Origin of the sequence: Actinoplanes sp. G11-F43, from assembly GCF_050589265.1 — a bacterium.
Taxonomy (GTDB): Bacteria; Actinomycetota; Actinomycetes; order Mycobacteriales; family Micromonosporaceae; genus Actinoplanes.
On sequence record NZ_JBNZCE010000048.1, the window covers coordinates 1 to 57671 of the forward strand.

A 57671-nucleotide genomic window follows, 5' to 3' on the forward strand; every position below is an offset into this window, starting at 1 on the left:
CGCGCCGCGCCACGCGCCGCGCCACGCGCCGCGCTGGGCTGCTGGGGTGAGCCGAGTGGTGGTCAGGCCTCGGTGAGTAGCAGGCCGTCGTCGATCAGGGAGACGTCCGGGATCCGGTCATCCGGGACATAAGGGACGACCGTCAGCGTCCGTTCCCCGTCGATGCGGATCTGCTGACCGGGCGCGAGCACGTGCCCGTCGGCGAGCATGGCGGCCAGCTGGTTCAGGACAGTCGCCGCCTCGCCGATCCGCTCGCCCGGGATCCCGGTGATCAGATCCGGACGGCCGAACTTCGTCATGCCCCGAGTGTGCACCGGATGCCCGAACCCCGCCGCCACCTCCGCCTCGGCCACCACACTGACCTCCCGGATCACCGTGAACGGCCGGTGCGGATCCAGCCCGGCCACCACTGAGGCCGGCGACCAGTCGTGGGCGAACGCGTCGAGCACCGCGATCGCCCCGGCCCGGCACACCGCCGCCGCGACCGCCCACGCCAGCTGCAGATGTGTCAGATCGGCCGGATCGGTGACCGACACCTGGATCGTGTAGCAGAACGTGGCCGCGTCGAGCGCCGCCGGATCGGGCAGTTCCCGGGCGGCCAGATTGCGCAGCGGCCCGGTCCGCCAGCCGTCGATCCACTCCGGGTTCTCCGCGTAGCTGTGCACCCGCACGTCGAGCGCGTCCACCGGAGCCGAGGCAGGCACCACACCGGCCAGATCGAGATCGGTCAGCACCGCCCCGTCGGTGAAGACGACCAGCATCACCGACGCCTTCCGCCCGGTGGGCTGGTGTGCGGGACGCTGCCAGGGCTCGACGGGAGTAGTCACTCGGCTATCCTGCCACCGCCACCCGGAACCCCGCCGCCCGCCCTCATCCCGCGCTCGCCGCCGCCCACCCTCTTCCCGCCACCCTCTATCTGCCGACTTTGTAACGGTCGTCTCCTTGCTGGCCGGCTTGCTGGTCGGCCGCGACCCACGGGCTCAGCGCGACCCGGCCGGTGCTGCCGAGGTCGACGTACAGCGCCAGCAGATGCCGGGGCCTCCCATCCGCGGTGGCGACTCTCAGGTATTCAGCGGTCTCCGCCTTGTCGGTGGTCAGATTGCGCCACAGCAGCAGAGCGTGCGCCGACTCGCCAGGTTCGACGGTGACCGGCCGGGCCGGCACGTTCCATTGCTCGACCTCGGTGATGCCGTGATCGACGCGTACCGCGAGCTGCTCCTGGTTCTTGTCGAGAAGTTCAAGGACCGGATAACCATCGACCGCGTACGCCTCCGTCCCACAGTTGTGCACCGTGATCGTGGTGGCCCGAAGTCCCATGGCCGCGCTGGGTTCACCGACCGTGAGCTGAATCCCGCGCACACAACGGGGCGTCGGCGGGGCAACGCTGGAGACTTCCGGCGCGGGCGGGGCGGACCGCCGTCCGGTCTCCGGCTCGGCGATGAGCCCCGGCCGGGCACAGGCCGCCAGCAGCAGAACCACCGACAGCGGCACACAACGTCTCATCGCGCTCTCTCCACACGGCGGCACATCTGTCGGATCCCGGCCGGCCGCACCACCTCGACCTCTGGCGGGCACGGCCGGCGCACGTCGACGGAGTCCCCACCGGCCTTATCCGGGGCTTAACGTTCGCACAGCGTGGCCATAGTGATCTTCCCGAGAAAGTGGTTCCCGTCAGAACGGCACCACGAACAAGGGAAACGACATGAAGCTCAACAAGGTCACCGGAACGGTCATGCTGGCGGCGGGCGCGCTGGCGGTCCTGGGCTTCGCCGGTACGGCGATGGCGGACGGCTCCGACGACACCCGCCCCCGCGCCGCGCTCACGGCTCCGGTCGCGGCCACGACCGGCACCGGCCTCTCCGACGACTTCGCCGACAACGGCTTCTCCGACGACGACCGCTACCGCGGCGACTCGCCCGGTTCGTCCACCACCTCGCCGGATGCTTCGTCGAGCGCCGCCCCGTCATCCACCGCTCCGTCCACCGGTTCCCCGGGCACCACCGTGCCGAGCAAGCAGGCCACCCCCGAGATCAGCGCGGAGGAGGCGAAGAAGATTGCCCTTCGTGCGGCCGGCGGCGGCCGAGTCGAGTCGATCGAGCGCGACCGCGAGCACGGCCGCCTGATCTGGGAGGTCGACGTGATCGTGAAGGGTGTCGACCACGACATCGACGTCGACGCCACCACCGGCAAGATCACCGACCACGACATCGACCGCGATGACCGCGATGACCGCGATGACCGCGATGACCGGGACGACCGGGACGACCGGGACGACCGCGACGACCGCGACGACCGGGACGACCGGGACGACGACTGATCGCGACAGCAACCAGCCTTCCCTGGCCGGACCGGATCCCCGGTGCCGGCCAGGCCGCCGTGCCGGCTGGAGGCCTTCTGTGGTCGAGCTCAGTTCGTGTGCCGTTTTGCGGCTCGAATCGAGCCGCAAAACGGCACACGAACTGAGGCCCCGGCGCCGGACAGACCGATGTCGTCGGGCTGCCGGGGATCACCGCCGGACGGCGATCCCCGCGATGAACCGGACGATGTCCGGCGTGCTCAGCGTGACCACCTCGGGATCCCAGGACACCGACAGTGAGCGGCCGTCACCGAGATCGGCGTTCACATTGGAGGCGTCCTCGAACCGGTACCAGTCTCGCCCACCGGCGACCAGCTTCTCCTCCTCAGGCTGTGGTGTGTGCGGCTCATCCAGCACGTTCACACACATCCCGTGCGGTTCCCGGTGCTGCTCCGCCTGCCGCGGCGTCGCGAGACAGAGCGTCCCGGTCCCCTCGAACTGTGGCACCAGGCCCGGTGGTGACTCGGCCACCGTGAAGTCGGCCGGCCCGCTCGTCAGCACGCCCTCCGCGTCACCCAGCGACTCCGCGAACCTCAGCACCTCACTCTCAGTGAGTGACCCGAGGCTGACGACCTGAGCCCAGTCCCCGTCGGCAAGCCGCCAGCGGACCCCGACGTACCGGTCACCGGTCTCCGCGCCGTCATAGGTGTCGGACAACGACACGGTCGCCGGCCGCCCGTCGACGGCCGCGGAGCGCTCCCGCTCCGCCTCGACCTCACCGGCCGGTTCGACCGGGCCCACCTCGGCGGACAGCAGAAGGCCGTCGCGGTCCCATTGGGCCAGCCGGTTCGGTCCCATCCGGAAGATCTCGGCCGGACCGGAACCGTCGGGCAGCCAGCCTGGTCGCAGCGCGAACGTCGGCGCCGCCTGCCACGGCCCGCCCCAGACGGCGTCGGCCGGCGCCGCGGACTCGCCGGTCAGTGGCGCCGGCCGCCCGGAACCGCGCCCGATCAACGGCGCCGTCAGCGAGGCGGCCACCACCAGCACCGCCCCGGCGGCGACTGCCGACATCCGGCGGCGTCGAGCCTGTCGCACTCCCGTGTCCACCCCGGCGAGCAGATCGGCCGGCGGCAACGGGGCGGCGGCCCGGTCGAGCAGGGTGACCCGCAGGTCGTCCTCGAGGTTCATGGCTTGGCTCCCTCACTGGTGGCGGTCTGCAGGCCGGCCCGCAACCGGGCCAGGGCACGGGCGGCGTGGACACGCACCGTGCTCGGGGAACATCGCAGGATCTCGGCGATGCTGTGATCATCGAGATCCTCGTAGAACCGCAGCACCATCACCGCCCGCTGGGTCCGGGTCAGCCCACCCAGCCGTGACCAGATCTCGTCACGCAGCGCCTGCCCCTCGGTGAAGTCGCCGGGAACCGCCCCGTCCGGCACCGTGCCGGGCCGCTCCCCACTGGACCGGCGGCGCAGCCAGGACACGTGTGTGCGCACCAGTGCCGTCCTGATGTATCCGTCGGGCTGCTCGGCCTCGATCCTCGGCCAGCGCCGGTACGCCTTGACCAGCACCTCCTGCAGAAGGTCCTCGCCGAGGTGCCGGTCGCCGCAGATCAGATAGGCCAGCCGGCGCAGCGAGTCCCCTCGGGCTCGCACATACTCCTCGAATCCTTCGTGCACTGACACTCCCCGCTTAGATCCCTCGTCATGAATGGGACGCTCTCACGGGGCCGTTCTGCTTACCCCGTACCGGCAAGGAAGTGAAGCCGGATGACCGCACCGCCGGAGCCGGGGGACGACGTCTCGAAGGATGCGGCGGCCCGCCGGGCGATGTCCAGGCCGAGGCCGGTGGAGCCGCCGCCGGAAGCGCCTCGCCGGGCGGCCTCGGCGGGCAGCCCGGGGCCGGAGTCGGCGACGGTGAGATCGGCGCCGCCGGAGGGGCCGGCGGCGAGCGTGACCGAGAACGGGGTGCCGTCGGGGGTGTGCGCGAACACGTTGCCGAGCAGCGCGTCCAGGGCGGCGGCCAGATCGTCGGCGGCGACCGCCACCGGCAGCGGGGTGGACGGAAGGTCCTGCTGGACGGCCCGGCCGGTGTCCTCGGCGAGCACCGCCCAGAACGCCACCCGGTCGGCCACCACCGCCGTCGCGTCACAGCTCACCGTGGTCTTGGTCACGGTGGCCTGCCGGGTCTGCTGGATCACCGCGGTGACCGCCCGGGCCACCTGGTCGGCGGCGGCCGCGACCCGCGCCGACTCGTCCGGATCACGGAGTGACTCGGCTTCCAGGCGCAGCGCGGTGAGCGGGGTGCGCAGGCGGTGCGACAGGTCGGCGACCCGTTCCCGTTCGGTGGCGAGCAGGTCCTGGATGCGGGTGGCGAGATGGTTCAGGGCGCCGGCGACCTCGCGCAGTTCGGGCGGGCCGGCCGGTTCGGCGCGGGCGTCGAGTTCGGCCGAGGCCAGCCGGTGCGAGACGTCCGAGAGCTGGCTGATCGGGGCGGTGATGGCACGGGCCAGCCGGTCCGCGACCAGCAGGCCGAGCAGCACCAGGACCAGACCGAGCCCGGCCAGCAGACCCTGTGCGCGGGCCACGCCGCGGGTCAGCTCCGCGGGCGGGACGAAGGCGCGGATCACCGTGGTCCCGGCCGCGCCGACCACCGGAACCACCAGCTCACGGCCGTCCCCGACCGCCACCGTCAGCGCCTCGTTGCGGGAGCCGGCCAGCCGTACGCCGGGAGTCCGCTCGGACGGCTCGCCGACCACGGTGCCGTCCGGCAGGAAGACGCTGACCGGAACCGCCTGGGCCGAAGCGGTCAACCGCAGACCCTGCATGTCACCGGCCCCGGCCAGCGGCACGATCGACTGGATCACCGCGCCGGCCCGGCCCAGCGCCCGGTCCTGGGCCACCTGCCGGACCAGCACCGACAGCGGCACCAGGAAGGCCAGCAGGAGCAGCACCGAGGTGGCCGCCACCAGCAGGGTCAGCCGGGCCCTCACGACGGCTCGCTCAGGCGCACGCCGACCCCGCGGACGGTGTGCAGATAGCGGGGTTCCAGGGCGGTTTCGCCGAGTTTGCGGCGCAGCCAGGACAGGTGCACGTCGACGGTCTTGTCGGCGCCGCCGTACGGCACCTGCCACACCTCGCTGAGCAGCTCACGCTTGGTGACCACCTGCCCGGCCCGCAGCGCCAGATGGTGCAGCAGGTCGAACTCGCGCGGAGTCAGCTCGACGGTGGTCCCGTCCAGGCTGACCGAGCGGGCCGCCTGGTCGATGCGCAGCCCGCCGACCTCCAGAACCGGGGACGGTTCGGCCGATCCGCCGCGCCGCAGCACCGCCCGGATCCGGGCGTCGAGCTGCGCGGCGGTGAACGGTTTCACCACGTAGTCGTCGGCTCCGGCGTCGAGCAGCCGTACCATCTCGGTCTCCTCGTCACGCGCCGTCGCCACGATCACCGGGATGGCGCTGACCGCCCGCAGCATCCGCAGCAGTTCGCGCCCGTCCAGGTCGGGCAGCCCGAGGTCGAGCACGATCAGGTCGGGCCGCTCGGCCAGGGCGGTCTGCAGCCCCTCCATGGCGGTAGCCGACGCCGCCACCGCGTGCCCGCGCTCCCGCAGGGTGCGCAGCAGGGTGGTCCGGATCGCCGGGTCGTCCTCGATGAGCAGGAGTCTCGCCACGCCTGCACGGTAGCCGCAGGTTATGAAAGAACGGCTGCTCTTAACCTCGTCTTAGCGATGTCCGGTGCCCGGCTTAGCGTTCGTGGGCGGATAGTTGCCGGGTGCGCCTCATCGACCGGCTGGGCCGGCTACCCCTGGTGATCGTCTTCGGCTGGGCCGTGGCGGCCGCGCTGGCCGTCATGGTCGGCGTGGTCGGAATCGGTCTGGTCGGTTCGGGCCTGTTCGCGCAGGAGACCGAACCGCTCAGCGAGGCCGACGTGGTGCGGGCGCTGCAGACCGAGGAGAAACCGGTCACACCCGCGCCCAGCATGCCGTCCGCCACACCGTCCGCGTCAGGGGGAGTGGCTGATACCCACTCATTCCGGACGCCTGGCGGCACGGTGGTGGCCGACTGCCGGCGCATCCTCTCGATGTCGCCCGCGCAGGGCTTCACGCTGCACGAGCAGGACGACGACGAGGGCGAGTTCCGCGATGTCCGCGACGAACATCACCGGGTGAAGGTCGATCTGAACGACTGCGTCGACGGCGTCCCGCAGCTGGAGATCACCGTCGAGACCGACGAGGACTGAGCGTGGTGGGACAATCCAGGGATGCTTCGTGTGGATCACGGTGTCGTAGCGGGCACCTTCAGCCTGGACGGCCAGACTTTCGACGTCGACAACAACATCTGGGTCGTCGGTGACGACGAGGAGTGTGTGGTGATCGACGCTCCGCACGACGTGGACGCGATCCTCAAGGTGGTGGGTGACCGCCGTCTCGTCGCGATCGTCTGCACCCACTCCCACGACGATCACGTGCGGGTGGCGCCGGAGCTGCGCGAACGCACCGGTGCGCCGATCCTGCTGCACCCGGCCGAGTGGCCGCTGTGGGAGCTGACGCACGGCTCGGACGTGTGGTGGAACATCGATCTCGCCGACGGCGCCCGGATCGAGGTGGCCGGTTCGACGCTTGAGGTGCTGCACACCCCCGGTCACGCGCCCGGTGCGGTCTGCCTCCACGCCCCCGATCTGGGTTGTGTCTTCACCGGTGACACGCTGTTCAACGGTGGTCCGGGCGCGACCGGCCGGTCGTACTCGGACGCGGACCTGATCGTCGAATCCATCCGGGCGAAGCTGCTCGCGCTGCCCGGCGAGACCGTGGTCCACACCGGCCACGGCGACGACACCACGATCGCGGCGGAAGCGGCCCGCCTGTAGCCGCCGGGCGGGTGGTGCCCCGCTGTTCAAGAAGCAGGACACCACCCCTATCCGGTACGCCGATCACCTTCCACAACCGCACCGGCACGCCCTGCCTCGTCCGCGCGACCGATGCGGCTCACCGGGTCGTCCGGCGTCCGCCGGGCGGATGCGGTTGTCACGCGAGTCGGGCGGCTCACCGGGTGGTCCCGGGCGGTCCGGCGTCCGCCGGGCGGATGCGGTTGTCACGCGAGGTGGGCGCCTCACCGGGCCGTCCGGCGCCCGCCGGGCAGATTCGGCCCTCACGCGAGGTGGGCGCCTCACCGGGTGGTCCCGGGCGGTCCGGCGTCCGCCGGGCAGATTCGGCCCTCATGCGAGGCGGGCGACGCTCCGGATCGTCCGGTGACCGGCCTCACCGGCCGGGACTCAGATCAGCGAGCCCAGCAAGTAGGTGTAGACGCCGTGGCCGGTCCGGTCCGGGTGGAAGATCTCGCTGAACCGGGCTGGATCGACCCCGTTGATCCATGGCTTCGCCGAGCACGCCTCGTGCCCCTTGAACCCGGGCCGGATGTCGATGAAGGTCACCCCGGCCTTGGCCGCCGCGCCACTGGCACCCTCGGTGGCCTGCTCCGCCGCGTAGTTGATCCACTCGCGCTTCTTCGCGTTCGGGGTGATCGCGCCACAACTGCCGGTGCCCACGTCGATGAGCCGCGGGTAGCCCGTCACGACCACCTTCGCGTTCGGCGCCCGCTTGCGCACCTCGGTATACAGCTCCTGCAGCCGGCTCGGGACCACCAGCCGGGACGACCAGGCACTGCCGAACGCGGCCTCCACGCAGTCGTCGTCGGTGCCGGTCAGGCAGGCGGTGGCGGTGCCGGTGAAGTCGGCGTCGTTGCCACCCACCGTGATCGTCACCAGGGCGGTCTTGGCACTGAGCGGGCCGAGCTGCTTGCTCCGGACGTCGGCGACGGTGGCGCCGCTGCAGGTCATGTCCTTGAGTGTGAGCTTGGGGAACACCCTCGCCAGCGACCGTGGGTAGCTGTCCGGGCTGCGCTTGCAGGCGCCGGATGCCGCGTCATACGGAGCGGCGCCGACACCTGAGGCGTAGGAGTCGCCGAGAGCGACATACTCACCGGTGGGGATCGCGGCACGGGCCGGGCTCGCCAGCGTGAGAGAGGCGACCGCGGCCAGTAGTGCGGCCGCGAGGACGGGTCGTGTTCTGCGCATGTCTTCCTTCCAAGGGGCGAATGCGCTCCGAGTCTGCCTCCCCGATGTCCACTGTGGCATCGGACCACGGTATGACGTGTGTGTGGTACCAGGGGTCAACGAAAGTCGCATGCCGCTTCCCGCTTTCGGCAGAAGCGGCGGCCACCCGCGGATCGGCAGGATTCTCGGTGTCAGATCGACAGCGAGAGGAACCGAACGATGAGTGTGAACGTGCGACGTGTCCAGCAGCGACTGCGGATCATCGGCCTGGTGCTGACGGTGTTCCTCACTGTTGCCGCCGCGATCGACGGGCGCCTGTGGTTCGCCGTCGCCGGCGTCGTCCTGGCCGTCGGGGAGACCTGGGTGATCCTCACCCACCGGTCAAAGGCAGTGTGACCAGCAACGGCCAGGTCACCACGACCGACCCGGTCACGGCGATCAGCCAGGCCGGCGCGGCGAAGCGGTTCAGGATCGCGCTCCACCACACCTGCCAGAGCAGCAGCCCCGTCAACGGCACCAGCACCAGAGTCACGAACCCGTGGGTCAATCCGGCGACCGCCGCCGCGGCGAGCACGACGGTGAAGGAGCCGGCGACCGCCAGCAGACTCGACGGCGCGCCGCCGGAGATTCTCTCGGCCCCGTAGGCGAGTAGGGCGAACGCGGCCCAGACGACCACCAGCAGCCACCATCGGCTCCCGGCGAGAAGGGCATGGGTCAACCCGAGATGCACCGGTACGCCGATGCCCAGAACCGAATACGGAACGACCGCCAGAAGCCACCACCGACCGGGCGGTGCGGTGCCGGTCTCGCGCGGGGTGGGCCGCCATCTCGCATACGCCAGCAGTAGTGCTCCGGTGACGGCGGCGTAGGCGGTCACGTATCCGGCGATGGCCAGCGGCATCCGGGTGGTCGGCAGGAACCGTGCGACCACCGCGCCCACTCCTGCCGCGACCCCGGCGATCAGCGCGACCCGGATCGCGGCCGCCCACCTCCACCCGGCGAACAGCGGACGGCCCGTCGACCCGGCCCGAGTCGGCGCGGCCGCCGGTTCAGCCCGTGCCGATCCGGGCGGTGTCGATCCGGGCGGTGCCGAGTTGGACGGTGCCGAGCCGGGTCGTACGGATCTGGACGCCGGCGATCCGGACAGCGCGGCCACCAGGGGGTGGAAGCCGAGCAGGACGGCTAGCACCAGCAGCGCCGAGCCGAGCAGGCGACGGCCGGGGAACGGGACCGTGCCGCCGGCGGGCTGCCCGCCGAACGCCTCGTCCAGCCAGGACACCGTGGCGCGGTGGGTTTCCGGTGCGTACAGGATGGTGATGTGCTCGACCCCGGCGACCAGCCGGGCCTCGCGGTCGTCGCGCTGGGCGGCGACGCTGGTCGCGACCTCCCGGAAACCGGGGAACTCCAGGGCCCCGGCCATGGTGAGCAGGCGCGCGGGCCGTTGCGGGGAGGCGGCGGACGAGCCGGGCAGGGAGATCGCCACGGTGGCGGTGATGTCCGGGTGGGCGGCGGCGTACCGGGTGACGGCGCCGGCGCCCATCGAGTGCCCGACCAGGCCGATCCGGGACGGGTCCACGTCCGGGAGGGAGCGCAGATGGGCCACCGCGGCGTCCAGGTCTCGCTCCAGGGCGCGCGTGGACTCGTCGGTGCCGGCCGCCTCGTCCGGCAGGGGCTCGGTGTTCGCGCCGTGGCCGGCGAAGTCGAGCAGGGCGACCACGTAACCGCGGGCGGCGAGCGAGTCCCCGAACGGCGCCATCATCCTCGCCGATCCGGAGAAGCCGTGCGCTACCACCACACCGGGCCGGGGGCCGTCCGCCCGCGGCCGCACCACATCGAGCGGGACACCGGCGGACACCACGTGCTCCCGGTCCAGTCCCGAGCCGGCCCCGGCGATCAGCCAGCCGCCGCTGAGGGTGAGGGCGAGCAGCAGGAGCAGCGTACGTCTCAAGTCGATCTCCCCATCGGCCGGATGCCGGAGTTTATCGATGTCCGGCGAGTGGGGGCGAGGTGCGGGTTCGGCCGCACGTGGCGCGGGCGGTGGCCTGAGCCGGGTACGTGCTGTTCGATTTCGACGGCGTCGGCCTCCCGTTTCCGCCCGGTGGGCCTCAAGGCCGGTGTGGTGCGGGTTGACGAGGCCCGCGGTGGGCGAACTCGGCCAGCAGGGTGGCGGTCCGGTCCGGTTGGTCGATCATCAGCCAGGTTCGGCTGTCCGGGACGATGGTGACCTGGGCGTTCGGGAACAGACGGCCCAGACGGCCGGCGTGCGCCACCGGGAAGAGCCTGTCGTCGGCGGCCCAGAGCACGAGGGTGGGTCTGGTGAAGGCGGCCAGTTCGCCGGTGATGTCGAGCAGTAGCCGGCGGTGGCCCAGGGACGTCACGAAGGCGGCGGTGTCGCGCCGGACCGCCGGGTCGGCGAAGTAGGCGGCCACCCAGCTCGCGGTGAGTTCGTGGGGGATCGGGCCCCGGGTCAGCCAGCCGAATCCGCTGGGCAGCGCGTGGAACGGACGCCACCGCATCGGGCTGAGCAGTGCGGGCAGCAGACCCATCCGGGCGGCCGGGGCCAGTGCCCGGAACACCGGTGGCGGGACGTTGTCGAAAGCCTCACAGCTGGTCAGCACCAACTGCCCGAGACGCTCGGGGTGGTGGGCGGCCACCAACTGGGCGATGGCGCCGCCGGTGTCGTTGCCGACCAGTGTCACGTCGTGCAGGCCGAGTGTCTCCAGGAAGTCGGCGACCAGCTTCGCGACGCCCTTGATGCTCAGGTCGGCGCCGGGGCGCAGGGCGGTGCGGTGGGCGCCCAGCGGCAGGTCGGGCACGACGCAGTGGAACCGGCCGCCGAGGCGGTCGATCATCGGCTGCCAGAGGCGGCCATCCTGGAGCAGTCCGTGCAGAAAGACCAGGGGCCGCCCGGCGCCGGCCTCGCGGTAGTGGAGTTCGCCGTCGGGAAGTACTGCGGTTTCCATGCCGGTAAATTACATACAGGCTGTATGCAATTCATAGAGGGGGATGTGTGGCCCACGTCACCAAGCACGATCTGCGGTCCGCCGCTACCCGGGAGCGGCTGGTCGCCGTGGCTCGGCAACTGTTCGCCGACCACGGGTATGCCGAGGTCGGCACCGAACAGATCGTGCGCACCGCCGGGCTCACCAGGGGTGCGCTCTACCACCAGTTCCGCAACAAGGAGGACCTGTTCGCGGCGGTGGCCGAGGCGGTCGAGGCGGAGGTGGTGGAGCAGGTCACCGCACGCCTGGACGGCGCCGATGAGGAGGATCAGGGGGCCGGCCGGATGCTGGCCGGAGCACACGAGTTCATGGTGGTCTGCGCGCGGCCGGACGTGCGGCGGATCCTGCACGAGGCGCCGACCGTGCTGGGGGCGGCGGCCTGGCGGGAGTTGAGCGCGCGATACGGCCTGGGCCTGATCGAGACGGCCCTGCGCACGGTCACCCCGGAGCCGCCGGCCGCGCTGGCGCCGATGCTGATGGGGGCGCTGGACGAGGCCACCCGCTACATCGCCGCCGCCGGCGATCCGGAGGCCGCCCGGCGGGAGTGCCTGGAGGTGCTGCGGCAGATGATCGCCGGGCTCAGGCCGGCCTGATCTCGACCGGGATGCCGTTGAGGACGCTGTTGCCGGACAGCGGATCGATCACCAGCTCGTCGGTGAGGACGTTGGAGTTCACGCCGGGGGTGGCCGCCGCGACCGAGAGGCGCACGCCGGGCAGGTCGTGGCCCCATCCGTGCGGCAGGCTGGCCACACCGGGCATCACCGTGTCGGTCACCTCGACCGTGGCGGTCAGGGCGCCGGCCCGGGAGGTCACCTCGGCCGGTCCGCCGTCGGTCAGGGACAGCCGGCCGGCGTCGTCCGGATGGATCTGGAGAGTGCAGCGGGAACGGCCTTTCACCAGGGCCGAGACGTTGTGCATCCAGCTGTTGTTGGAGCGTAGGTGGCGGCGTCCGATCAGGACCATCCCGTCGCGGCGGCGGGGCAGTGACTCCAGGAGGCGTTGCGTCTCGGCGGCCAGTGGCGGCGGGCAGAGTTCGACCTTGCCGGAGGCGGTTCGCAGCGCGCCGGGCAGCCGCGGCTGGAGCGGCCCGAGGTCGATGCCGTGCGGGGCGTCCAGCAGGTCTTGCAGGGTGAGCCGGTAGGCGCCGGCCCGCAGCGCCGCGTCCAGTAGTCGTTCGGCGGGCCGGTCGCCGGTGATCCGGGCGTGTTCCCCGGCCGGCAGACGGGTCAGGGCCTGCCGCAGCAGATGATCGTGGAAGAGTGCCGGATCCTCGTCGGGTTGTCCGGTCAGGATCAGTGACAGCCGGGCCAGGACGTCGCACTCGTCGGGGACTCCCGGTTCGGGCGGCAGGACCGGCGGGGAGTACGCCGCGAAGTTGCGCACCGCCAGGGTCAGGAACGCGAAGTCGTAGTGCCCGGTGCGTACCGGATCGGTGGGTGGCAGCACCACGCCGGCGTGCCGGGTGGTCTCGTTGAGGTACGGGTCGACGCTGACCATGAAGTCCAGCCCGGCCAGGGCCCGGTCGAGCCGTCCGCTGTTCGGGGTGGACAGCGCCGGGTTGCCGGCGATCGTGATCAGTGCGCGCACCCGTTCGTCGCCGGCTGTCTCGATCTCGTCGGCCAGGGTGGCGACCGGCAGTTCCCCCTTCACCTCGGGCAGCCCGCGGACCCGGCTGTGCCAGCGCCCGGTGCGGAACCCCTTGCCGGGGCGTGCCTGGCCGGAGGTGTGCGCGGCGAGCGGGAACATCACCCCGCCGGGCCGGTCGAGGTTCCCGGTGAGCGTGTTGAGCACGTCGACGAGCCAGCTGGTCAGGGTGCCGAACTCGACGGTGCAGGTGCCGATCCGGCCGTAGACGGCGGCGGTCGGTGCCGTGGCGAGCTCACGGGCCAGTGACCGGATCCGATCAGCGGGGACACCGCAGGCCCCGGACACGGCGGCGGGGCTGAAGGGCATCGACAGCTCGCGCACCTCGTCCACGCCGGCCACATAATCCGGAATGTCCGATAATAGAGAATCGGCGAACAGGCTGTGGACGACAGCGAACAACAACAGCGCATCGGTACCCGGCACGATCGGGATGTGATCCGAGGCGGCCTCCGCGGTCCGGGTGCGCCGCGGATCCACCACCACGAACCGGCCACCGCGAGCCGGCAGCGCCGTCAACCGCCCCGGGAAGTCGGCCGCGGTGGCCAGGCTGCCGTTCGACTCCCACGGGTTGGCGCCCAGGATCAGCAGGAAGTCGGTGCGATCCAGATCGGGCACCGGGATCGCGTTGGGATCACCGAACAGGTAGCCGCACGACACGTGCTTGGGCATCTGGTCGACGGTGCTCGCCGAGAACACGTTGCGGCTGCCCAGCGCCCGGACCAGCGGCGGGACGTAGAGTCCACCGGCCATCGTGTGCACGTTCGGGTTGCCGAGGTAGACGGCGACCGAGTGTGGTCCGTACCGCTCGATCAGTGGCCGCAACCCCTCGCGGACCGCGCGGAAGGCCTCCGCCCAGCCCACCTCGACGCCCTCCACCAGCGGACGGCGAAGCCGGTCCGGATCGTCGTTGAGCTGCCCGAACGTCGCCCCCTTGGGGCAGACGAAACCGTGGCTGAAGACGTGCTCCCGATCACCGCGGGCGGCGGTCACCCGATCGCCGTCGACGGTCAGCTCCAGGCCGCAGGCGGCCTCACAGAGCGGACATGTCCGGTACGCCGTGCGCACATCGACCTCCCGGGAATCGGTTGAAAGAACCGTACGCCTGCCGGACATGATCGAAGGTGGACCCTGTGAACGTGGACTCGCGCCGGGCGCGGTTCGAGGCCCTGGCGCCGGAGGTGATCGACGCCGTGCGCCGCTATCTGGCCCGGCGCACCGATCCGGCGACCGCCGACGACGTGCTGTCCGAGACGTTGCTGATCTGCTGGCGGCGGCTGGACGAGATCCCCGAGGAGCACCTGCCCTGGGCGTACGGCGTGGCAAGGAACTGTCTGGCGAACGCCGAACGCGGCCACCGCCGCCAGTTCCGCCTGGCGGCCCGCATCTCCCGGCTGGATCCGCCGCCGGCCGTGGTCGACGGCCCGGCCCCGCCGGACGGTGACCTGACCGCGGCGTTACGGGAGCTGACCGTGAAGGACGCCGAGATCCTGCGGTTGTGGGCCTGGGAGGACCTGGCCCCGGCGGAGATCGCCGTGGCCATGGGGATCACCGCGAACGCCGCCTCGATCCGCCTGCACCGGGCCAAGCAGAAACTCCGTGACCTGCTGCGAAAGAACGGCTGTCCGGCCGGACATGAGGAGTCGACAGAGAGGAGACGGCCGTGAACGACGACGACGATCTGCGGGAACTGCTGCGCCGCGCGGATCCGGCGGCAGCGCTCGCACCGGCCGCTCCGGACCACGTTCGGCAGCTCACGGAGGAAGCCATGTCCCGCACTCACACCCGCCGGTGGGCGCTGCCCGTCGCCGCCGCTGCTCTCGTGCTGGTCGCCGGGGGAGCGGCGTGGGCTCTGAACCGGCCGGCAGCCGAGGTCGTGCCACCGGCCATCGGCGCCGCTTCGCCGGCGCCTGCCGTGTGGCTCACCACCGCCGGCGTCCTGGCGAAATGCGTCGAGCCCACCGCGAGCCGCTTGTCCGAAATCTCGGACTTCGCCTTCGAGGGCGCCGTCGACAGCGTTGAGAAGGACGTCGTCACGCTCAAGGTCACCACGGTGTTCCGGGGTGACAAGACCGAAAGTGTTCAGGTCGAGCAGTCCGCCGACCACTCCGAGGCGAACGCGAGGTTCGAGGTCGGCGAGAGCTACCTGGTCGCCTCCGCCGAAGGGCGGGTGCTGATCTGCGGCTACACCGGCCCGGCCGACGCGTTCGGACTGCGCGACCTCTACGAGGAGGCCTTCTGAGCCGGCTCCCCGTCCGCCACCGGATGACGTAGGCCCGGGTGGTCCGCCGGCAGCGTGCGGCGGATCACCCACCAGCTCACCGCCAGGCAGGCGGCCACCAGCGGCCCGGACAGCGCCACCCGGGCGGTGCCCAGCGCGGCCGTCCAGCCGGCCTGGTAGAGCGGCAGGAACACGGCGACGCGGATCACATACTGCATGACCCAGACCCAACTGCCGCGGGAGTACGCCTTGAGCAGCGCCGGATCCCGCCGCCACCTGGTGCGCTGGCCGAGCACCGTGCCGACCACGATGCCGAGCAGTGGCCAGCGGATCACGATGCTGATCACCCAGGCGAGCACACTGGCGCCGTTGCTGAGCAGCTGGAGCAGGAAGAAGTCGTTGGCGTTGCCGGTGTAGAGCGCGACCAGCGCGGCGACGCACACCACGAACATGCCGATCAGCACGGCTCGCGGCTTGTCACCCTTGCGCAGCCGCCACGCGGACAGCCCGAGCGCGGTGACCATCGCGGCGATCGCCCCGCCCCAGATCGACTCCCCGAAGGCGAGCCATCCGGCCACGAATCCGACCGCGGGCAGCGAGGCGTCGACCGCGGCGCGCCGTCCGTTCAGTAACTCCGCCAGCGATTCCGGTTGTGCCATCTCCACCCGCCCCTTGTGAGGTTAGGGCAGCCTAACCCGCCGTGGTCATGACGTCGACGGCAGGTCATCCATTTTTGATTCCGATCACCAGCCGCGGCGCGGCGTGACGGCCGCCGCCCGGTCGGTCGTGCCGGTCCCGGAAGTCCTCATGATCACACCCTCAACCATGATCATTGAGTACGTGCCCGGAACAGTCCTCCTCGACCGCGTCTCCGGCGCCGAGGGCCGGGTGATGACCCGGCGCACACTTTCGCGGTTCGTCTGCGCCGGGCGGGCCGAGGACACCGGCGCGGGAACACGGCCGGTGGGCCGTGATGCCCCGCCGGGCCCGGGGCGTCTGTGCCAGCGCACGACCGGTCACGGTGTGTCCGCACCGGGGCGGAGCCGAGTGCCGGCATGTGACGGCGACACCCACTGCCGGGAATCCGTGGTGGAGACCCCCTGAGATCATGGGGTGACGATGACTGACGCACACGGTTACCTCACCCATGTCCTGGACCTGCTGGAGAAGGAGGCGCTGAACCGTTCGCGGGTCGACTGGCCGGCCCTGCGTGAACGGCTGGCGAGTGAGCTCCCGGCGACAGGCTCCACTGCGGAGACCTATCCGGCGATCCGGGCGGCGATCGCGGCGCTCGACGATCCGCACACGTTCCTGCTCACTCCGGAGGATGTGGCCGGGGCGTTCGGGGAGGACGCGGTCCGGGACGCGCCGATGCCTGCCGGCCGGCTCGTCGCTGGACGGTTCGCGCTGATCCAGCTGCCGGAGACACCGGGGGTCGAGGAGGCGGACGAGCGTTATGTGCGGGCCGGCGCGGGGATCGTCCGGGAGCTGGACGGGCACCGGCCGGACGGCTGGATCGTCGATCTGCGGGGCAACACCGGCGGCAACATGTACCCGATGATGACCGTGCTGGCCCCGCTGCTCGGCGATGGTGTGCTGGGCTCGTTCGTGAACGCGGACGGCGAGCACGACGGCCGGTGGATTCTGCGCGACGGTGTGGTGCACCAGGACGAGACCCCGTTGTCGCCGCTGCCGAACCCGTATCGGCTGGCCCGGCCCGGCCCGCCGATCGCGATCCTGACCGACGGCGACACGATGAGCGCTGCCGAGGCCACCCTGATCGCTTTCCTGGGGTTGCCCGGGGTGCGCACGTTCGGGCAGCCCACCGGCGGTTTCGCCACCGGCAACGCGGCCCTGGAACTCAGCGACGGCGCGATGCTGGTGCTGACCGCGGTCCGGGAGGCCGACCGGCTGGGCCGCCTCTACGGCAACGAGCCGATCCCACCGGACCAGCCGGTGCCCCCGGGCGCGGACGCGCTGACCGCGGCGACGACGTGGTTGTCGACCGGCCCGGCCTGACGCGGCGGGCGTCAGGGCCCCGGTTCGTGTGCCGATTTCCGGCCCGAATCGAGCCGGAAGTCGGCACGCGGGTTGACCCCGGGCGGGACGCATCCGCCCGGCGGCCGCCGGGCGGCCGGGAGGGGACGCCTGCCTCGCGGGGACGATGCGGGGCTGGTGCTTGCGGTTGTGGGAGGGGACGACCGTACCTCCGCGGTGTTTCAGATCCACCCCATCCGCTGGGCCTGGTTGATGGCGGTCAACCTGTTGGGCGCGTTCATCTTGGTCATCGCGTTGGACAGGTAGTTGCGGACCGTGCCCTCGCTCAGGTGCAGCCGGGCGGCGATCTCGGCGACCGAGGCGCCGGACGCGGCCAGGGCGAGCGCGTCGCGTTCACGGTCGGTGAGCGGGCTCTCGCCGGCCATCATCGCGGAGGCGGCGAGTTCCGGGTCGAGGTAACGCCCGCCGCTGTGGATCTTGCGGATGGCGGCGGCCAGCTCGGCGCTGGAGGAGTCCTTCGGGATGAAGCCGCGGACTCCGGCGGCGATCGCCCGGCGCAGGTAGCCGGGGCGGGCGAAGGTGCTCAGGATCAGCATGGCGTGCCCGGGGAGCTGCTCGGCGACGGACAGGCCGTCCAGGCCGGGCATCTCGATGTCCAGGACGATCACGTCCGGCTGGTGGGAGGCGACGGCGGGCAGCACCTCGTCGCCGCGACCACACTGCGCGACCACCGTCAGGTCCTCCTCGAAGTCCAGCATCATCGCCAGCGCCTCGCGGATCAGGTGCTGGTCGTCGGCGAGCAGGACGCGGATCACGCGAGGGCCTCCATGGCGTGGCCGGCCGGGGCGACCGCCCGGACCAGGAAACGACCGTCGCCGGTCGGCTGGGCGGTGAGGGAGCCGCCGATCGCGGTGAGGCGTTCGGTGAGGCCGGCCAGACCGTTGCCGGGGCGGGCCGAGCCGGGTGCGCCGTCGTTGACGATCTCCAGGACCGCGGCGCCGTCGGTGTGACGGACCGTCACCGTGCACCAGGTGGCCCGGCTGTGCCGCAGGATGTTGGTGGCGCACTCGCGGACCACCCAGGCGAACGGGGCGGCCGCCGCCGGATCGATCGTCTCGTCCGGCAGGTCGACGGTGCAGCGCAGCCCGTCGGCTTCCAGGATGGCCCGCACGCTGGCGATCTCCGAAGTGAGATCGAGCACCCGGTAGCCGCGGACCGCCTCCCGGATCTGCCGCAGACCGTCCTGGGCGAGGCCGCGGACCTGGGCCATCTCGTCGGCGGCCCGGTCCGCGTCGCGGGTGGCGAGTTTGCCGGCCAGCTCACTCTTCACCGCGATCACCGACAGGCTGTGACCGACCAGGTCGTGCAGGTCGCGCGCGAACCGGAGACGTTCCTCGGTGACCGCCAGCCGGGCCTCGGCCTCCTTGCCGGCGTGGGCCGTCTCGGCGAGGTCGAGGATCCAGATCCAGAGCCGATTGGCGTACGGCAGAGCCAGGCACATGATCGTGTAGACCATCACGGCCGCGTTGACCGGGAGACCGTCGTGTCCGGGGCTGAACCAGTAGATGGTGCTGCACACGACGATGGTGCCGAGTGACAGCGCCAGAGCGGTGACCCGTCCGGTCCGGACCGCGGCGACGCTGATCCAGGCGATCGGGACCAGTCCCCATCCGGCGGGGCTGCCGTCCTGCACGAGCAGGACGAGGATCGCGGCGGCTCCGGAGACGGCGGAGTACCGCACGGTGAGGTCGTTGCGGACCGGCCAGTCGACCGAGACGGACCGGGCCAGCAGTGTCCCGGCCACCGAGAAAATGATCATCAACACCGCGGTGGCGGCCAGCCGGAGCGGGTCGAGCCGGTCCTCGGCCAGCTGGTTGAGGGTGCCCACGACGGCGCCGAACCAGCCCAGCAGCAGCGTGCAGGCGAGACTCCACATCGTGATCTTGCGGGCTCGCTGCACGGCGCTGGTCATGTCGTTCACCCTAACTTTCAGCCCCGGCGCGGGTCCCAGCGGAAGAACCGCCGGGCCAGCACCGCGGCGACCGCGGCCCACGCGGCCAGGACGAGCGGGGACTGCCATTGCAGGGCGTCACCGTACCCGGCCCGGACCATGTCGACGATCGGCGTCATCGGCAGGTAGGCGGCGAACTGTTCGATCCGCTCGGGCAGTGCGCCGGCCGGCACGATCACCGGGGTCAGGGCCAGGCAGATCAGCATCACCGGTACGGTCGCCAGCTGGGCCAGTTCACCGCTGGAGCTGACCCCGGAGATCACCATGGACAGCAGCGCGAAGACCGCCGCCCCACCGAGGACCGCGACCAGCACCAGCAGCGGGTTGCCGGGCAGGCCGACGTCGAGGGCGACCGCCGCGGCGACCACCGCGAGCACCTGGATCAGGTAGACGACGACGGCGCCGAGAGCGCTGCCACCGAGGATGGCGGTCGCCGAGGCGGGCCCGCCGAGCAGCCGTTTGAGGACCAGCTCCTCACGCCGGCTGGTGTAGAAACCGGCCAGGTTGACCAGCGGCGCGAACACCACCAGGGCGGCGATCTGCCCGGTCACGATGTAGTTCACGCCGTCCTGCCCACCCTCGCGGGCGGTCCAGATCAGGAACGCGGTGACGGCCAGCGGCATCAGGACGGCGTTGGTGAGCGCGGACCGGTTCCGGAAGATCAGCGCCAGGTCGAGTCGGGCCAGCCGGTAGGTGTGCAACAGATCGGTCTTCACTGGTTCTCCACGATGCTCAGGAACACGTCTTCCAGGGAGGCGGGGCGCACCGACAGCCGGTCCAGGCTGACCCGGTGCGTGTCGGCCCAGCTCAGCAGGGCCGCCACCGAACGGTGTGCGCGGCCGTCGGGCTCGCCGCCGGTCACCGTGTAGCGGGCGGCCGGCAGACCGTCGGTGACGGCGATCTCCGGGGCGCTGCCGTCCAGCCGGGGAAGGGCGTCGATCGGGGTGTGCGCGGGCACCCGGAAGGTGATCCGGTCGCCGTGCCCGGCCACCACCTCGGGCACCGTGCCGGTGATCCGGATCTCGCCCTGGTGCATGATCGCGATCCGGTCCGCGAGCCGCTCGGCCTCTTCCAGGTAGTGGGTGGTGAGCAGCACCGTCGTACCGTCGGCGACCAGTTTCTGGATCAGTCTCCAGGTGCCCTGCCGGGCCTCCGGGTCCATGCCGGTGGTGGGTTCGTCGAGGAACAGCACCTCGGGCCGGCCGACCACGGCGAGCGCCAGATCGAGGCGGCGTTTCTGCCCGCCGGACAGCTGCCGGACCTGCACCCCGGCCTTGTCGCCGAGGTCGACCAGCCCGAGGGCCTCGTCCCGGCTGATCGGGTCGGTGGCCAGATCCCGCCACAGGTCGACGGTCTCGGCCGCGGTCAGGTCGCCGATCAGGCCGCTCTCCTGGAGCATGATCCCGACCCGGGGGCGAAGAGCCTTGCGATTGCGGTACGGGTCCGAGCCCAGCAACCGCACCGAGCCCGCACCGGCCGGCCGGAATCCCTCCAGCACCTCCATCGTGGTGGTCTTGCCGGCTCCATTGGTGCCCAGCAGCGCGAACAGACCACCGGACGGCACCGTGAAGTCGATGCCCCGGACCGCTTCGAAATCGCCGTACCGCTGGCGGAGGCCGTCCACTTCGATCGTCTGTGTCATGCCTTATATGGTTCGCCGGATGACCCCCTCCGGGGCAGTCGCCGCCGTCAGCGATCATCCATGACAGATGTCATCTGCGGACGGTGCAGGGTGTCAGCCACCTTGTGCAGCAGATCGCCGCCGGTGAACGGTTTCTCGATGAACGCGATGCCCTCGTCCAGCACGTGTGTGGTGCCGAGCAGCCCGTTGCTGTACCCGGACATGAACAGCACCGGCAGATCCGGCCGTTCGACGCGGGCGATCTCGGCCAGCCGCGGCCCGGTGATCTCCGGCATGATCACGTCGGTGAGCAGCAGGTCACAGCCGTGCTCCCGGAACAGGCGCAGCGCCTCCGCCCCGTTGTGCGCGGTCCGGGCCAGATAGCCGCCGTTGGTGAGGATCCGGGCCACGATCCGGCCCAGCGCCACCTCGTCCTCGACCACCAGCACGGTCCGGCCGTCCCCCCGCGGCGGCGCGCCCTCGCGGGCCGGCGACACCACCACACCCCCGCCGGTGGAGATCGGCAGGTAGATCCGGAAGGTGGTGCCGACACCCGGTTCCGAGTAGACGTTGATGCTGCCGCCCGCCTCGGTCACGATGCCGTAGACGGTGGCGAGGCCGAGGCCCGTACCGCGGCCCCGGGGTTTGGTGGTGAAGAACGGCTCGAAGATCCGGGCCGCGACCTCCGGCGCCATCCCCTCCCCGGTGTCACTGACCGACAGCCGGGCATATGTCCCGGCCGGCAGCGGCGGCTGCATGTTCAGCTCCTCGCCGTCCACCGCCACCGTGCCCGCCTCCAGCACCAGGGTGCCGCCGTCCGGCATCGCGTCCCGCGCGTTGATCGCCAGGTTCAGCAGGATCTGATGGATCTGCCCCGGGTCGGCGTGCACGGTCAGCGGCTCCGGGGCGGGCACCGCGATCAGTGTGATGTGCTCGCCGATGGTCCGGTCCAGGACGGCGTGCACCTCGGCCACCGACGCGTTCAGGTCGACGTCCCGCAGTTGCACGGTGTCACCACGGGTGAACGTCAACAGCTGCCGGGTCAGACTGGTGGCCCGCTCCACGGCTGTCCGCACGTGCGCCAGATCGGCCTGTACGTGCGCCCGGTCCCGGGTCTCGTCGATCACGAAGTCGGTGTAGTTCGCGATGATCGCCAGGATGTTGTTGAAGTCGTGCGCCACCCCGCCCGCCAGATTGCCCAGGCTCTCCATCCGTTTCGCCTGGTCGGTGCGCTCCTGGACGGCCCGCTCCCGCTCGGCCGCCTCCTTCGCCGCGGAGATGTCCCGGGCGATCACCGACACCCCGATCATGTGCCCGGCCCGGTTCTTCACCGGCGTCACCGTGAACGCGACCTCCACCGGGCTGCCGTCCTTGCGGACCCGGCGGCCCTCGTAGGAGAAGCTGCCGCCGTCCGCGCGGATCCGCGCCAGCATCCGGTTCTGCTGATCGACACCGTTCTCGTCGGCCAGCACCGTCGCCGGCCCGGCCAGCACCTCCGCCGCGGAGTATCCGAAGATCCGCTCGGCCCCACCGTTCCATGCGGTGATCACCCCGTCCGGTGTGATCCCGATGATCGCGTCCGCGCTGTCCTCGACGATGGTGGCCAGGGTCGCCTGGTGCGCGGCGGCCATCTCGCGGGCGGCGTTCTCGCGCGCGGACGCCTCCTCCAGCCGGGTCTGCCCCCACGGGTCGACGTAGATGGCACCGGTCTGCAGCAGCACCCCGTAGCCGCGCCGCAGGCTCCAGTAGTAGACGCCGACCAGCGCCGTGCACACGTCCCACAGTGCTGAACTCCAGGACCAGCTCAGGCTGGTCATGTGGTGTTCGGCGGGCACCGTGATCATCCGGTAGGTCATCGCGGCGTGGAATCCGTGCCCCACCGCACAACTGAAGAAGATCATGGCGGTGGCGGTGGCGAGCTTGTTCGACCCCAGCTGTCCCGCCCGGCTCACGGGTACCACGATGGAAACCATGATCGCCGCGTAAGCCACCATGATCACGAGGTTGGCCAGCAGGAACATCCGGTCCGGCACGTCTGAACGATCGTCCGCCCCGAGCCGGAACTGAGGTTTGGCCCACGCCGATAAGGTCCTGGTCGTGACGCTGACCGATGCCCTGGCCCGTGCCGCCGCGCAAGCACCCGGTCAGGGAGTTGTGCACGAAGGCGGCCGGTTTGTTAGTTATGCGGAGTTGTATGCCGACGCTCTCCGCATCGCGGGCGGCTTGCATGCCGCCGGCCTGACCCCTGGCGATTCCCTGATGGTGGTGTCCGAGGACAGCGCCGACTTCCTGTCCCTCTTCTGGGGCGCGATCGTGGCAGGCGTCGTGCCGGTCCCGCTGCCCCCGGAACCACACCGCCTGGCCACCGTCCGGGCCCATCTGGCCTCTTCGTCTTCTGCCGCTCTCACTCCCGCTCCCGCCCCCGCCTCTGCTCCCGCTACTGTTTCTGCCGGGAAATCGGTTTTCATTGCCGGTGATACCGCGACGCCCGGCGCGACCTTGCTGTCGCCGCGCGACCTGCGGTCCGCCTTTCCTCTTCCCACCCCGATTGCGGTACGGGGCACCGACCTGGCCTTTCTCCAATTCTCCTCGGGCAGCACCGGCATCCCCAAAGGTGTCGAGCTGACACACGACAACGTGATCGCCAACCTGACCCAGGCCTCGATCGCCGGCCGTCTCAGCCCCGCCGACGTATTCGTGACGTGGATGCCGTACTTCCACGACATGGGCCTGATCGGAACCCACCTGGCCCCGCTGTTCGCCATGTGCCGCCAGATCCGGATCAGTCCGCTGACGTTCGCGAAACGCCCCGAGTCCTGGCTGCGAACCGCCACCGAGCACCGCGCCACCGTCCTCTCCGCCGCCAACTTCGCCTTGGAGCTGACCAACCGCCGGGTCCCGCTGGAGGCCTTGGACACCTTCGACCTGAGCAGCGTCCGCCTGCTGATGGTCGGCGCCGAACCCATCTCCCCATCGGTGTGGCGAACCTTCACCACCAGAATGACCAGGGCATCCCTGAATCCCGGAGCGGTCCAGCCGGTGTACGGCCTGGCCGAGGCCACTGTGGCGGCGACCTGCCCTCCACTGGGTGAGGTAGCGGTCCCAGTGACCTTGAGCCGTTCAGCCCTGTCCCGAGGCGTAGCCCTCCCCGTCAACCCATCGCGTCCCTCATCTCCGTTCGCATCGCCTTCCCTGCTCGCATCACCTTCCCCGTCCGCGTCGTCTTCTCTGCTCGCACCCTCGTCCCCTGTCTCGTCTTCGGTCCCGTCGGTTTTCCCGTCGTGGTCCTCGCCTTCCGCTTCGTTCCTGTCGCCCTCCTCGTCTGAGGCTCCTTCCTCCGCGGCTGCGGTGCCGCCTGTGGAGTTCATGGACGTCGGTTACCCGGTGCCAGGCTGCGACTTGCGCATCGTCGACGACGAGGACGAGCCTCTGGAGGACGGCTTGGTCGGCCACATCCAGCTCCGCGGCCCGAATGTCACCCGCGGCTACCACCGTTCCCCGCAGGCCACCGCCGGCCTGTTCGCCGGAGACTGGCTCCGAACCGGGGACCAGGGTTTCCTCCGAGCGGGCCGGCTGTGTGTGACCGGCCGCCACAAGGACGTCCTGTTCATCAACGGCCGCAACTTCCACGCCGCGGATTTGGAGGAGGTGGCCGCCGCAACGCCTGGCCTGAAGCCCGGCCCGATAGCGGTGGTGGGAACCACCGACCCCCTCTCCGGCCGGGAACGAGTCACGGTCTTCGTAGCGTCCCGCGCGGTCCGCTCCGACCCAGCGGCTCTGCCCGCCTTGATCCGCTCCCGAACAGCCGAGGCTCTCGCCTACGACGAGGTCCACGTAGAGGTCGTCCCGGCAGGCACCTTCACCCGAACCACGAGCGGCAAACTACGCCGCCACCCACTCCGCGAACGCCTGACCACCCCCTCACCACTCGCCACCCCTACTTCTCGCACATCTCCCCAGCCGTCGCCATCGCCAGCTCGGTCGTCAGTGCCGCCACCATCGCCAGCCCCGTCGTCGGTGCCGCTTCCGGCTGTTCCTTCGTCATCGCCGCTGCCAACGCCTCCTTCGTCGGCCCCACTTCCGGCCGCTCCTTTGTCGGTCCCGCTTCCGGCCGTTGTTTCGTCGGCGCCGTCATCAGCCGCTCCTTTCGCCGCGCCCTCGGCGCCGGCCGTCGCAGTGCCGACATCGCGCGCCGCGATGGAGCAGGTCGTTCGATCCATCTGGGCCCGCGTACTGCGGATACCCGCCGACACGATCGCCCCCGACGACCGTTTCCTCGCGATCGGCGGTTCCTCGCTGGCCGCGATGGAGGTGCTGGCGGCTCTGGAGGACGAGTTCGCCGAGCCTCTCGACCCCGCGATGCTCCGGGACTGTCGCACGGTCACCGCATTGGCGGACCACCTCCTGTCCACCGGTGTCCGCCCACGCACCGCCGAGGCGCGGGTTCGCCTGGACTCCGGCGATGCGCCGGCTCGCCTGGACTCCGCCGATGCACCAGCTCGCCCGCGCATCGGCGAGGCACCAGCTCGCCCGGACATCCCGCGCCCGGCCGAGGCCTCCCATGCTCATACCGGTCCGCCCTCCGCGTTCGACGGAAGCCCGGGTGGGCTGGCGATCATCGGCATGGCCTGCCGCTTTCCGGAAGCGGATACGCCCGAGGAGTTCTGGGCCAACCTGGTCGCCGGCCGGGACAGCGTCACCCCGGTGAACCGATGGGCTGGTGGCGGGCACGGGGCGTTCCTCGCCGATCCGGCCAGGTTCGATGCCGGATATTTCGGAATCGACGAGGATGAAGCCCGGCTCCTCGATCCGCACGCGCGCATCTTCCTGGAACTGGCCCACGAAGCCCTCGAACACGCCGGCTACGCGGGCCCGCGCCGCCACGCCCACCGCATCGGAGTCTTCGCGGCGGTGGGTGAGAGCGGCTACCCGGAGCTCATCACCACATCGAGCAGGCCCGCAGGCCCGGATACCGTCTCCGCGCCGGGCCAGCACACCGACCCGGATACCGTCTCCACGGCGGGCCAGCCCGTCAGCCCGGAAACCGTCTCCACGTCCGACGGTTCGAAGATCGGGCCGTACGCCCTGACCGGGACACTCCGTAACCTGATCGCGGCCCGGGTCGCCCACTCGCTGGACCTGCACGGCCCGGCCCTGGCTGTCGACACCGCCTGCTCGTCGGCCTTGGTCGCGCTGCATCTGGCCCGCCGCAGCCTGGAGTCCGGTGACTGTGACATCGCCGTGGTCGGTGGTGTCAATCTCAACCTGACCTCCACCGGCGAGACGCTGCTGGGTGAGGCACAGGCCCTGTCGCCGTCCGGCCGGTGCCGGGCGTTCGCGGCCGGAGCGGACGGTTTCGTTCCCGGTGAGGGTGGCGCGGTCCTGGTTCTGACGAGGCTGGCCGAGGCCGGTGACGCCGACATCCTCGCGGTGGTGCGGGGTACCGCTGTCAACAACGACGGCCGCTCGCTGAGCCTGATGGCCCCGAACCCGCTGCTTCAGCAGGAGGTGATCGCCGACGCCTACCGCACCAGTGGCGTGGACCCGGCCGAGGTCACCTATGTGGAGGCCCACGGAACCGGGACACCGGTCGGCGATCCGATCGAGGCCCGATCCCTGGCGCATGCCTTCCCTCCCCTCCCGGACAACCGTCCCCGCCTCCTGGGTTCGGTGAAGACGAACATCGGTCACCTGCTCAACGCGGCCGGTATGCCGGCCCTGGTCAAGGTGATCCTGGCCCTGCGGCATCGCCAACTGCCGCCGTCGCTGCATCATGACCAGCCGTCTCCCCGTTTCGACCTGGCTGCGAACGGCTTCGAGGTGGTGACCGAGACCCGCCCTTGGCAGGCTCCGCACGTGGCCGGCGTCAACGGGTTCGGATTCGGCGGCACGAATGCTCACGTGATTCTGGCCGCCCCACCCGGCCGGCCGGAGCCCGCCAACGATCCGGATGCGGCCGCGTCCGGAGCGGATCAGCCGGTTGCGACACCCCCGATCACCGGTCCCGAACACCCGGAGCCCGAGTCGCACCTGCTGACACTGTCGGCGCGTTCGGCCGCATCCCTCCGCACCATGGCATTGGACCTGGCCGCCCATCTGCGGTCGCACCCGGACCAGCGCATCGCTGACGTGTGCGCGACCGTGTCGACCGCGCGAGACCCCGGTCCGTGCCGGATCGCCCTGGTGACCGGAAAGGATCTCCCGGACCGGTTGGTGTCCGTCGATCCGCCCGCACCGTTGGGCCGGCCCGCCCGCACCGTATTCCTCTTCGGTGGCCAGGGCACCCAGCGCCCCGGTCAGGCCGCCGAGCTGTATCGGAGCGCGCCTGCTTTCCGCCGGATCCTCGATGAGGTCTCGGAGGCGGCCGGTGAGGTGGCGGGCCGCACCCTGGTCGCCTGGTGCACCGACCCGGACGTCACCGCCGGGGAGCTGGCCCGGACCGAGGTCACCCAGCCGGTGGTGGTCGCCTTCGGTGTGGCGCAGGCCGCCCAGCTGATCGCTTTCGGTATCCGCCCCGACGCGGTGGCCGGCCACAGTATCGGCGAACTCGCCGCCGCGGTGACCGCCGGTCACCTGACCGCGGTGGACGCGGTCCTGCTGGCGAAGGAACGAGGCCGCCTGACCGCGGCCCTGGTAGCCCCCGGCACGATGCTCGCCGTCGCGGCCACCGTCACCGAGATCGCTGCGGTACTCGGTGACGTACTGCGGCTCGATGCCGCGACGAGCCCGGACGGTGTGTTCGTCGCGGCCGAGAATGCGCCGAAGCGGATCGTTCTGGCCGGTTCCCGCAACGCGATGGCCCATGCCGGGGAACTGCTTGCCGCAGCCGGTGTGGTGACCCGTGACATGGCGGCCGGGCACGCCTTCCACACCCCCGCCATGGAACCGGTCGCACAGCATCTCGCCCACCTGGCGCCCGTGCCGAGAGCGGGAGTGATCCCGCTGGTCAGCACGATGACCGGGAACTGGCTGACCGATCTGGACGGCGCCTACCTCGCGGCCCAGGCGACACATCCGGTGCGTTTCGCGGCGGCCGCCGACCGGCTGCGCGAGGCAGGCTTCGACACGATGGTCGAGGTGGGCGCGTCGCTCGCACTTTCTCCTTTCGTACGCGGTACGACGGTCCTGCCCCCGGCCTCGACCCGCGCGGCTCTGCTGGCCACCGTCGGCACCCTGTGGCAGCGGGGCGCCGACCTCGATCGCTCCCACCTGGACGCCGGAACCCGCCGAGTGCGCATCCCGGCCTACCCGTTCCAGCGAACCCGCTACTGGATCGCCGGCGACCCGGCTCCGGCCGGTCCGGTCCCCGGTCTCCCGCTCGGGCCGGCCGCGCAGCCTCAGACGTCGACCCCCACGCCGGCCCGTATGTTGGCCACCGCGCCGACCGGGGCGGATCGTAGCGGCCTGCCCACTCCGACCGGGCCGGTTCTCTCCGTCCCGGACTGGACCGAGGCGCCACTCGCCGAACCCCGGACGGACGGCCGGGCTCCGGTAACCGTGATCACGGCGGGCAAGGGCGGAGCCACCGAGGCACTGGCCGCGATCAACGCCGTCCCCCGAGACGGCCGTCTGCTGTTGGTGACCGAAGACCTGTACGCGGCCGGCTGCGGAAGCCCGCGTCCCCGGCATGCGCTGTGGGCCGCCTTGGCGATGGCTTTCGCCGACGAGAACCGGGCAGCAGGTGTCCGGATCATCGACGTCAGCTCGGCGGACTCCAAAGCACGGCGACGGGCCGCGATCGATCACGAACGCGCCGGCCCGCCCACTGCCGGACCCGCCGAGATTGTCGCGTGGCGCGCCGGGCGAAGGCTGACCAGAACCTTCGCTCCCGTCACCGGCCGCCCGGAGCCCGCTGGTGGCGCCGAGCCGTTCTCCCCTCCGCCGGACGGTAGCTACCTGATCGTCGGCGGTGCGGGCGCGGTGGCTGCCGAGATCGCCCGTCACCTGGCCCGGCGAGGGCGCCCTCATCTGACGCTGACCGGCCGTTCCGCCGAGCCGGCCGAGCTGCTCACCGAGTTGCGGCGGCTCGGCGCCACCGCCGAGTACCTGGTGACGGACGTGACCGTGCCGGGGCAGGTGCGGGACCTGGTCACCGGACGGCACTTCGATGTGGTGGTGCAGGCGGCCGGAGTGGTCCGGCCGGGCAGCCTGCGGTCGAAGACCCCGGGCGAGGTGAACGCCGTGCTGGCCGCCAAGGTCCGCGGCACGAAGCTGCTGGCCAGGGCGTTCACGGCCCGGCAGACGGCCGGTGGCTCGACGGTCCCGTTGTTCGTCGCCCTCTCCTCGGTCTCGTCGGTGCTGCCGGGCCTGGCCGGGGCGGTCGGTGACTACGTGGCCGGGAACCTCTTCCTGGACAGCTTCGCCGCCGCCGAACGAGCAGCCGGACGGCCGTTCGTAGCGGTCAACCTGCCCGCGCTGACCGGCGCCGGCCTGGCCGCCGCCCACGCGTCCGTGGCTGACGGACTGCCCATCGAGCAGGTGCCGGAGCTGCTGTGGGCAGCGGCCCGCCTGGGCGTCCCGCAGGTGCTCGTGACGGCTCCACCCGCGTCCTCGCCCGAATCGCGGACCCTGTTTCGGACCGTGCCCTCGCCGTCGGGGGCGCAGCCTTCGACCCAGAGCACGCCCTCGACGGCGCCGGCGCGTCCCACTCCTGGACCCGCAGCCGGCGGCGGAGGGTGGGGGAGAGCCGCACTCGTCACCGTGTTGCGGCAGATGCTGGCCGGGCCTCTCCACCGGGAGCCGGACGAGATCGGAGTGGACGAGCCGTTCCTGGCGTTGGGGCTGGACTCGCTCACCGCGGTGGACCTGGTCAAGGACCTGGAGACCCGGCTCGGCCGGACGCTGTCCACCACGTTGTTCTTCGAGCACCGCACCGTCGGGGAACTCGCGGCACACCTGTCCGGCGTCGACACCGTCCCGTTCAGCCCGGTGCAGCGGGCTTTCGTCACCACCGGCCGGTTGTACCCGGAGATCCCGGCGTACGCCTACGTCCGGCAGACCCTCGACGGGCCGATCGACACCGACCGGCTCCGTGCGGCGTTCGCCGAACTGGAACGCCGGCATCCGATGACGCGGGTGCGGTTCGGGGCGGACGGACAGCGTTTCACAGCACCCGGGCGGCCCGACTGGTTCACGGTGCGGGACGGCGCCCAACCGGTCGGGCAGATCGATGCCGAACTGCGGAACCGGCCCTTCGACCTGAGCCGGGAGTCGCCGGTGCGGGCGGTCCTGGCCGGATCCGACCTCATCGTGGTGGTTCACCACGCGGTGGCCGACGGGTTCAGCCTGGCCGTGCTCGGGGACGAACTGTGGGCGTTGTACCAGGGCCTCGACCCGGGCCCCGCGCCGGTGGCCACCTTCGCGGATCACGAAGCACAACGGACCGAACCGTCGGTGGCCGATCTGGATCACTGGCAGCGGGAGCTGACCGGCTGGCCGGCCCTCACCCTGCCCTTCGACGGCGACATCGAGGACCAACCACAGGGCCCGTACGCCGTACGGCAGCGTGCTCTGGACCGTGAGACCACCCGAAGGCTGACCGAGGTGGCCCGTACCGCCGAGGTCTCGCTCTTTCATCTTCTTCTCGCGGGTTATGCGCGGTGCCTGGCGCGATGGAGCGGACAGGCCGAGGTGCCGGTGTCGGTCGCCCGGGCGGGACGGGCCGCACGGCTGCCGGGGATCGATCGGATGGTCGGGCCGTTCGCCGACACGCTTCCGGTACTCGCCGACGTCCGGCCCGGTGAATCCGGAACCGAGCTGGCGGCCCGGCTGCGCGGCCGGTGGCTCGACGCCGAACGGCACGGCTCGGTCTCGACGGTCGACCTGGCTCGCATGCTGGCGGCCGACGGCACCGGCCCACGATCGGCGAGCCCGGCCGGCTTCAGCTTCGCCCGTTTCCCCGGCGCCGGTGCCACCGCCGCGAACGTCCGGGCCACCACCGCGGGGACCGCCTCGGCGGCGACCCGTCTGGGACTGGTCTGTTTCGAGGCCCACGGCACGCTCCATTTCTCGTGGAACTATCCGGAATCCCTGTTCACCGCGGCGACCGTCGAGAGGTTCGCCGATGAGCATCTCGCCGAGATCACCGCGCTGGCGGTCGAGGCAGCGCCTCCGGTGGCGATCACCGCACCGATCGCTGAACAGGCGATGCCGGTGGATGTCGTCGAGCGGATCCGGGAGCAGTGCCGGAGGACACCGGCCGGGATCGCGGTCCTGAGTGACGGCGTCCCTCTCACCTATCACGAACTGGACCTCGCCTCCGACCGTCTCGCCGCCCGGCTCGCGATCATCGGGACACGGCGGATCGGCCTGCTCACGAGTCCCGGCGCGGACACCGTGATCGGAGTCGTGGGCATCCTCAAAGCTGGTGCCGCCTGGGTCCCGGTGGACGCCTCGCACCCGCCGGCCCGCCTGTCGAGCCAGCTCGAACGGGCCGGTGCGCGAGTGGTGGTCTGCGACGCCGGCACCCGTGCCGTGGCGGAGACCATCGGTCTGCCCCGGGTGGGCATCGAGACGGTGGCTGAGGACGAGGCCGTCGTGGCGCCGGCGGTGCGGAACAGGGCGGACGATGCGGCGTACGTCATATTCACCTCGGGGTCGACCGGGCGCCCGAAGGGCGTCGCCGTCAGCCACCGGGCGATGAGCAACTACCTGCATTGGGCGATCACCACTTTCGGTTACCGGGAGGACGACCGTCTCGCGCAGACCGCCTCCCTCTGTTTCGACGCCTCGGTTCGGCAGATCCTCGCTCCGCTGCTGGTCGGGGCCACCGTCGTCGGCTGGGACCGGGACACCGTCCGTGATCCGGAACGGCTCGCCGAACGGCTGGAACACGACCGCGTCACGGTGTGGAGTTCGGTACCGACCCTGTGGGAGCACCTGCTGACCGCGGCCGAGAAGAGTCATGCCGACCTGTCCCGGCTGCGGTGGGTGCACGTCGGCGGCGAGGAACTGTCGCCGGCCCATGTCCGCCGCTGGTTCGCCCTGCTCGGCCCGGACCAGCGGATCACCAACCTCTACGGCCCGACCGAGACCACCATCAACGCCACGTGGCATCTCATCGACTCCTGTCCTGCTGATGACGTCACCCGTCTGCCGATCGGGCGACCGGTCGGCGGTGCGATCGTCGAGGTGGTCGGGCCGGACGGGCGGCCCGCCGACGACGGCGAGATCTACATCGGGGGCACCGGTCTCACCGACGGTTACCTCGACGATCCCGAACAGACCGCGAAGGCCTTCGTGGTCCGGGACGGCACGCGCTGGTACCGCAGCGGCGACCTGGGCCACCGCGACCCGGACGGGCTGCTGTGGTTCCGTGGCCGTGCCGACGACCAGGTGAAACTGCACGGTCACCGGATCGAGCCGGCCGAGGTCGAGGCGGTGCTGCGCCGGCATCCGTCAGTGGAACGGGCCGCCGTTCAGGTGCATGACGCCCGTCTCGTCGCCTGGGTGCAGTCGCCGTCGGCCGACGGTTCCGGTCTGCGCGCCCACCTGCGGACACTTCTGCCGGAATACCTGATCCCGAGCCGTTTCGAGATCGTCGGTGAGTTGCCGTTGACCGCGGCCGGCAAGATCGACCGCGCTGCGCTGTCCGTCACCATCTCGTCCTCCTCGTCTCCTGCTTCCGATGAACCGCTGACCGCGACCGAGTCACTGCTCGCCGGCCTGTGGCGCCGGCAGCTCGGGGTGGCCGCGGTCAGCCGGGACGACGATTTCTTCGACCTGGGCGGCGATTCGATCGGCGTCCTCGAGCTGTTCGCCAGTTTGGCCGAGCACCGCCCGGTTCTGCCTCGGCCCACGGTCCTATTTCACAATCGGTCACTGGCGGACCTGGCTGCGGTGATCGATGCCCATATGGGCCGATCAGATTCCGCCAGCGTTGGTAAAAGTGCTGGTCAGGACTTCCCGGTCAGCCTCACCCAGCGAGGGTTCCTGCTGGCCGACGCGGTCGGGGCGCCGTCGACGTGGCTGGCGGCACCGCGGCTGCACGGCCCGCTGGACCGGGACCGCTTCCAGCACGCGGTGGATGTGCTGGTGGCGCGGCATCCGATGCTGCGGACCGTCTTCCCGCGCGGCGCGCGGCCGCCGGTGCAGAGGGAGATTCCGTCGGTACGGGTGACCGTCGGGTATGTGGCGGAGCCGCGCCCGGTCGAGGAGGAGCTGGCGGCGGAACGCGGGCACCGGTTCGATCCGGCGGAGTGGCCGCTGGTCCGGTTGAGACTGCTGCGGTACGCGCCGGCCGAGTACGTACTCGTCGTCCACGCGCATCACCTGGTGGGGGACGGCTACAGCGTCGCGCTGCTGATGCGGGAACTGCTCGCGGTCTACGACGGGGCGACCCTGCCGCCGTTACGCGCCACCTTCCGGGACTACGTGGCGATGCTGGCGGGTGTACGGCCCGAGGTGGTACCGCATGCCCGCCGCCGGCTCGTGGCGGGCGGCGAGATCACCACTGCCGGTTTCACGCTCGGCGACGGTGATGTGGCGGCGATGCGTGACGAGGCCGCCGCTGCCGGAGTAACCCCGTTCGTCCCGATCCTCGCGGCCTACCGGCGGGCGCTCGCCGCGGTGACCGGAAGCCGCGATCCGGTGATCGGGTTGGCGGTGACCGGCCGGGACCACGCTCTGACCGACATCACCCGAACCTTCGGACCGTACGCCACGGCTGTGGCCGTCGACATCGGACCTGGGTCCGATGCCGCTGCCGGGCGGAGGGGCGAAGCTGGGAGCCGGATCGAGGACGACGGCGACAAGCCCGGCAGGAGGGGAGAGGAGGTCGGTCTGGCCGAGCTGGCCGCAGCCGTCGTGGAAGCGCGGAACCGGGTGTTCACCGCACCCGGTGGCTGGCAGTACTTCTTCACCCATCTCGACTTCGGCGCCGAGGCCGAGGGCGAGACCTTGCGATTGACCTGGGAGGACGCGGACGCGGAGTTGGCACTGCCGCCCGGAACGGATGTGCTGCTGGCAGTCCGTCCGGTGACCGGAGGACTACGCCTGACACTGCGTGGCCGCCTGTCCTCCGGCGAGATGGAGCGAATCGCCCTGTTCCTTGAAAACTCCACAGTGAAGCGGGTCCCGGATCCGGGGCGGCTGGATGCCGCGCTCGTCGGCTACCTGCCGGCCCCCGGCCATCTGGCTTCGCTGGCGGAGGCCCTCCCCGAGGGGATCCGGGCGGTCCTGCCGCACCTCGACCGGGAGACCATCCGGTCGGCGATCTTCCCCGGCGGCCGGCCCCGGCTGCTGGAGACGGTGCGGACTCCGCTGGGTGTGTCGGGATTCGTCGCGGTACCGCGCTTCGCGGACGAGCTGGCCCGTCCGGGGCTGGCGGAGGACGCCGCGCTGGGGGTGGACCTGGCCGCCGAACTGGGGGCGCGGACCGTTTCGCTGGCGGGGATGATCCCCGCGCTCACCGGATACGGGACGGCGCTCACCCCGTACCGGCGCAAGGGGGTTGATCTGACCACCGGCCATGCGGTGACCGCCGCAGCGGTCGTGCGGACCACCCTCGCCGCGGTGCGGTCGCGAGGACGGGACATCGGGGACTGCGTGGTGGCGATCCTGGGGGTCGGCTCGATCGGCACCTCGTCGCTGAGCCTGCTCCTGGCGACATCGGCCCCGGCCGGCCTCATCCTCTGCGACCTGCCGGCGTCCGCGGCCCGGCTGACGGAACTGGCGGCGACGGTGGAGATCCCGGTGGAGACGGCGACGGACGGTCCCGAAGCGATCTACCGCGCCGATGTCATCATCGCCGCGACCAGCGGAGGTCCGTCAACCGTCGACGTGGACCGGCTGAAACCGGGCACGATCCTGGTCGACGACTCGTTCCCGCACTGTTTCGACACGGCGAAGGCGATGGCCAGGATGCGGGAGCGCGGCGACGTCCTGATCGTAGGTGGGGGACTGCTCGGGATCGGGCACGCACGGCGTTCGGCCGCGGAGGGGCTGCCCGCGGTGAACGCCCACCTGCCGGACACTGTCGCGTCCTGCCAACTGGAGTCTCTGCTGCATGCCACCAGGCCGGGACTGCCAGCGGTGTCCGGGCCGGTCGAGCCGGGCCATGCGAGGGCCTACTGGGACGCCCTGGATGCCGCGGGTGTCACCGCGGCGCCGTTGCACCTACTGAACCAGCGGTTCGACTCCGAAGGCGACGTCGAGCCGATAGCGGGTGCCGGCATAGCGTGACTCACTGAGTTCGAGTGGCCGTTCGTTCTGGTCGAGGATCAACCGTTCCTCGACCAGCAGCGCCGAGCCGATCGGCACACCCAGCTCCTGGGCGTCCTCGGCGGTGGCGGACTGGGCGCCGATCGTCGAGGTGCCCCGCACCGGGGTGTGGCCGATCGCGACTAGCGCCTCGTGGACCGACGTCGACAGATCGTGGTCGAGGAGCCCGGGGATGGTTCCGGGGTAGATGGCCCGTTCGAAGGCGATCGGCTCGTCGTCGGCGAAGCGGACGCGATGGATGGCGTAGACGTCGCCCTTACGGATCCGGAGCCGGGTCGCCTCCAGCGGGGTCGGTGGTCGGAGCCGGGCCACCAGGACCTTGGCCCATGGTCGTTTGCCCTGTTTGCGGATCTCCTCGCTGAGCCGGATCAGATGGTCGGCACGGCGGGGCCCGCTGGGCACGGCGACGAAGGTGCCACGGCCGGGAGCGCGGTAGACGAGGCCGTCGTTGACCAGCTGGGTGACGGCCGCGCGGGCGGTCATCCGGCTGACGCCGTGCTCGCGGGCGAGCTCCGGCTCGGAGGGCAGCGGGTCGTGTGGCCGGGACTTGGCGATGAGGGCGCGCAGCTCCTGCTCGATGCGGAAGTAGCGCGGTGCGAAATCGGGATTCCCGGGCATGCGGCTCACCCTACAGATCCACACAGCCTGTCTAGACAGCTACCTGTCTAGACAGCTAATGTCCGATCTCATGAACTTCACCGTGCCGCAGATCGCCAAGATGATCGATCACTCCATCCTTCGGCCCGAGTTCACCCTCGAGGACGTGCGAGAGGGATGCGCCATCGCCAAGAAGTACGACGTCGCCTCGGTCTGTGTCCGCCCCAGCGACGTGTCCGTCGCCGTCGACCTGCTGCGCGGCACGAACGTCGCGGTCGGCACGGTGATCGGCTTCCCGCACGGTGACACCGCCACCGCCATCAAGGTCGCCGAGACCGAGCTGGCCGTGCACCAGGGTGCCACCGAGATCGACATGGTCCTCAACATCGGCTGGCTCCGCTCCGGCGACATCGCCGCCGTCGAGCACGAGATCGGCATGATCGTGAAGGCGGCCGGCACCGCCCACGTCAAGGTCATCCTGGAGACGGCCTACCTGACCGACGAGCAGAAGCTGGCGGCCTGCTGGGCCTCCGAGCGGGCCGGTGCGGCGTTCGTCAAGACCTCGACCGGCTTCGCGCCGAAGGGCGCCACCATCGACGACCTGGCGCTGATGCGGTCGGCCGTGTCGCCGAAGGTTCAGGTCAAGGCCTCTGGCGGCGTGCGCACGCTGGACGCGATGATTGCGATGGCCGGGGTCGGCGTGACCCGTTTCGGCACGTCGTCGACGAGCGAGATCCTGACCGACCTGGCCCGGCGTCAGGTCTCGGTCCCCGGCGGTCGCGCCTGATCCAGCGGAGGTGTGCGGGTGAGCGAGGCGCCGGTCTTCCAGGTCGTCGTCAGTGACGGCGTGAAATGGCCGTACGGCCATTTCGTCGGCCGGTGCCTGGTGGGAGACATCATTCCCGGCACTCGCTTCACCCGGATGGCGCTTCCCGGCGGCCGCGAGATGGCCATCGACACGGTGGCGGCGGAGATGTGGATCTTCCGGGACCGTCCGGCGACGCTGATCTCCGCAGGCCTCAGCGCACTGATCCGTTTCGACCCGCCGGTCTACGGCCCGGTGGACGGCGCGATCATGAGCTAGTTGTGATGTCCGGGCAGGTTGTCCAACCGGGTGATGGGTGCCAGCTTGCCGATAGCGGTATGCGGCCGGTGGTGGTTGTAATCGTGGAGGAAGGCCGGTAGTGCCGCGCGGCGGGCTTTTTCGCTGGTGTAGAGCTTGGTGAAGGCCCAGCCGTCGGCGAGGGTGCGGTGGAATCGTTCGATCTTGCCGTTGGTCTGTGGCCGGTAGGGGCGGGTCTTCTTGACGGTGATGCCCAGGTCGGCGCAGGTGTCTCGCCAGAGCCGGGATTTGTAGGCGGAGCCGTTGTCGGACAGGACCCTGCGGGTGGTGACGCCGCGTGCGGCGTACCAGGCGACGGCGCGTTGCAGGACGCCGGTGGCGGTGATGGCGGTTTCGTCGTCGTGGATTTCGGCGTAGGCGCCGCGGGAGTGGTCGTCGATGACGGTGTGGACGTAGGCGGTGCCGATGGCGGGTTCGTAGTCGCCGCGGCGCCGGCCGGTGCGGCGGGCGGTGGCTTGCCGGTTGTGCCGGCCGGTTTGTCTGCCGAGGTAGCGTCAGCCGCCGCCGTCGGGGATGTTGCCGAGTTTCTTGACGTCGACGTGGAGCAGGTCGCCGGGCTGGGCGTGTTCGTAGCGGCGGATCGGTTCGCCGGTGGCGCGGTCGAGATGCGACAGCCGGTTGAGGCGGTGCCGGCGTAGCACGGTGTGCACGGTCGACGGTGCCAGGCCCAGGTGGGCGGCCAGGGGGACGGGGCCGAGGCGGCGTTTGGTGCGCAGGTGCACGATCTTGCGTTCGACGGGAGCGGGTGTACGGTTCGGCTGGCGGTGCGGTCGCGAGGAGCGGTCGGTCATCCCGGCCTCGCGTTCGTCGCGATAGCGCAGGGCCCACTTGTTCGCGGTCTTCCAGGACACGTCGTAGCGTTCGGCCGCTCGTGCGGGTGACCAGCCGTGATCCACGATCAGACGCGCCAGCCGCAATCGTGCACGTGGAGTCAGTGCGGCGTTAGCGTGGGACATGAAGGCCTCCAAGCCCGGTGTGTGGTGTCTTAGCAGCTCCACTGCACCGTTGGAGGCCTTCATCTGTTCACAGCAACGATCAAAGATCGTCAGATCGAGTGGTCACAACCCCTCGACCAACGTCCCCAAACATCACAGCTAGTCCGGTCCCAGGTTGCTACCGACCTGTCAACGTCACGTTCTCAGCCGTGGGTCTTCATGGCCGAACTATGGCCCGCAAGCTAGAGACGGGCCACGCCGGGCCCGGCCGGGCAGAGGAGCCGTCGTGACCGTTCCCTTCGTGCCGGGTGGCGCACCGCAGGCTCCGGCCGGGCCGCATCACCCGGGATCCGTCCCGCCGGGTCTTTCGCCGTCCTCCGCCTCCGCCGTCTCCTCCGCAGGTACTTCGGGCTATCCGGGTTTCGCTGGTCCGGCCTTTCCCGCGGCCGCCTACGCCCCGCCGGCGGCGGGGACCCCGGGACGTCCGGCTTTCATCGCTCCGGAGCTTCAGCCGCCCGCGGCCCAGCCCGGGAGCTATGGGCTTCCGCCCATCGCGCCGCACCTGTTCGGGACGGCGCCGCAGCCCGTCGAGCGAGTTTCCGAACCGGGGCCGAAGAAGAACCTGATCCTGCGGATCGTGCTGTGGACCGCCGGGACCGGCTTGGTACTGGCTGGTCTCTCGGTCGCCGGGTTCCACGCCTTCCTGGCCGTATCGGGCCTGACGATCGTCCCGAATCTCACGCCGGAGGTGGCCGGTAACCGCTGCGAGGCCGCCCTCACCAGCGAGATGAACCGTGGACTGCAAGCCGCCATGCGCGCCGACCGCCGTATCAAGTCGAACCTGCTGACCGGCGTCGAGTTCGGGGAGCCGGCGGCCGTCCAAGGAGGGTTCGACGTCGCCGGGACCGGCCGGTACTCGGTGATCACCGCGAAGAAGACGAAGCCCGGCAAAGTGCAGCTGACCTGCATGGTGCGGCGCGACGGGGCCGGACAGATCGTCACCACCGTCACGAGCCAGGCCAAGAAGAGCTGAGCCGGGCCGAGACGGAGCCGAGCCGGGTCAAGATAGGGCTGAGCCGGGCCGAAGGCGGGGCTCGGGGATTACCGGACTTCGGGGTTCCGTGTGCCGACGGCGACCGGGCCGACCCACTTCAGGTCGGGCACGTTGACGACGATCGCGTCCTGGGTGGTGCGGGAGATCACCACCACCGCCTCGTGGTCCGGGTCCGGGTTCTCCTCGCGGTGCGGCACCCACGGTGGCACGTAGATGTAGTCGCCGGGCTTGGTGTCGACCCGTACCTCGCCGTGGCCGGCGTCCAGGAAGACGAACGACGGGTTGCCGCTGACCACGTAGATCGCGGTCTCCGACTCGCCGTGGTGGTGGTTGCCGGAGTTGGTGGCCGCGGCGACGTGGGTCTGTCCCATCCAGAGGTTGCGGCTGCCGACGGTGGCTCCGCTGATCGCCTCGACCCGGCGCATCCCGGAGGTCTGTGCGGTGTCGCCGCTGAGGGCGCCGCCGGCCACATGGTGCAGCCGCTGGTGAAAAGGGTCGCTCATGCCCGCATCTTGAATCGTCAACACCCCACATGTCAATGAGATCCTATCGGTTTACTAGGATATGGGAAGGCGGTTGACGAGGGCGTACGCCGGAGGGCACCGTCGGTGGTGCGAGTCGGGCGGAGCGTGACCTCGGGCATCACGGTCCGCGTTCCGGCTCGCTGAGGGGCAGTGCCGCCTTTCACCGGTAAGCCGTTCAGCGACACCTGGAGGCCCGTCGTGACCTTGCAGACCGTTCCCACCGACGCCGTGGACGCCGACCTCTTCCGGCAGGTGCTGCGCCGCCATGCCGCAGCCGTCGTGGTGATCACCGCACCCGGTGAGCCGGCCACCGGATTCACCGCCACCTCGTTCACGTCGGTCTCGCTGGATCCACCACTGGTCTCGTTCTGTCTGGCCGAGACCGCGTCGGCGTGGCCCGCGGTGGCGGCCGCTGACACCGTGGCGGTGCATGTGCTCGGCCAGGAGCAGGAGCGGGTGGCCCGGACCTTCGCCACCAGCGGCATCGACCGGCTCGCCGCGCACGGCGCCTGGCAGCCCGGCCCGGACGGGGTCCCGCTGCTCGACGGCGTGCTGGCCCGGCTGGTCTGCCGGGTCGTCGACCGGGTGCGGGCCGGCGATCACACGATCGTGCTGGCCAGCCCGCTCACCGGCGAGCACGGCCTGGGCGAGGCCGAGACGCCGCTGGTCTACCACTCCGGACGTTATGTGGCGCTCAGTGATGAGTAGCCTCGGCCAGGATCCCGGTCAGGGCCGCGGTGGCGCCGTCGAGGAGATCGGCGGCCAGGCCGCGCCGCGGCCACACGGTCAGTTCGATCGGCCGCGGCGCCGGCAGGTCGTCGCGGGCGGTCAGTCCGTCCGGCTGCCGGCCGAGCGTCGCCATCAGGCCGACGCCGAGCCCGGCGCGGACCGCGGCCTGCACTCCGGCCAGGTGTGCGGCCTCGGCGCCCACCTCGGTCGGCACGTCGTGGCTCGCCAGGGTCTCGACGGCCCGGCTACGGATCGCGCACGGCGCGTCGAAGACCACCAGGGGGATCGGCTCGCCGGGCGCCGGCGATGTCCACTCGGGCGCTGAATACCAGGTCAGGTGCAGCTCGCCGACGGTCCGGGCGTCGCTCTCGTCGGCCGGCCCGAGTAGTAGGGCCAGGTCGATCCGGCCCTCCGCCAACGCGGTCCTGAGCTGGGCGCCGCGGTCGATCCGGAACCGGATCCGGCGGTCCGGGAAGGTGCTGGCGAGCGCGCTGGTCAGGTCGGGCAGGAGTTGGGCCGCGGCGTGCTCGGTCGACCCGATCGCCAGGGTCGGCTCATCCTCCACCTCGAACGCCCGCAACGCCTCGTCGTGCACGGCCAGGATCCGCCGGGCGTGGGTCAGCAGGGCCTCGCCGTCGCCGGTGAACCGTGATCCGCGGCCGTCACGTTCGACCAGCGGACGGCCGAGGGCGGTCTCCAGGCGGCGGACGTGCTGGCTGACCGCACCCTGGCTGAGGTGCAGCGATGTGGCTGCCCGCTGGAATCCACCGCAGTCCGCGACGGCGACGAGGCTGCGCAGCGGAGCGATGTCGAGATACCGACTCATGCCTATCAGTCTACTAGGAATTAATCAGTGATCGTGATGGCTTGTCATCACGATCTCTCCTTGGACGCGTGACCGGGCCGTTACCGATACTGAGATCCGGCGCCGCCGCCCGAGGCGCCACCATCCCGCATCTTCGCAACGAACGAGTTGGACTCTCGAATGCCGAAAAAGACCCTTAAATTAGGTGCGGTACTGCTCGGCGTGGGCGGACCCGGTCAGCATCACACGTGGCTGAACCCGGAGATCCCCGGGGACGCCAGCGTCGACATCCGCTGGTACATCGCCCGAGCCCAGCAGGCCGAGGCCGCCAAGTTCGACCATGTGTTCATCGTGGACAGCCAGTTCATCACCCCGGACTCGCCGAACCACTACCTGAATCGCCTGGAACCGCTGACCCTGCTCTCCGCGGTGGCCGTGCACACCACCCACATCGGCCTGGTCGGCACGCTGACCACCTCGTACAACGATCCGTTCAACATCGCCCGCCGGCTCGCCTCGCTGGACGTGATCAGCGGCGGCCGGGCCGGGTGGAACGTGGTGGCGACCGGTGACGGCGGGACGGCCGGCAACTACGGCCGCAAGGAGCACTACGACTACGCCACCCGGTACGGCCGGGCCCTCGAACACGTCCGGGTCGTGCAGGGGCTGTGGGACTCGTACGAGGACGACGCCTTCCCCCGGGACAAGGCGAACGGCGTCTTCTTCGACAGGTCCAAACAGCATGCCCTGAACCACATCGGCGAGCACTTCCAGGTGGTGGGACCGCTCAATCTGCAGCGCTCACCGCAGGGCCAGCCGGTGATCTTCCAAGCCGGTGACTCGGACGAGGGCCGGGACCTGGGCGCGAGTGTCGCCGAGGCGATCTTCACGCACGCCGCGTCGATCGAGGAGGGGGTGGCGTTCGCCCGCGACATCCGGGCCCGCGCCGTCGCGAAGGGCCGCGACCCCGAGCACATCCTGATCGTGCCGGGGATCAGCCCGATCCTCGGCGACACCGACGAGGAGGCCCGGGAGAGGGAGGCCGCGATCATCGGCGGCAAGAGCTTCGACCGCGCGCTCAAGGAGCTGGGCCGCCCGTTCGGCTGGCACGACTTCAGCCGGTACGACCTGGACGCGCCCTTTCCCGAGCTCGGTGACCTGGGCGACCGCAGCTTCCGCACCCAGGCCGAGCGGATCAAGAAGCTGGCCAGGGACAACGGTTTCACCCTGCGCCAGGTGGTCCAGCACGGCATCGAGTCCCGGCGCTCACCGTTCACCGGCTCGCCGCTGACCGTCGCGAACGAGATCCAGAAGTGGTTCGAGGCGGGCGCCTTCGACGGCATCAACCTGACCGTCACGGTGCCGAGCGAGTTCGCCCGGTTCGTCGACGAGGTGCTGCCGATCCTGCGCGAGCGGGGCATCGCCCGCAGCGAGTACGAGTCCACCACCCTGCGCGGCAACTTCGGTCTGCCCGTTCCGCAGAACATTCACACCGCAGAAAAGGCAGCATGATGAGACGTACGAAATGGGCCGCCCTTGCCGTCGCTCTGTCGCTGTCGACGGGTTGCGCCGGGGGAGCCGCCGGAGCATCCGACGAGGTGCCGACGCTGCGCTGGGCGGTCACCCTGCCCGCCCACTGGGACCCGGTGGTGTCCGGCAGCGGCGCACAGTTCCGCATCCTGTCGCTGGCCTACGCCTCGCTGACCGCGATCAACGAGAAGGGCGAGGCCGTCCCCGGCCTGGCCGAGAGCTGGGACTACAACGACAAGGGTGATCAGGTCACCTTCCACCTGCGCGAGGGCCTCACGTTCTCGGACGGTGAGCCGGTGAACGGCGAGGCGATCAAGGCCTACCTGGAGCGGGCGAAGACGCAGAAGGACTCGGCGCTGTTCGGCGACCTCACCTCGATCAAGACGGTGACCGCGAACGGACTCGACGTGGTGATCGACCTGACCCAGACCGACTTTCAGATCCCGCTGCTGCTCGGCGAGCGGGTCGCGCAGATCCCCAGCCCGAAGGCGGCTCAGGACACGGCCGCGCTGGACAAGAACCCGGTCGGTGCCGGCCCGTTCGTGGTCACCGAGAACGTGCCGGGCTCGCACGTGCACCTGAAGAAGAACCCGGACTACTGGAACGCCGCCAACATCAAGATCGAGCGGGTCGAGCTGCTGTCCGCGCCGGACACCGCGACCATCGTCTCCGGCGTGCAGACCGGGGTGTACGACCTGGCCGGTCTCGCCCCCAACCAGGTCAAGGCGGCCGAGGCGGCGAAGCTGGACGTGGTGGTCCAGCCCGGTTACAACGCCTCCAACATCAGCATCAACGTGAACAAGGCGCCGTTCGACAACCCGAAGATCGTCGACGCGGTCCGGTACGCCACCAACCGTCAGGAGTTCGTGGACAAGGTCAGCTTCGGGATCGCCACCCCGACCGACCAGCCGTTCCCGGACACCTACCTGGCATATGACAAGGACACCGCCAACCGCTGGCCGTACGACGTGGCGAAGGCCAAGGCGCTGGTCGCCGAGTCCGGGCTCACCCCCGAACAGCTCACCGTCGACCTGGTCATCCCGAACCAGCAGACCGCCGCCGAGATCATCCAGTCGCAGCTCGCCGCGATCGGCCTCACGGTCAACATCAAGGTCGACCCGAACTGGGCCACCCCGTTCTTCGCCAAGGACCTGGCCCTGTCGATCTACGGCACCACCGGCCGGGAGTCGCCGGTGCAGACGCTCACCGCGCACTTCGGGCCGGACGGGCCGCTCAACCTGAGCACCCCGTACGAGCCGGACGGGTTCGAGGCCGCCGTCAAGATCGCCCGGGAGACGCCGCTGGACTCGCCGGACTACCAGCGGAACCTTCAGGCCGCGACCCGGGCCGGGCTGGAGAGCAGGGCGCTGGTGTTCACGTACTCGCTGCCGAACCTGTTCGTGAAGAGCCCCCGGGTGTCGGACTTCGCGCCGATTCCGGGCCAGCTCCACTGGACCGGGCTGACGGTAACGCCGTGATCAAGGGCCTGCTCAGGACAGTCGCCATCTTCGTTCCGGTCTTCCTGGTCGCCACGTTCGTGACGTTCGCGTTGCGGGCCCTGAGCGGGCTCTCCCCGGCACACCTGCAACTTGGCGAGTCGGCCACCCCCGAGACGGTCGCGCGGATCGAGCACGAGTGGGGCCTGGACCGGCCGTTCCTCACCCAGTATCTCGACTGGTTCGGCGACCTGCTCGGCGGCGATCTCGGGGTCAGCTGGTTCAATGGCGCCGACATCGCCCGGCTCCTGCTCTCCGGAGCGGTCGTCAGTCTTTCGGTGGCCGGGCTCGCCCTGGTCATCGGGGTGGTGTTCGGGTTCGGGTTCGGCGTGCTGGCCGCGGTGCGGCGGACCACCTGGGTGGACCGGGCGATCACCGGGTTCATGACGTTCATCTCGGTGATGCCGTCGTTCGTGGTCGGCATCGCGCTGGTCGTGGTGTTCGCGGTCGGGCTCGGCTGGTTCCCCTCAGCCGGGTACGCCCCCGCCGAGCGGGGCTGGGCGGTGTGGCTCGCGCACATCACCCTGCCGGCCGTCGCGCTCAGCTTCGACACCGTCTCCGACGTGGCCCGGCAGTTGCGGGCCGGGCTGGTCGCGGCGTACCGGGAGAACTACGTGACCGGCGCGATCGTCCGCGGCCTCAGCCCACGCCGGATCTTCCTCCGGCACGTGCTGCGCAACGGCATGGGCCCGGCGCTGACCGTGCTCGGCATGAAGTTCCCGAACCTGCTCGGCGGCGCCGTCGTCACCGAGTCGATCTTCGGGATGCCGGGGTTCGGCCAGTTCGCCGCCGACTCCGCCCAGCGTGGTGACGTCCCGGCCGTCCAGGGCGTGCTGGTCGTCTCGGTGGTCCTGGTCGTCGTCTTCAACCTGCTGGTCAACGTCATCCTGGCCCGGGTCACCCCGGCCTCGGCGAGAGGGGTCTGACATGTTTCGCCGGGTCCTCGCGCTGCCCTCCGGGCGGATCGCCGTCGGCATCCTCACCGCGATCGCGCTGCTGGCGATCCTGGGGCCGACCCTGGCCCCGTACGACCCGCTCGAAGGCGGCCCGAACATCCTCGCCGCCCCGTCCGGCGCGCACTGGCTGGGCACCGACTACCTGGGCCGGGACGTGTTCAGCCGGCTGCTCGACGGCTCCCGGGTCAGCGTCCTCGGCTCGCTGCAGGTGTCGCTGGTCGCGCTGGCCGCCGGGGTCGTCCCGGGCATCCTGTCGGTCTACCTCGGCTCGGTCTTCGAATGGGTCACGCTGCGGCTGGCCGACACCCTGATCGCGCTGCCGTTCCTGGTCTTCGCGGTCGCCGTCACCGCCCTGCTCGGCAACGGCATCCCGCAGGCCATGTTCACCGTCGGCATCATGATCTCGCCGCTGTTCTTCCGGGTCTCCCGGGCGGCGACCCTGGCGGTGGCCCGCTCACAGTACGTCGAGGCGGCGCTCATCTCCGGCGCCTCGGTCGGCTGGGTGGTCCGCAAGCACGTGTGGGTCAAGGTGCTGCCGCCGATCGCGGTCGCGCTGGCCAACACCGCCGGCGTCGGCTTCGTGGTCGTGTCCAGCCTGACCTTCCTCGGCATCGGCGTGCAGCCACCCGCACCCACCTGGGGTGGAGTGCTCGCCGCCGACCTGGGCTACCTCAGCTTCCGGCCCTGGGCGCCACTCGTGCCCACCTTCCTGATCATGGCCACCGTCTGGGCCTGCAACCTGCTCGCCGACGTCATCCGGGACGTCTCCGGAGCGGCCGGCCGTGCATTCCTGAGGAGGCGACATGTCAGTTCTCAGCCTTCGTGACATCCGGATCTCCTACGACCGGGAGATCGTCCACGGAGTCTCCTTCGACCTCGAACCCGGCGGTGTCGTCGGCATCGTCGGGGAGTCCGGCAGCGGCAAGACACTCACCTGCCGGGCCGCCCTCGGAATCCTGCCGGAACACTTCACCGTCTCCGGCGGGAGCATCGAGCTGGACGGACACGACACGGCAGCGCTCACTCCCCGCCAGTGGACCGCGCTGCGCGGCTCGACGATCAGCGCGGTCTTCCAGGATCCGGCGTCCTATCTCAACCCGTCGCTGACGATCGGGTCGCAGATCGCCGAGGTGGTCCAGGTCAAACTCGGTCACCGGCGCCGGGCCGCCCGGGCGCGGGCACTCGACCTGCTCGCCGCCGTCCGGCTCGACGAATCCGTGTACACGCGATATCCGCACGAGCTCTCCGGCGGAATGCTCCAGCGCTCGCTGATCGCCGCCGCCATCGCCGGTGAACCGAAGGTGCTGATCGCCGACGAGGCCACCACCGCACTCGACGTGACCGTCCAGGCCGAGATCCTCGACCTGCTCGCCGAGTTGCGCGAGACCACCGGCCTCGCCCTCGTGGTGGTCTCCCACGACCTGGCCGTGGTCGCCCAGTTCTGCGACGAGGTGCTGGTCATGCGAGACGGCGACGTGGTCGAACAGGGGCCGGTCGACAAGATCCTCTACCAGCCGGAACACGAGTACACGCGCCTGCTCATCGAGGAGCACGAGTCCTACGGTCTGGAGCGCTACCTTGTCACTTCTTGAGATCGGCGACCTCGACGTCCGCTACGGCCGGCGGCACGTGCTGCGATCGGTGTCCCTGTCGATCGCGCCCGGCGAGGCGGTCGGCGTCATCGGCGAGACCGGCTCCGGCAAATCCACACTCGCCCGCTCCGTCCTCGGACTGGTGCGGCCCTCCGCCGGCCGGATCGTCATCGACGGCACCGACATCGTGGGACTCTCCGCCCGGCAGTGGCGTGAGCTGCGCCGGCGCGGAGTCGTGCAATACGTCTTCCAGGATCCGCTGCGCAGCCTCGACCCGGACCTCACCGTCTTCGAGTCGGTGGCCGAACCGCTGCGGATCCGCGGCGCTTCGGAGATCAACGACAAAGTTCATCACACCCTTGCCCGGGTACGTCTGGAGCCGGCCCTGTCCGATCGGCTCCCCGCCGAACTGTCCGGTGGACAGCGGCAGCGGGTCGCCGTGGCCCGCGCACTCATCACCGCACCACGGCTCGTGCTGCTCGACGAACCGGTCAGCGCGCTCGACTCGGCCAACCGGGTGCAGATCCTCGAACTGCTCAAAGAACTGCGCGACAGCGGCACCGCCCTGCTCTTCATCTCACACGACCTCGGCTCGGTCGCCGGAGTCGCCGACCGGATCGCCGTGCTCTACCAGGGCGAGATCGTCGAGGACCGGCCCGCGGCGGAGGTCGTCAACGAGCCGGCTCACGCGTACACCAGATTGCTCGTCGGATCCGCACCCACCTTGCGCTCCGCCGCCGCCGGGCGGGCCGCCCGCGCCGCGTTGCGCGACCTCGTGAACCTGGAAGGAGCACCCGCGTGACCAGGCAACTCCGGCTCGCGCTGCGGGCCTACGGCGTCGGCGGCCCGGGCCAGCACAATCTGTGGAAGGACCCGCGCGTCCCGGCCGACGCCAGCATCGACATCGACTGGTACATCGCCCAGGCGCGGGCCGCCGAACACGGCCTGTTCGACGCGTTCTTCATCGTCGACAGTCAATTCATCGACGCCGGTTACCCGCCGCACTATCTCAACCGGCTCGAACCGCTCACCCTGCTCTCCGCGGTCGCCACCCACACCCGCGACATCGGGCTCGTCGGGACGCTCAGCTCCACCTACAATTCGCCGTTCAACGTGGCCCGGCGATTCGCCTCACTCGACCACATCAGTCACGGGCGGGCCGGATGGAACGTCGTCACCAGCTTCGACACCGGGACGTCACGCAACTACGGGCTCGACGAACACCTCGATTACGCCACCCGGTACGGGCGGGCGCTGGAACACGTCCAGGTCGTGCGCGGGCTGTGGGACTCGTATGAGGACGACGCCTTTCCGGCATCCGGTGATGTCTTCCTCGATCCGTCGAAACTGCACGCCCTGCATCATCGTGGTGAGCATTTCCGGGTGGACGGGCCGCTGAACATCTCCCGGTCGAGGCAGGGCCAGCCGGTCATCTTCCAGGCCGGGGTCTCCGAGGAGGGGCGCGATCTGGCCGCGCACGTCGCTGAAGGCATCTATGCCCCTGGTGGGTCGCTGGAGGACTCCCGCGCCTACTACGCCGACATCAAACGGCGGGCTACCGAGCTCGGGCGGGATCCGTCGCATGTCGTCATCTTCCTCGGGGCCCAGCCGGTCGTCGCCGGCACCGATGAGGAGGCGTTTCGGCTGTCCCGGGAGATCTTCGAGGGGGACAACGATTTTCCGCGGAAGCTCGCACAGTTCGGTCGGGCCTTCGGGGCGCACGACTTCTCGGTCTACGACCTGGACGCGCCGTTCCCGGACGTGGCGCATCTGGCGGAGAAGAGTGGGCGCACCCGGGGCCTGGAGATCGTCAGACGTGCTGCCGGTCTCTCTCTGCGGGAGACGGTGCTGCTGTTCACCCGATATCAGCCGTCGCCCTTCACCGGATCGCCGTCGACGGTGGCCGCGGCGGTGCGCTCGTGGTTCGAGGCGTCGGCTTTCGACGGGCTGAACGTGGGCTTTCGAACCAACGACGACCTGAACCGATTCATCGGTGATGTGGTGCCGCTATTGCAGAAGGAAGGGCTCTTCCGCACCGAGTACGAATCGGACACCCTGCGCGGCAACCTCGGGCTGCCGATCCCCGCCAACCGCTGGAGCGTCACGCCATGACCAGATTCCGACTCGGCTTCCTCACCCACGTCCAGGGCCGTGGACCGCTCGCCGAGACGTACCGGCGGGCCCAGGAGTTGTTCGTCGTCGCCGACGAACTCGGCTTCGACGTCGGCTGGGTGGCCCAGCACCACATCCCGCTGCACGGTGGCGGCCTGTCGTCGCCGTGGCCGTTCCTCGCCCACGCCGCCGCCCGCACCAAACGGATCCGGCTGTCCACCGCCATCACCATCCTGCCGTTGGAGAACCCGGTCCGGGTCGCCGAGGACGTCGCCGTCGTCAACACCCTCAGCGGCGGACGCGTCGAGATCGGCGTCGGCAGCGGCTCCGGCCCCGTCGAGTACGCGGCCCTCGGCGCCGACTACGAGCGCCGCCGCGAACTCACCACCGAATCGTTCGACGTGCTCCGGCGGGCCCTGCTCAACCAGGAGGTGGGCACACCCGGATTCACCGTGCAGCCACCGGTGGCCGACGACTTCACCGACCGGTTCTGGCAGGCCGTGTTCAGCGGTCCCGGAGCCCGGTTCGCCGCCGACGCCGGAGCGAACCTGCTGCTCAACCGGGCCACCTACGGCTACGACGAGGACACCGACGTGATCCAGCGGGGGTGGGCCGACGCGTACCTGGCCGCCTGGAACCAGCCCCGGACACCGCGCATCGGCCTGTCCCGCTTCGTGTTTCCCGCCGCCGACAAGCGAACCGCCCTGGCCCAGATCTCCGACGGCGTCCTGCGCGCGGCGAAGAACTTCACCGACCGGGGTACGTTCCCGGCCGGCCAGACCCTGGACGAGTACCTGCGGCGCTTCCACGCCTTCTACGGTCATCCGGACGAGATCGTGGCCGCGTTCCAGCAGGAGAAGGTCCTGCCGGTGGCCACCGACCTGATCACCCAGTTCAACCCGGCGGTCCCCGACTTCGACGCCGCCGTCCGCGCCCTCGAACTCATCGCCACCGAGGTGGCCCCGGCGCTGGGCTGGAAACCGGCGCCCACCTCGGAAACCCCGTCCACCACTGACCTCACGGCGGCCTGACATGAGCGAACACCTGCCCCCGGCCGGACTCAACATCCGCGGAACCGTCCTTGTCGTGCCCGGACGGGGCGAGACCGCACTGACCTACGCCAGGTTCGGCCGCCGGCTCGCCGCCGACGCCTACCACGTGCACATTCTCCCGACGGTCCCGGTCAGCTCCGGCGCCCTGGCCACCTTGAATGAGGTCCTCACCACGGCGGCAGCCGGCGCCGATCCGGCCGGCCCACTCGTGCTGATCGGCTCCGACACCGGTGCCGTGCTGCTGGCCGCCCTTCTCGGCGCTTCGGCCGGTGCCTCTCCCGCTGCCCCGGTGGACGCCTCGCCCGGCTCTCCGCCCGGCCCGTCGCTCGGCTCTCCGCCCGGCTTTCCGGCTGGGGCATCGCTCGGGTCTCCGGCTCGGCCGGTGTGGGCGCCTGCCGGGGTGGTGCTGGCCGGACTGCCCGGTCACGAACGGCGTCATCAGGGGGAGTGGGAGGCTGAACTGGACGCGCGTTCCCACTGTCCGGTGCATCGCGGTCTGCTCACCGACGACACCGCCGTGACCAGGGGCGCCCTGTCCACAGCTGTGCCGGCCGACTTGCTCGACGCGGCCTACGGGGCTGCCTCACCCGTACCCCACCTGCTGTTGATCGGCGAATCCGATCCGCTCGCCGACCGGGACGCCGTGGCCGGCCTGGCGAAATCCCTGCCGGCGGCACGCCTGGCCACCGTCCGGGACGCCCACCACGACGTCCTCAACGACACCTCACACCGCTCGGTGGCCGCCGAGATCATCACCTTCCTGGAATCTCTCCGGTCCGGCCCTCCGATCCGCCCGTTCGTAACCGTCGAATCCAGTACCTGGTGATCCCGCGGTCCGGGGCTGATCATGGCCCCGGACCGCTCCGACTGCTCCTGATCCGCCTGCGTCGTCCCGGTTCACGGCAACTGCCGCCGACCGCTTAGTTCATCGCCGTTCCGCAGTGATCGCCACCGAACGCCTAGTTCGCCGCCGTCCGCCGTGACCGTTGTCGACGGTTTGGCTAGGCCACGTTATGGGGTGAGCGTCACCGAACGCCTAGATCCATTTGATGCGTTTCGTCGCGGCCACCCGCACGCTTAGTGACCGCGACTGCAGAAGCTTGCTGCTGACGAAGCCATTCGAGACGAAGCAGAGATCATGAGAACGCATGCTGATCCGAAACCAGGCCACATGGTGATCACGCCATGAGGTGCCGTGTGCTGCCGCGCCACGCCGGGTTGTTCCGCGTCGGGGTTGTGGCGTGTCATGACGTTCAGCGTCACGGCGTGCCCGCGTCGTGCCAGAGGTAGGCGGCCAGACCGAGGGCGGCGATTGCGATGACGATGCGCAGCGGGCGTTCCGGGGTGCGGCGGACCAGGGACGGGCCGATCCAGCTGCCGATCAGACAGCCGGCGCCCAGGAGAGCGGCCGCCGTCCAGTGCACTGGGGCGATCAGCGCGTAGAGGACTGCCGCCGCCATGTTGGAGGCCGCCAGCACGACGCTTTTGACGGCGTTCGTGACCGCCAGCGGTTCCACCACCGACATCGACATGACCGCCAGCATCAGCACGCCCGCAGCAGCACCGAAGTAGCCGCCGTAGATGCCGATCAGAAAGATCGCGATCCCGATCGGTGGCTGGGCGAACCGGCCCTTCGGCCGGGTGTACCAGCCTCGCAGCCGATCACGCAGCAGCAGGACGATCGCGGCCAGTGCGATCAGCACCGGGACGATCCGTTCGAAGACCGCCGACGTGGTGTTCAGCAGCAGCACCGCCCCGGTGGTCCCGCCCAGCAGAGCGAACGCCCCCAGCCGCAGAATCCGCCGGCCCTGCCCCCGAAGCTCCGGCCGCGACCCGGCCGCCGAGCCCGCCCCACTGGCCAGCAGCCCCACTGTGTTGGTGACGTTGGCCGTGATCGGTGGAAGCCCCACCGCCAGCAACGTCGGGTAGCTCACCAGCGACGCAAGCCCTGCCATCGACCCGGTGAGCCCCGACCCGACACCACCGGCCACCAGCAACAACGCGTGATCGATCTGCACTCCTCAGCCTATCGGCGCCTGGGCCCGCACGTCGGCGGCAACGGTGTCAACCGCGTCACCTCACGACCTCCCATCACCCGCACGGGCCGAATCAGAACGACGATCCACCTATCCTGGCCCACTGTTCCGTGGTGCTTTCCGCGTTTCACTGTCCGCCACCGTTCCGCGACGTCTTCCGGCTCTCCCTCGAGGGCTGCCACCGTTGGTTGGTGAGGCCTTCCGTATTCGCCCTTCGGAGTGCGACCTCTTCCGGCCCTGCTGTCCGGTCGCCGCTTTGCGGTGTTCTCGGCCTTCCCCTACCGCCGTTTCGTGATGCTTCCGCCTTTCCTCCGGCCCACCGGTCACGCGGTCAGCTTCCGCTTCGGGCCTGTCCGTCGACGCGGCGTGGAATCGTGGTGTAGTCGTCGCGCAGCTCCGATGGCAGCAGATCGGCCGGGGCGTTCTGCCAGGTCACCGGGCGTAGGAACCGCCGGATCGCGGTGGCGCCCACCGACGTGTGCTGGGTGTTGGTGGCCGGCCAGGGGCCGCCGTGATGCTGGGCCCAGGCGACCGCCACACCGGTCGGGTAGCCGTCGTAGATCAACCGCCCGGTGCGCGACCGGAACCGCTGGGTCAACTCGGCGGGCAGACCGACCTCGCCGGGCCCACGATGGACGGTGGCGGTGAGCGACGCGGGCAGCTTGTCGACGGCTGCGAAGAGTTCCTCCTCGGTAGCCCACCTGGCGATCACCGCGACCGGCCCGAAACACTCCTCGACGGCCTCGGGCGGCAGCGCACTCGCCTCGACCGTGAGCAGCCGCGTTGTGGCCCGCAGCGGTTCGCTGGTCCCGGAGGTGCGGTCTGCGGCGCTGGACTCACCCGTCGCGGCGGTAGCCGTGGCGGTCGGGCTTGTGGTGGCTTGGAGGGTGCCGCCCGCAAACCCTGGCTCACCGAGGCGGCCTGCGGTGACAGGGGTTGTGGCGGTTGGGATTGTGGTGGATTCGCTGTCGGCGGTGGCGGTGGCGGTGGCGGTGGCGGTGGCGGTGGTGGTGGTGGTGGCGGGGGTGGTGGTCGCGGTGCCTGTGGCGGTGGTCAGGGCTGCGGTGCCGCGCTGGTAGGCCTCGGCTATGCCCGCGTTGAGCATCACCATCGGAGGCAGGTCGGTGATCGCGGAGTGGACGGCGGTGACCAGCTTGTCGCCGTCGGGGCCGGTGGGGACGAAGAGGAGGCCGGGCTTGGTGCAGAACTGGCCGGCGCCCATGGTGAAGGACGCGGCGAACTCGGCGCCGATCGTCGCGGCCCGGTCGGCTGCCGCGGCGGGGGTGACCACCACCGGGTTCAGGCTGCTCAGTTCGCCGAAGAACGGGATCGGATCGGGACGCTGTTCGATCACCGCCAGCAGGGCTCGGGCCCCGGCCGTCGAACCGGTGAAGCCGACCGCCCGGATCGCCGGGTGCGCTACCAGGTCGGCGCCGCCCTGGAGGCCGTGGACTATGCCGAACGTGCCGTCCGGGGCACCGGCTTTCAGGGCGGTGGCCGCCATGATCTCGTAGCAGAGTTGGGCGGTCGCGGGATGGGAGTGGTGTGCTTTCAGGACCACCGGGCTGCCCGCGGCGATGGCCGAGGCGGTGTCGCCGCCGGGCACCGAGAACGCCAGTGGGAAGTTGCCGGCGCCGAACACCGCGACCGGGCCGATCGGCACGAGCATGCGCCGCAGATCGGGGCGCGGGCCCATCGCGGTGTCCCCGGCATGGTCGACGGTCGCCTCCAGATAGCCGCCGTCACGGAGCACCTCGCCGAAGAGCTGCAGCTGGTAGCAGGTCCGGGTGAGCTCCCCGTTGAGCCGGGCCGGGCCGAGCGCGGTCTCCCGGTCGGCGATTTCGACGATCCGGTCGCGATGGGATTCGAGCGCCGCCGCCAGGCTGTCGAGCAGGGCGGCCCGGCCGTCCCGGCCCAGATCCTCCAGCGGGCCGGCCGCAGCGAGGGCCGCCGCGCAGATCTCGTCGACGCGCGCGGTGCTGGTCTCGTCGGCGATGGTCTCCACCGTGGCGCCGGTCCGCGGGTCGATGCTGGGTACGCCGGTCATGCGGAACCCTCCAGGGAATCGAGCCGAGTCGCGACCGTGAGCGGGTGGCGTTGCCTTGCCGCGTGACGGTCCGGCCGACTGTCTAGGCGCCGGCCGTCTGGGCACCGGCCGTCTGGGCACCGACCTCCGGGGCGCTGGTCGTCGGGGCGCTGACCTCCGGGGCGCTGACCCGCGCGGCGCTGACCCTTGGAGCGCCGGTCGTCGGAGCGCCAGTCGTCGGGGTGCCGGTTGATGGGGTGCCGGTGGGCGGCCGGGCGGGCGGTCATGCGGAGACCCCGATGTCGGCGCGGTCGACGGTCCACTGGCGGGCCTGGTCGCTGATGGTGACGCCGAGGCCGGGGCGGGTGGACAGGTGGATGCGGCCGTCGCTGATCTCCAGGCGTTCGTTGAACAGTGGGTGCAGCCAGTCGAAGTGCTCGATCCACGGCTCGTGCGGGTAGGCCGCGGCCAGGTGGATGTGGATCTCCATGGCGAAATGCGGTGCCAGGGTCAGGTTGGCGTTGTCGGCCAGGGCAGCCAGCTTGAGGAACTGGGTGATGCCGCCGATCCGTGGCGCGTCCGGCTGGATGATGTCGACGGCGTGGTGCCGGATCAGCTCCTGGTGCTCGGCCACGCTGGTCAGCATCTCGCCGGAAGCGATCGCGGTGTCCAGGGTGCGAGCCAGGGCGGCGTGGCCCTCGGCGTCGTACGCGTCCAGCGGCTCCTCGATCCACACCAGCCCGAACTCCTCCAGCGCCCGCCCGACCCGCTGGGCGGTCGGCCGGTCCCACTGCTGGTTGGCGTCGACCATCAGCGCGGCCTCGGCGCCGATGTGTTCACGCACTGCCCGCACCCGGGCCAGGTCGACAGCCGGTGACGGGTGCCCAACCTTGATCTTGATGCCGCCGATGCCGGAGGCCAGTGAGGCGGTGGCGTTGGCCAGCACCTGTTCGATCGGCTCGTGCAGGAAGCCGCCGGACGTGTCGTAGCACCGCACCGAATCCCGGTGGGCGCCGAGCAGTTTCGCCAGGGGCAGCCCGGCGCGTTTCGCCTTGAGATCCCAGAGGGCCACGTCGATCGCCGCGATGGCCTGCGTCGACGCGCCGCTGCGGCCGACCGACGCCCCGGCCCACACCAGCTTGGTCCAGAGCCGCTGGATGTCGCTGGGATCCTCGCCGATCAGATCGGGGGCGACCTCGCGGGCGTGGGCGAACTGGGCCGGCCCGCCGGCTCGTTTGCTGTAGCTGAAACCCACCCCTTCCAGGCCCGATTCGGTACGGACCTCGGCGAACAGGAACGCCACCTCGGTCATCGGCCGCTGCCGCCCGGTGAGCACCTTGGCGTCGCTGATCGCCGCCTTGAGTGGCAGCGTGACGGAGGAGAGAGTGATGCCGGTGATGCGGTCGGTCATGGGTCACCTCACCAGACAGGGGCGCTTGGGGTCGAAGCGCCAACCGGGAAGAAGGAACTGCATGGCGGTGGCGTCGTCGCGCCCGCCCAGCCCGTGCTCCTGGAACAGCTCGTGGGCCGCTGCCAGAGCGTCCCGGTCGAGCTCGACACCGAGGCCGGGTGTGGTCGGCACGGCGATCGCGCCGTCGCGGATCGGGAAGGGCGCACGGGTCAGCCGCTGGCCGTCCTGCCAGATCCAGTGCGTGTCGAGGGCGGTGATCTCGCCGGGAGCTGCCGCGCCGACATGGGTGAACATCGCCAGGGAGATGTCGAAGTGGTTGTTCGAATGTGAGCCCCAGGTCAGCCCGAAGTCGTGGCAGAGCTGGGCGACCCGGACCGAGCCGCGCATGGTCCAGAAGTGGGGGTCGGCGAGCGGAATGTCCACCGCGCCGGCCCGGACCGCGTGCGCCATCTGCCGCCAGTCCGTGGCGATCATGTTGGTGGCCGTGCGCAGCCCGGTCGCCCGCCGGAACTCGGCCATCGTCTCCCGGCCCGACAGTTCACCCTCGGCGCCGACCGGGTCCTCGGCGTAGGCCAGCACCCCGCTCAGGTCCCGGCAGAGCGGGACCGCGTCGGCCAGCAGCCAGCCGCCGTTGGGGTCGATGGTGATCCGGGCCCGGGGGAACCGCTCGGCCAGGGCGTGCACCGCCTCGATCTCCACCTCGCCGGCGAACACCCCGCCCTTGAGCTTGAAGTCGCTGAACCCATACCGCTCCTGGGCCGCCTCGGCCAGCCGGACCACCGCCGACGGGGTCAGCGCGGGCGCGCGGCGCAGCCGCTCCCAGTCGTCGGCGGGGGCCTCCTCGTGCCGGTAGGGCAGGTCGGTGCGGGCGGTGTCACCGACGTAGAAGAGGTAGCCGAGCACGGGCACGCTGTCCCGCTGCCGGCCCTCGCCGAGCAGCTCGGCGACCGGCACACCGAGATGCTGGCCGAGCAGGTCGAGCAGCGCCGACTCCAGTGCCGTCACGGCGTGGACGGTGACGCGCAGGTCGTACGTCTGCAGGCCCCGGCCCCCGGAATCCTGCCCCGCGTGCTGGGCGCCGAACTCCCGCAGGAGCGAGGCGAACTCGGCCACCGGGCGGCCGATCAGCAGGTCAGCGGCGGTCTCCAGGGTGCTCTGGATCGCCGCGCCGCCGGGCACCTCGCCCAGGCCGGTGCGGCCCTCACTGTCGGTCAGGATCACGACGGTCCGGGTGAAGAACGGCCCGTGTGCCCCACTGAGGTTGAGCAGCATGCTGTCGTGACCGGCGACCGGCACCACCTCGACCCGCTCGATCGTGGGCTTCACGACCGTACACCGGCAATCAGTTTCGTCAGGTTCTCCCGCTCTTCGGCGGTCAGATCGGTGAGTGGTGGACGGACCCGGCCACCGTCCCGCCCGACCGCGGTCAGGCCGGCCTTGATGATCGACACGGCGTAGCCCCGGGAGCGGTCGCGAATGTCCAGATAGGGGAGCACGAAGTCGTTGAGCATCCGGTAGACCGCCACCCGGTCCTGTGCGCGCACCGCCGCGTAGAAGCGCAGCGCGAACTCGGGCACGAAGTTGTAGATCGCCGACGAATACGTGCTCACCCCCAGCTGGAGCAGTGGCAGCGCGAACGTCTCCGCGGTGGGCAGCCCGCCGATGTAGATCAGCCGGTCGCCGACCTTGGCGTAGGTGCGGGTCATCCGCTCGATGTCGCCGACGCCGTCCTTGAGACCGATCAGTGTCGGGTTGCGCTCGGCCAGCTCGGCGACCGTCACGTCCTCCAGGACCGCGTTGGCCCGGCTGTAGACGATCACACCCAGCCCGGTGGCCCGGCAGACCGCCTCCACGTGCGCGATCAGCCCGGACTGGCTGGCCTCGGTGAGGTAGGGCGGGAAGAGCAGGATCCCGGCGGCTCCGGCGGCCTCGGCGGCCTCGGCCTGGGCGACCGCCTGTGACGTGCCGCCGGTGGCCGGGGCGATCACCGGGACGAGCGCGCCGACCTCGTCGACCGCGGTGCGGACCACGGTGTCGATCTCGGCGCTGGTGAGGGAGAAGCCCTCGCCGGTGCCGCCCGCGGCGAACAGGCCGGCGACACCGAAACTCGCCTGCCACGCCAGGTGCTCGCGGTAGCGGGTCTCGTCGAAGGCGAGGTTGTCGTCGAAGTGGGTGACAGGGAACGAGAGCAGGCCCGAAGCGAGCCGGGCGGCCAGGTCGAGAGGGGGGATCGCGTTCACGAGGCAACGGTAGAAAGGGTCAGTGATGCCTGTCCAAGAGTCTTTCAGCATCGATTGATACCTTCACGGCATCAGGTATTCGAGGGTGGCGAGGACCCGCGGCAGTGCCGGATTGTCCGATTCCCTCGGCCAGAGCAGGTGCAGCTCGACCGGCTCCGGGATCGGCGTGTCGAGGCGCAGATAGATCACCTCGGGAATGCCGACGAGCCGCGCGGACTCCGGGACGAACGCCACCCCGCGACCGGCCGAGACCAGCCAGAGCATGGTGATCACCTGGCTGACGGTGTGGAAGACCCGCTCGTGCGACAGCGGCACCATGCTCACGACCAGGTCGTAGAAGTAGCGGGCCTTCTGTGGGGAGTGGAAGATCAGCGGTTCCCGGGCCAGGTC

At 70.7% G+C, this 57671-nt stretch carries 48 protein-coding genes and 2 pseudogenes (1 of these 50 running past the window's edge); 23 read left to right on the forward strand and 27 right to left on the reverse strand.

The genetic code is table 11. The features are described from left to right. Positions 1–62: 62 nt before the first annotated feature. On the reverse strand, positions 63–827 hold the full coding sequence (locus ACQ0O7_RS39765; protein ID WP_430790647.1) for a hypothetical protein: 765 nt from the start codon (positions 825–827) through the stop codon (positions 63–65). Positions 828–912: 85 nt separating this feature from the next. After that, on the reverse strand, positions 913–1503 hold the full coding sequence (locus ACQ0O7_RS39770; protein WP_430790649.1) for a DUF4232 domain-containing protein: 591 nt from the start codon (positions 1501–1503) through the stop codon (positions 913–915). Between the two features lie 199 nt (positions 1504–1702). Here ACQ0O7_RS39770 and ACQ0O7_RS39775 point away from each other — a divergent pair, with 199 nt between their 5' ends. Then, the gene (locus ACQ0O7_RS39775; RefSeq protein ID WP_430790651.1) at positions 1703–2317 is read left to right on the forward strand and encodes a PepSY domain-containing protein; all 615 of its coding nucleotides are present in this window, start codon (positions 1703–1705) and stop codon (positions 2315–2317) included. A gap of 189 nt (positions 2318–2506) precedes the next feature. Here ACQ0O7_RS39775 and ACQ0O7_RS39780 read toward each other — a convergent pair whose 3' ends face one another. From ACQ0O7_RS39780 to ACQ0O7_RS39795, 4 genes are read right to left on the reverse strand one after another with little or no spacing between them, the layout of a single operon-like run. Further along, on the reverse strand, positions 2507–3484 hold the full coding sequence (locus tag ACQ0O7_RS39780; RefSeq protein WP_430790653.1) for a hypothetical protein: 978 nt from the start codon (positions 3482–3484) through the stop codon (positions 2507–2509). Further along, the gene (locus ACQ0O7_RS39785; RefSeq protein WP_430790655.1) at positions 3481–3975 is read right to left on the reverse strand and encodes a SigE family RNA polymerase sigma factor; all 495 of its coding nucleotides are present in this window, start codon (positions 3973–3975) and stop codon (positions 3481–3483) included. The genes ACQ0O7_RS39780 and ACQ0O7_RS39785 overlap by 4 nt, the downstream gene beginning before the upstream one ends. Positions 3976–4034: 59 nt before the next feature. Then, positions 4035–5288: a HAMP domain-containing protein gene (locus ACQ0O7_RS39790; protein WP_430790657.1), complete on the reverse strand. Its 1254-nt coding sequence runs from the start codon at positions 5286–5288 to the stop codon at positions 4035–4037. Next, positions 5285–5965 (reverse strand): response regulator transcription factor, encoded by a 681-nt coding sequence (locus ACQ0O7_RS39795; protein ID WP_430790659.1) that lies wholly within the window; start codon positions 5963–5965, stop codon positions 5285–5287. Before ACQ0O7_RS39795 ends, ACQ0O7_RS39790 begins: the two co-directional genes overlap by 4 nt. 101 nt (positions 5966–6066) lie before the next feature. On the opposite strand from ACQ0O7_RS39795, the gene ACQ0O7_RS39800 reads away from it, so the two are divergent. Continuing rightward, positions 6067–6534: a hypothetical protein gene (locus tag ACQ0O7_RS39800; RefSeq protein ID WP_430790661.1), complete on the forward strand. Its 468-nt coding sequence runs from the start codon at positions 6067–6069 to the stop codon at positions 6532–6534. 21 nt (positions 6535–6555) lie between these two features. Continuing rightward, positions 6556–7161, forward strand: a complete 606-nt coding sequence (locus ACQ0O7_RS39805) for an MBL fold metallo-hydrolase (protein ID WP_430790663.1) — start codon at positions 6556–6558, stop codon at positions 7159–7161. Positions 7162–7566: 405 nt separating this feature from the next. Here the strand turns inward: ACQ0O7_RS39805 and ACQ0O7_RS39810 are convergent, their stop codons facing one another. Further along, positions 7567–8367: an SGNH/GDSL hydrolase family protein gene (locus ACQ0O7_RS39810; protein WP_430790665.1), complete on the reverse strand. Its 801-nt coding sequence runs from the start codon at positions 8365–8367 to the stop codon at positions 7567–7569. A gap of 198 nt (positions 8368–8565) precedes the next feature. Between ACQ0O7_RS39810 and ACQ0O7_RS39815 the strand changes: the two genes are divergently transcribed. Beyond that, positions 8566–8742 (forward strand): hypothetical protein, encoded by a 177-nt coding sequence (locus ACQ0O7_RS39815; protein ID WP_430790667.1) that lies wholly within the window; start codon positions 8566–8568, stop codon positions 8740–8742. On the opposite strand, the gene ACQ0O7_RS39820 is transcribed toward ACQ0O7_RS39815, so the two are convergent. After that, entirely contained in the window at positions 8717–10294 is a 1578-nt protein-coding gene (locus tag ACQ0O7_RS39820; protein WP_430790669.1) for a dienelactone hydrolase family protein, read from the reverse strand. The genes ACQ0O7_RS39815 and ACQ0O7_RS39820 overlap by 26 nt on opposite strands. 157 nt (positions 10295–10451) lie before the next feature. After that, positions 10452–11309, reverse strand: a complete 858-nt coding sequence (locus ACQ0O7_RS39825; RefSeq protein WP_430790671.1) for an alpha/beta fold hydrolase — start codon at positions 11307–11309, stop codon at positions 10452–10454. 47 nt (positions 11310–11356) lie between these two features. Between ACQ0O7_RS39825 and ACQ0O7_RS39830 the strand changes: the two genes are divergently transcribed. After that, positions 11357–11941: a helix-turn-helix domain-containing protein gene (locus tag ACQ0O7_RS39830; protein WP_430790673.1), complete on the forward strand. Its 585-nt coding sequence runs from the start codon at positions 11357–11359 to the stop codon at positions 11939–11941. Here the strand turns inward: ACQ0O7_RS39830 and ACQ0O7_RS39835 are convergent. Then, entirely contained in the window at positions 11928–14060 is a 2133-nt protein-coding gene (locus tag ACQ0O7_RS39835) for a molybdopterin oxidoreductase family protein (RefSeq protein ID WP_430790675.1), read from the reverse strand. The genes ACQ0O7_RS39830 and ACQ0O7_RS39835 overlap by 14 nt on opposite strands. Positions 14061–14125: 65 nt before the next feature. Between ACQ0O7_RS39835 and ACQ0O7_RS39840 the strand changes: the two genes are divergently transcribed. Together ACQ0O7_RS39840 and ACQ0O7_RS39845 are read left to right on the forward strand one after the other, a co-directional pair. Next, on the forward strand, positions 14126–14659 hold the full coding sequence (locus ACQ0O7_RS39840; protein ID WP_430790677.1) for an RNA polymerase sigma factor: 534 nt from the start codon (positions 14126–14128) through the stop codon (positions 14657–14659). Beyond that, positions 14656–15234: a hypothetical protein gene (locus tag ACQ0O7_RS39845; RefSeq protein WP_430790679.1), complete on the forward strand. Its 579-nt coding sequence runs from the start codon at positions 14656–14658 to the stop codon at positions 15232–15234. Before ACQ0O7_RS39840 ends, ACQ0O7_RS39845 begins: the two co-directional genes overlap by 4 nt. Here ACQ0O7_RS39845 and ACQ0O7_RS39850 read toward each other — a convergent pair. Then, the gene (locus tag ACQ0O7_RS39850) at positions 15216–15872 is read right to left on the reverse strand and encodes a DUF3159 domain-containing protein (RefSeq protein ID WP_430790681.1); all 657 of its coding nucleotides are present in this window, start codon (positions 15870–15872) and stop codon (positions 15216–15218) included. The two genes, ACQ0O7_RS39845 and ACQ0O7_RS39850, sit on opposite strands and share 19 nt — an antisense overlap. Positions 15873–16332: 460 nt before the next feature. On the opposite strand from ACQ0O7_RS39850, the gene ACQ0O7_RS39855 reads away from it, so the two are divergent. Beyond that, complete coding sequence (locus ACQ0O7_RS39855; protein ID WP_430790683.1) at positions 16333–17232, forward strand: S41 family peptidase; 900 nt, start codon at positions 16333–16335, stop codon at positions 17230–17232. 200 nt (positions 17233–17432) lie between these two features. On the opposite strand, the gene ACQ0O7_RS39860 is transcribed toward ACQ0O7_RS39855, so the two are convergent. From ACQ0O7_RS39860 to ACQ0O7_RS39880, 5 genes are read right to left on the reverse strand one after another with little or no spacing between them, the layout of a single operon-like run. Continuing rightward, entirely contained in the window at positions 17433–18026 is a 594-nt protein-coding gene (locus ACQ0O7_RS39860; RefSeq protein ID WP_430790685.1) for a response regulator, read from the reverse strand. Next, positions 18023–19183, reverse strand: a complete 1161-nt coding sequence (locus tag ACQ0O7_RS39865; RefSeq protein WP_430790687.1) for a sensor histidine kinase — start codon at positions 19181–19183, stop codon at positions 18023–18025. Before ACQ0O7_RS39865 ends, ACQ0O7_RS39860 begins: the two co-directional genes overlap by 4 nt. A 17-nt stretch (positions 19184–19200) precedes the next feature. After that, the gene (locus ACQ0O7_RS39870) at positions 19201–19938 is read right to left on the reverse strand and encodes an ABC transporter permease (protein ID WP_430790689.1); all 738 of its coding nucleotides are present in this window, start codon (positions 19936–19938) and stop codon (positions 19201–19203) included. Beyond that, positions 19935–20864: an ABC transporter ATP-binding protein gene (locus tag ACQ0O7_RS39875; protein WP_430790691.1), complete on the reverse strand. Its 930-nt coding sequence runs from the start codon at positions 20862–20864 to the stop codon at positions 19935–19937. The genes ACQ0O7_RS39870 and ACQ0O7_RS39875 overlap by 4 nt, the downstream gene beginning before the upstream one ends. A 47-nt stretch (positions 20865–20911) precedes the next feature. After that, positions 20912–22876, reverse strand: a complete 1965-nt coding sequence (locus ACQ0O7_RS39880; RefSeq protein ID WP_430790693.1) for an ATP-binding protein — start codon at positions 22874–22876, stop codon at positions 20912–20914. 121 nt (positions 22877–22997) lie between these two features. On the opposite strand from ACQ0O7_RS39880, the pseudogene ACQ0O7_RS39885 reads away from it, so the two are divergent. Continuing rightward, positions 22998–23867: pseudogene (locus ACQ0O7_RS39885) on the forward strand (AMP-binding protein); the annotation flags it as partial. Positions 23868–24780: 913 nt separating this feature from the next. Here ACQ0O7_RS39885 and ACQ0O7_RS39890 read toward each other — a convergent pair. Next, on the reverse strand, positions 24781–24978 hold the full coding sequence (locus ACQ0O7_RS39890) for a hypothetical protein (protein ID WP_430790763.1): 198 nt from the start codon (positions 24976–24978) through the stop codon (positions 24781–24783). Positions 24979–25040: 62 nt separating this feature from the next. On the opposite strand from ACQ0O7_RS39890, the gene ACQ0O7_RS39895 reads away from it, so the two are divergent. Next, positions 25041–35024, forward strand: a complete 9984-nt coding sequence (locus tag ACQ0O7_RS39895; protein WP_430790757.1) for an amino acid adenylation domain-containing protein — start codon at positions 25041–25043, stop codon at positions 35022–35024. Here the strand turns inward: ACQ0O7_RS39895 and ACQ0O7_RS39900 are convergent. Further along, entirely contained in the window at positions 34959–35681 is a 723-nt protein-coding gene (locus tag ACQ0O7_RS39900) for a GntR family transcriptional regulator (protein ID WP_430790695.1), read from the reverse strand. The genes ACQ0O7_RS39895 and ACQ0O7_RS39900 overlap by 66 nt on opposite strands. Positions 35682–35751: 70 nt before the next feature. Between ACQ0O7_RS39900 and deoC the strand changes: the two genes are divergently transcribed. Both deoC and ACQ0O7_RS39910 read left to right on the forward strand, forming a co-directional pair. Next, on the forward strand, positions 35752–36447 hold the full coding sequence (deoC, locus tag ACQ0O7_RS39905; protein WP_430790697.1) for a deoxyribose-phosphate aldolase: 696 nt from the start codon (positions 35752–35754) through the stop codon (positions 36445–36447). 18 nt (positions 36448–36465) lie between these two features. After that, entirely contained in the window at positions 36466–36744 is a 279-nt protein-coding gene (locus ACQ0O7_RS39910) for a hypothetical protein (protein WP_430790699.1), read from the forward strand. Here ACQ0O7_RS39910 and ACQ0O7_RS39915 read toward each other — a convergent pair. After that, positions 36741–37739, reverse strand: a pseudogene (locus ACQ0O7_RS39915) (IS481 family transposase). The gene ACQ0O7_RS39910 and the pseudogene ACQ0O7_RS39915 sit on opposite strands and share 4 nt — an antisense overlap. A 616-nt stretch (positions 37740–38355) precedes the next feature. Between ACQ0O7_RS39915 and ACQ0O7_RS39920 the strand changes: the two are divergent. Next, a complete protein-coding gene (locus ACQ0O7_RS39920) occupies positions 38356–38751 on the forward strand; it encodes a hypothetical protein (RefSeq protein WP_430790701.1) in 396 nt (131 codons plus the stop codon). Positions 38752–38819: 68 nt separating this feature from the next. Here the strand turns inward: ACQ0O7_RS39920 and ACQ0O7_RS39925 are convergent, their stop codons facing one another. Next, the gene (locus ACQ0O7_RS39925; RefSeq protein ID WP_430790703.1) at positions 38820–39275 is read right to left on the reverse strand and encodes a cupin domain-containing protein; all 456 of its coding nucleotides are present in this window, start codon (positions 39273–39275) and stop codon (positions 38820–38822) included. A gap of 219 nt (positions 39276–39494) precedes the next feature. Here ACQ0O7_RS39925 and ACQ0O7_RS39930 point away from each other — a divergent pair, with 219 nt between their 5' ends. Beyond that, positions 39495–40004 carry a flavin reductase family protein gene (locus ACQ0O7_RS39930; protein ID WP_430790705.1) on the forward strand — a complete coding sequence of 170 codons (510 nt, stop codon included), beginning with the start codon at positions 39495–39497 and terminating at the stop codon, positions 40002–40004. Here ACQ0O7_RS39930 and ACQ0O7_RS39935 read toward each other — a convergent pair. Next, positions 39991–40851, reverse strand: coding sequence for a LysR substrate-binding domain-containing protein (locus ACQ0O7_RS39935; RefSeq protein ID WP_430790707.1), 861 nt, complete (start codon positions 40849–40851; stop codon positions 39991–39993). The genes ACQ0O7_RS39930 and ACQ0O7_RS39935 overlap by 14 nt on opposite strands. A 159-nt stretch (positions 40852–41010) precedes the next feature. Here ACQ0O7_RS39935 and ACQ0O7_RS39940 point away from each other — a divergent pair, with 159 nt between their 5' ends. The 9 genes from ACQ0O7_RS39940 to ACQ0O7_RS39980 are packed head-to-tail and all read left to right on the forward strand — an operon-like array spanning position 41011 to position 50394. Then, positions 41011–42342 (forward strand): LLM class flavin-dependent oxidoreductase, encoded by a 1332-nt coding sequence (locus tag ACQ0O7_RS39940; RefSeq protein ID WP_430790709.1) that lies wholly within the window; start codon positions 41011–41013, stop codon positions 42340–42342. Further along, positions 42339–43838: an ABC transporter substrate-binding protein gene (locus ACQ0O7_RS39945; RefSeq protein ID WP_430790711.1), complete on the forward strand. Its 1500-nt coding sequence runs from the start codon at positions 42339–42341 to the stop codon at positions 43836–43838. Before ACQ0O7_RS39940 ends, ACQ0O7_RS39945 begins: the two co-directional genes overlap by 4 nt. Continuing rightward, a complete protein-coding gene (locus ACQ0O7_RS39950; protein ID WP_430790713.1) occupies positions 43835–44782 on the forward strand; it encodes an ABC transporter permease in 948 nt (315 codons plus the stop codon). Before ACQ0O7_RS39945 ends, ACQ0O7_RS39950 begins: the two co-directional genes overlap by 4 nt. A 1-nt stretch (position 44783) precedes the next feature. Next, positions 44784–45638 (forward strand): ABC transporter permease, encoded by an 855-nt coding sequence (locus ACQ0O7_RS39955; protein WP_430790715.1) that lies wholly within the window; start codon positions 44784–44786, stop codon positions 45636–45638. After that, positions 45616–46404 carry an ABC transporter ATP-binding protein gene (locus ACQ0O7_RS39960; RefSeq protein ID WP_430790717.1) on the forward strand — a complete coding sequence of 263 codons (789 nt, stop codon included), beginning with the start codon at positions 45616–45618 and terminating at the stop codon, positions 46402–46404. The genes ACQ0O7_RS39955 and ACQ0O7_RS39960 overlap by 23 nt, the downstream gene beginning before the upstream one ends. Further along, complete coding sequence (locus tag ACQ0O7_RS39965; RefSeq protein ID WP_430790719.1) at positions 46391–47206, forward strand: ABC transporter ATP-binding protein; 816 nt, start codon at positions 46391–46393, stop codon at positions 47204–47206. Before ACQ0O7_RS39960 ends, ACQ0O7_RS39965 begins: the two co-directional genes overlap by 14 nt. Then, positions 47203–48516, forward strand: coding sequence for an NtaA/DmoA family FMN-dependent monooxygenase (locus ACQ0O7_RS39970; protein WP_430790721.1), 1314 nt, complete (start codon positions 47203–47205; stop codon positions 48514–48516). Before ACQ0O7_RS39965 ends, ACQ0O7_RS39970 begins: the two co-directional genes overlap by 4 nt. Further along, positions 48513–49547, forward strand: coding sequence for an LLM class flavin-dependent oxidoreductase (locus ACQ0O7_RS39975; RefSeq protein ID WP_430790723.1), 1035 nt, complete (start codon positions 48513–48515; stop codon positions 49545–49547). Before ACQ0O7_RS39970 ends, ACQ0O7_RS39975 begins: the two co-directional genes overlap by 4 nt. A gap of 1 nt (position 49548) precedes the next feature. Beyond that, complete coding sequence (locus ACQ0O7_RS39980) at positions 49549–50394, forward strand: hypothetical protein (protein ID WP_430790725.1); 846 nt, start codon at positions 49549–49551, stop codon at positions 50392–50394. A gap of 433 nt (positions 50395–50827) precedes the next feature. Here the strand turns inward: ACQ0O7_RS39980 and ACQ0O7_RS39985 are convergent, their stop codons facing one another. The 6 genes from ACQ0O7_RS39985 to ACQ0O7_RS40010 all read right to left on the reverse strand — a co-directional run. Next, complete coding sequence (locus tag ACQ0O7_RS39985; RefSeq protein ID WP_430790727.1) at positions 50828–51586, reverse strand: sulfite exporter TauE/SafE family protein; 759 nt, start codon at positions 51584–51586, stop codon at positions 50828–50830. 349 nt (positions 51587–51935) lie between these two features. Continuing rightward, positions 51936–53651 carry an aldehyde dehydrogenase family protein gene (locus ACQ0O7_RS39990; protein WP_430790729.1) on the reverse strand — a complete coding sequence of 572 codons (1716 nt, stop codon included), beginning with the start codon at positions 53649–53651 and terminating at the stop codon, positions 51936–51938. A gap of 262 nt (positions 53652–53913) precedes the next feature. Then, complete coding sequence (locus ACQ0O7_RS39995) at positions 53914–55041, reverse strand: L-talarate/galactarate dehydratase (RefSeq protein WP_430790731.1); 1128 nt, start codon at positions 55039–55041, stop codon at positions 53914–53916. 3 nt (positions 55042–55044) lie between these two features. Further along, complete coding sequence (locus ACQ0O7_RS40000; RefSeq protein WP_430790733.1) at positions 55045–56367, reverse strand: enolase C-terminal domain-like protein; 1323 nt, start codon at positions 56365–56367, stop codon at positions 55045–55047. Beyond that, positions 56364–57281, reverse strand: a complete 918-nt coding sequence (kdgD, locus tag ACQ0O7_RS40005; RefSeq protein ID WP_430790735.1) for a 5-dehydro-4-deoxyglucarate dehydratase — start codon at positions 57279–57281, stop codon at positions 56364–56366. The genes ACQ0O7_RS40000 and kdgD overlap by 4 nt, the downstream gene beginning before the upstream one ends. Positions 57282–57344: 63 nt before the next feature. Continuing rightward, positions 57345–57671 carry the final stretch of a LysR family transcriptional regulator gene (locus tag ACQ0O7_RS40010; protein WP_430790737.1) on the reverse strand. 561 nt of this gene lie beyond the right edge of the window, so only the last 327 of its 888 coding nucleotides appear in the window; its start codon lies beyond the right edge, outside the window; it ends in the stop codon at positions 57345–57347.

What these genes read in the sequence shown, in the direction of transcription:
- ACQ0O7_RS39770 (WP_430790649.1), bottom strand. Translation starts at nt 1,503, where the DNA reads ATGAGACGTTGTGTGCCGCTGTCGGTGGTTCTGCTGCTGGCGGCCTGT.
- ACQ0O7_RS39775 (WP_430790651.1), top strand. Translation starts at nt 1,703, where the DNA reads ATGAAGCTCAACAAGGTCACCGGAACGGTCATGCTGGCGGCGGGCGCG.
- ACQ0O7_RS39780 (WP_430790653.1), bottom strand. Translation starts at nt 3,484, where the DNA reads ATGAACCTCGAGGACGACCTGCGGGTCACCCTGCTCGACCGGGCCGCC.
- ACQ0O7_RS39805 (WP_430790663.1), top strand. Translation starts at nt 6,556, where the DNA reads ATGCTTCGTGTGGATCACGGTGTCGTAGCGGGCACCTTCAGCCTGGAC.
- ACQ0O7_RS39810 (WP_430790665.1), bottom strand. Translation starts at nt 8,367, where the DNA reads ATGCGCAGAACACGACCCGTCCTCGCGGCCGCACTACTGGCCGCGGTC.
- ACQ0O7_RS39815 (WP_430790667.1), top strand. Translation starts at nt 8,566, where the DNA reads ATGAGTGTGAACGTGCGACGTGTCCAGCAGCGACTGCGGATCATCGGC.
- ACQ0O7_RS39825 (WP_430790671.1), bottom strand. Translation starts at nt 11,309, where the DNA reads ATGGAAACCGCAGTACTTCCCGACGGCGAACTCCACTACCGCGAGGCC.
- ACQ0O7_RS39850 (WP_430790681.1), bottom strand. Translation starts at nt 15,872, where the DNA reads ATGGCACAACCGGAATCGCTGGCGGAGTTACTGAACGGACGGCGCGCC.
- ACQ0O7_RS39855 (WP_430790683.1), top strand. Translation starts at nt 16,333, where the DNA reads ATGACTGACGCACACGGTTACCTCACCCATGTCCTGGACCTGCTGGAG.
- ACQ0O7_RS39865 (WP_430790687.1), bottom strand. Translation starts at nt 19,183, where the DNA reads ATGACCAGCGCCGTGCAGCGAGCCCGCAAGATCACGATGTGGAGTCTC.
- ACQ0O7_RS39875 (WP_430790691.1), bottom strand. Translation starts at nt 20,864, where the DNA reads ATGACACAGACGATCGAAGTGGACGGCCTCCGCCAGCGGTACGGCGAT.
- ACQ0O7_RS39890 (WP_430790763.1), bottom strand. Translation starts at nt 24,978, where the DNA reads ATGACGGCGCCGACGAAACAACGGCCGGAAGCGGGACCGACAAAGGAG.
- ACQ0O7_RS39895 (WP_430790757.1), top strand. Translation starts at nt 25,041, where the DNA reads ATGGAGCAGGTCGTTCGATCCATCTGGGCCCGCGTACTGCGGATACCC.
- ACQ0O7_RS39900 (WP_430790695.1), bottom strand. Translation starts at nt 35,681, where the DNA reads ATGCCCGGGAATCCCGATTTCGCACCGCGCTACTTCCGCATCGAGCAG.
- deoC (WP_430790697.1), top strand. Translation starts at nt 35,752, where the DNA reads ATGAACTTCACCGTGCCGCAGATCGCCAAGATGATCGATCACTCCATC.
- ACQ0O7_RS39925 (WP_430790703.1), bottom strand. Translation starts at nt 39,275, where the DNA reads ATGAGCGACCCTTTTCACCAGCGGCTGCACCATGTGGCCGGCGGCGCC.
- ACQ0O7_RS39935 (WP_430790707.1), bottom strand. Translation starts at nt 40,851, where the DNA reads ATGAGTCGGTATCTCGACATCGCTCCGCTGCGCAGCCTCGTCGCCGTC.
- ACQ0O7_RS39940 (WP_430790709.1), top strand. Translation starts at nt 41,011, where the DNA reads ATGCCGAAAAAGACCCTTAAATTAGGTGCGGTACTGCTCGGCGTGGGC.
- ACQ0O7_RS39945 (WP_430790711.1), top strand. Translation starts at nt 42,339, where the DNA reads ATGATGAGACGTACGAAATGGGCCGCCCTTGCCGTCGCTCTGTCGCTG.
- ACQ0O7_RS39955 (WP_430790715.1), top strand. Translation starts at nt 44,784, where the DNA reads ATGTTTCGCCGGGTCCTCGCGCTGCCCTCCGGGCGGATCGCCGTCGGC.
- ACQ0O7_RS39960 (WP_430790717.1), top strand. Translation starts at nt 45,616, where the DNA reads ATGTCAGTTCTCAGCCTTCGTGACATCCGGATCTCCTACGACCGGGAG.
- ACQ0O7_RS39975 (WP_430790723.1), top strand. Translation starts at nt 48,513, where the DNA reads ATGACCAGATTCCGACTCGGCTTCCTCACCCACGTCCAGGGCCGTGGA.
- ACQ0O7_RS39980 (WP_430790725.1), top strand. Translation starts at nt 49,549, where the DNA reads ATGAGCGAACACCTGCCCCCGGCCGGACTCAACATCCGCGGAACCGTC.
- ACQ0O7_RS39990 (WP_430790729.1), bottom strand. Translation starts at nt 53,651, where the DNA reads ATGACCGGCGTACCCAGCATCGACCCGCGGACCGGCGCCACGGTGGAG.
- ACQ0O7_RS39995 (WP_430790731.1), bottom strand. Translation starts at nt 55,041, where the DNA reads ATGACCGACCGCATCACCGGCATCACTCTCTCCTCCGTCACGCTGCCA.